Annotated in this window: 48 protein-coding genes, 1 tRNA gene and 2 pseudogenes (2 of these 51 running past the window's edge); 29 read left to right on the top strand and 22 right to left on the bottom strand. The window is 37.9% G+C overall.

The window, feature by feature from the left end:
• Positions 1-944: the 3' portion of a DUF2971 domain-containing protein gene (locus AC1M9K_RS09240; RefSeq protein WP_481589102.1), read on the top strand. Its footprint begins 496 nt before the window's first position; only the last 944 of its 1440 coding nucleotides appear in the window; its start codon lies beyond the left edge, outside the window; the stop codon is at positions 942-944.
• Between the two features lie 50 nt (positions 945-994).
• Here the strand turns inward: AC1M9K_RS09240 and gatB are convergent, their stop codons facing one another.
• Genes gatB through gatC form a run of 3 tightly spaced genes read right to left on the bottom strand, consistent with a single transcriptional unit; the run spans position 995 to position 4308 of the window.
• Complete coding sequence (gene gatB, locus AC1M9K_RS09245; protein WP_481589103.1) at positions 995-2470, bottom strand: Asp-tRNA(Asn)/Glu-tRNA(Gln) amidotransferase subunit GatB; 1476 nt, start codon at positions 2468-2470, stop codon at positions 995-997.
• Positions 2470-3948: an Asp-tRNA(Asn)/Glu-tRNA(Gln) amidotransferase subunit GatA gene (gene gatA, locus AC1M9K_RS09250; protein ID WP_481589104.1), complete on the bottom strand. Its 1479-nt coding sequence runs from the start codon at positions 3946-3948 to the stop codon at positions 2470-2472. The genes gatB and gatA overlap by 1 nt, the downstream gene beginning before the upstream one ends.
• Before the next feature lie 45 nt (positions 3949-3993).
• Positions 3994-4308, bottom strand: coding sequence for an Asp-tRNA(Asn)/Glu-tRNA(Gln) amidotransferase subunit GatC (gene gatC, locus AC1M9K_RS09255; protein ID WP_035269791.1), 315 nt, complete (start codon positions 4306-4308; stop codon positions 3994-3996).
• Positions 4309-4441: 133 nt separating this feature from the next.
• Here gatC and AC1M9K_RS09260 point away from each other — a divergent pair, with 133 nt between their 5' ends.
• From AC1M9K_RS09260 to AC1M9K_RS09285, 6 genes are all read left to right on the top strand, one after another.
• The gene (locus AC1M9K_RS09260) at positions 4442-5488 is read left to right on the top strand and encodes a rod shape-determining protein (RefSeq protein WP_035269793.1); all 1047 of its coding nucleotides are present in this window, start codon (positions 4442-4444) and stop codon (positions 5486-5488) included.
• Between the two features lie 30 nt (positions 5489-5518).
• The gene (gene mreC / locus AC1M9K_RS09265) at positions 5519-6376 is read left to right on the top strand and encodes a rod shape-determining protein MreC (protein ID WP_035269796.1); all 858 of its coding nucleotides are present in this window, start codon (positions 5519-5521) and stop codon (positions 6374-6376) included.
• Positions 6363-6857 (top strand): rod shape-determining protein MreD, encoded by a 495-nt coding sequence (gene mreD, locus AC1M9K_RS09270; RefSeq protein WP_481587256.1) that lies wholly within the window; start codon positions 6363-6365, stop codon positions 6855-6857. The genes mreC and mreD overlap by 14 nt, the downstream gene beginning before the upstream one ends.
• Complete coding sequence (locus AC1M9K_RS09275; RefSeq protein ID WP_481589105.1) at positions 6845-7411, top strand: Maf family nucleotide pyrophosphatase; 567 nt, start codon at positions 6845-6847, stop codon at positions 7409-7411. The genes mreD and AC1M9K_RS09275 overlap by 13 nt, the downstream gene beginning before the upstream one ends.
• A gap of 51 nt (positions 7412-7462) precedes the next feature.
• The gene (rng, locus tag AC1M9K_RS09280; RefSeq protein ID WP_481589106.1) at positions 7463-8917 is read left to right on the top strand and encodes a ribonuclease G; all 1455 of its coding nucleotides are present in this window, start codon (positions 7463-7465) and stop codon (positions 8915-8917) included.
• 136 nt (positions 8918-9053) lie between these two features.
• On the top strand, positions 9054-9221 hold the full coding sequence (locus tag AC1M9K_RS09285; protein WP_171260695.1) for a PA1571 family protein: 168 nt from the start codon (positions 9054-9056) through the stop codon (positions 9219-9221).
• 52 nt (positions 9222-9273) lie between these two features.
• Here the strand turns inward: AC1M9K_RS09285 and AC1M9K_RS09290 are convergent, their stop codons facing one another.
• Together AC1M9K_RS09290 and AC1M9K_RS09295 are read right to left on the bottom strand one after the other, a co-directional pair.
• Complete coding sequence (locus AC1M9K_RS09290; RefSeq protein ID WP_092767000.1) at positions 9274-10728, bottom strand: WS/DGAT/MGAT family O-acyltransferase; 1455 nt, start codon at positions 10726-10728, stop codon at positions 9274-9276.
• Between the two features lie 166 nt (positions 10729-10894).
• Positions 10895-11629, bottom strand: a complete 735-nt coding sequence (locus tag AC1M9K_RS09295) for a phosphoadenylyl-sulfate reductase (RefSeq protein ID WP_035269807.1) — start codon at positions 11627-11629, stop codon at positions 10895-10897.
• A 198-nt stretch (positions 11630-11827) separates the two neighbouring features.
• Between AC1M9K_RS09295 and thrH the strand changes: the two genes are divergently transcribed.
• Positions 11828-12445, top strand: coding sequence for a bifunctional phosphoserine phosphatase/homoserine phosphotransferase ThrH (thrH, locus tag AC1M9K_RS09300; RefSeq protein WP_035269809.1), 618 nt, complete (start codon positions 11828-11830; stop codon positions 12443-12445).
• Positions 12446-12496: 51 nt separating this feature from the next.
• Here the strand turns inward: thrH and AC1M9K_RS09305 are convergent, their stop codons facing one another.
• The 5 genes from AC1M9K_RS09305 to AC1M9K_RS09325 form a co-directional block, all read right to left on the bottom strand.
• On the bottom strand, positions 12497-13684 hold the full coding sequence (locus AC1M9K_RS09305) for an OmpP1/FadL family transporter (RefSeq protein ID WP_481589107.1): 1188 nt from the start codon (positions 13682-13684) through the stop codon (positions 12497-12499).
• 293 nt (positions 13685-13977) lie between these two features.
• On the bottom strand, positions 13978-15351 hold the full coding sequence (locus tag AC1M9K_RS09310) for an OmpP1/FadL family transporter (protein ID WP_481589108.1): 1374 nt from the start codon (positions 15349-15351) through the stop codon (positions 13978-13980).
• A 336-nt stretch (positions 15352-15687) separates the two neighbouring features.
• Positions 15688-16974, bottom strand: a complete 1287-nt coding sequence (locus AC1M9K_RS09315; protein WP_179998572.1) for an OmpP1/FadL family transporter — start codon at positions 16972-16974, stop codon at positions 15688-15690.
• A gap of 219 nt (positions 16975-17193) precedes the next feature.
• A tRNA-Arg gene (locus AC1M9K_RS09320) sits at positions 17194-17269 on the bottom strand.
• Between the two features lie 70 nt (positions 17270-17339).
• Positions 17340-18689, bottom strand: a complete 1350-nt coding sequence (locus AC1M9K_RS09325; RefSeq protein ID WP_481589109.1) for an amino acid permease — start codon at positions 18687-18689, stop codon at positions 17340-17342.
• Positions 18690-19011: 322 nt separating this feature from the next.
• Between AC1M9K_RS09325 and prpF the strand changes: the two genes are divergently transcribed.
• From prpF to AC1M9K_RS09340, 3 genes are all read left to right on the top strand, one after another.
• Positions 19012-20199: a 2-methylaconitate cis-trans isomerase PrpF gene (gene prpF, locus AC1M9K_RS09330; protein ID WP_481589110.1), complete on the top strand. Its 1188-nt coding sequence runs from the start codon at positions 19012-19014 to the stop codon at positions 20197-20199.
• Positions 20200-20433: 234 nt separating this feature from the next.
• Entirely contained in the window at positions 20434-21396 is a 963-nt protein-coding gene (locus tag AC1M9K_RS09335) for a GGDEF domain-containing protein (RefSeq protein ID WP_481589111.1), read from the top strand.
• A gap of 136 nt (positions 21397-21532) precedes the next feature.
• Positions 21533-22444: a polyprenyl synthetase family protein gene (locus AC1M9K_RS09340; RefSeq protein ID WP_092767007.1), complete on the top strand. Its 912-nt coding sequence runs from the start codon at positions 21533-21535 to the stop codon at positions 22442-22444.
• Positions 22445-22477: 33 nt separating this feature from the next.
• Here the strand turns inward: AC1M9K_RS09340 and putP are convergent, their stop codons facing one another.
• The 5 genes from putP to AC1M9K_RS09365 all read right to left on the bottom strand — a co-directional run bounded on the left by putP (position 22478) and on the right by AC1M9K_RS09365 (position 27197).
• On the bottom strand, positions 22478-23968 hold the full coding sequence (putP, locus tag AC1M9K_RS09345; RefSeq protein ID WP_481589112.1) for a sodium/proline symporter PutP: 1491 nt from the start codon (positions 23966-23968) through the stop codon (positions 22478-22480).
• Positions 23969-24136: 168 nt separating this feature from the next.
• The gene (locus AC1M9K_RS09350) at positions 24137-24991 is read right to left on the bottom strand and encodes an SPFH domain-containing protein (protein ID WP_035268029.1); all 855 of its coding nucleotides are present in this window, start codon (positions 24989-24991) and stop codon (positions 24137-24139) included.
• Positions 24992-25015: 24 nt separating this feature from the next.
• Positions 25016-25489: an NfeD family protein gene (locus AC1M9K_RS09355; RefSeq protein ID WP_180028098.1), complete on the bottom strand. Its 474-nt coding sequence runs from the start codon at positions 25487-25489 to the stop codon at positions 25016-25018.
• A gap of 86 nt (positions 25490-25575) precedes the next feature.
• Positions 25576-26505 carry a patatin-like phospholipase family protein gene (locus AC1M9K_RS09360; RefSeq protein ID WP_051586590.1) on the bottom strand — a complete coding sequence of 310 codons (930 nt, stop codon included), beginning with the start codon at positions 26503-26505 and terminating at the stop codon, positions 25576-25578.
• A gap of 74 nt (positions 26506-26579) precedes the next feature.
• The gene (locus AC1M9K_RS09365; RefSeq protein ID WP_481589113.1) at positions 26580-27197 is read right to left on the bottom strand and encodes a lysophospholipid acyltransferase family protein; all 618 of its coding nucleotides are present in this window, start codon (positions 27195-27197) and stop codon (positions 26580-26582) included.
• 137 nt (positions 27198-27334) lie between these two features.
• Between AC1M9K_RS09365 and AC1M9K_RS09370 the strand changes: the two genes are divergently transcribed.
• The 12 genes and pseudogenes from AC1M9K_RS09370 (at position 27335) to AC1M9K_RS09425 (ending at position 40266) form a co-directional block, all read left to right on the top strand.
• Positions 27335-28621 (top strand): MFS transporter, encoded by a 1287-nt coding sequence (locus AC1M9K_RS09370; protein ID WP_481589114.1) that lies wholly within the window; start codon positions 27335-27337, stop codon positions 28619-28621.
• Positions 28622-28731: 110 nt separating this feature from the next.
• Positions 28732-29451, top strand: a complete 720-nt coding sequence (locus AC1M9K_RS09375; protein ID WP_481589115.1) for an HAD family hydrolase — start codon at positions 28732-28734, stop codon at positions 29449-29451.
• Positions 29452-29591: 140 nt separating this feature from the next.
• Entirely contained in the window at positions 29592-30500 is a 909-nt protein-coding gene (locus tag AC1M9K_RS09380; RefSeq protein WP_035268008.1) for an AEC family transporter, read from the top strand.
• 125 nt (positions 30501-30625) lie between these two features.
• Positions 30626-31138 carry a hypothetical protein gene (locus AC1M9K_RS09385; RefSeq protein WP_180028102.1) on the top strand — a complete coding sequence of 171 codons (513 nt, stop codon included), beginning with the start codon at positions 30626-30628 and terminating at the stop codon, positions 31136-31138.
• 245 nt (positions 31139-31383) lie between these two features.
• A pseudogene (gene tatA, locus AC1M9K_RS09390) lies at positions 31384-31533 on the top strand (twin-arginine translocase TatA/TatE family subunit); the annotation flags it as partial.
• A 54-nt stretch (positions 31534-31587) separates the two neighbouring features.
• Positions 31588-31986: a Sec-independent protein translocase protein TatB gene (gene tatB, locus AC1M9K_RS09395; protein WP_481589116.1), complete on the top strand. Its 399-nt coding sequence runs from the start codon at positions 31588-31590 to the stop codon at positions 31984-31986.
• The gene (gene tatC / locus AC1M9K_RS09400; RefSeq protein ID WP_051586588.1) at positions 31979-32725 is read left to right on the top strand and encodes a twin-arginine translocase subunit TatC; all 747 of its coding nucleotides are present in this window, start codon (positions 31979-31981) and stop codon (positions 32723-32725) included. The genes tatB and tatC overlap by 8 nt, the downstream gene beginning before the upstream one ends.
• Positions 32726-32862: 137 nt before the next feature.
• A complete protein-coding gene (locus AC1M9K_RS09405) occupies positions 32863-33201 on the top strand; it encodes a hypothetical protein (protein WP_035268003.1) in 339 nt (112 codons plus the stop codon).
• A gap of 94 nt (positions 33202-33295) precedes the next feature.
• Positions 33296-35083, top strand: a complete 1788-nt coding sequence (locus AC1M9K_RS09410) for a cholesterol oxidase substrate-binding domain-containing protein (RefSeq protein ID WP_481589117.1) — start codon at positions 33296-33298, stop codon at positions 35081-35083.
• A 235-nt stretch (positions 35084-35318) separates the two neighbouring features.
• Entirely contained in the window at positions 35319-36587 is a 1269-nt protein-coding gene (locus AC1M9K_RS09415; protein ID WP_481589118.1) for an HlyD family secretion protein, read from the top strand.
• Between the two features lie 11 nt (positions 36588-36598).
• The gene (locus AC1M9K_RS09420; RefSeq protein WP_481589119.1) at positions 36599-38731 is read left to right on the top strand and encodes a peptidase domain-containing ABC transporter; all 2133 of its coding nucleotides are present in this window, start codon (positions 36599-36601) and stop codon (positions 38729-38731) included.
• On the top strand, positions 38728-40266 hold the full coding sequence (locus AC1M9K_RS09425; protein ID WP_481589120.1) for a TolC family protein: 1539 nt from the start codon (positions 38728-38730) through the stop codon (positions 40264-40266). Before AC1M9K_RS09420 ends, AC1M9K_RS09425 begins: the two co-directional genes overlap by 4 nt.
• 58 nt (positions 40267-40324) lie before the next feature.
• Here the strand turns inward: AC1M9K_RS09425 and AC1M9K_RS09430 are convergent, their stop codons facing one another.
• From AC1M9K_RS09430 to AC1M9K_RS09440, 3 genes are all read right to left on the bottom strand, one after another.
• Positions 40325-41662, bottom strand: coding sequence for a CitMHS family transporter (locus AC1M9K_RS09430; RefSeq protein WP_092767019.1), 1338 nt, complete (start codon positions 41660-41662; stop codon positions 40325-40327).
• 337 nt (positions 41663-41999) lie between these two features.
• Complete coding sequence (gene paeA, locus AC1M9K_RS09435) at positions 42000-43322, bottom strand: polyamine export protein PaeA (protein WP_035267989.1); 1323 nt, start codon at positions 43320-43322, stop codon at positions 42000-42002.
• A gap of 141 nt (positions 43323-43463) precedes the next feature.
• A complete protein-coding gene (locus AC1M9K_RS09440; RefSeq protein ID WP_035268043.1) occupies positions 43464-44456 on the bottom strand; it encodes a LysR family transcriptional regulator in 993 nt (330 codons plus the stop codon).
• A gap of 681 nt (positions 44457-45137) precedes the next feature.
• On the opposite strand from AC1M9K_RS09440, the gene AC1M9K_RS09445 reads away from it, so the two are divergent.
• Together AC1M9K_RS09445 and AC1M9K_RS09450 are read left to right on the top strand one after the other, a co-directional pair.
• On the top strand, positions 45138-46739 hold the full coding sequence (locus tag AC1M9K_RS09445; RefSeq protein WP_035267987.1) for an isocitrate lyase: 1602 nt from the start codon (positions 45138-45140) through the stop codon (positions 46737-46739).
• 194 nt (positions 46740-46933) lie between these two features.
• Positions 46934-47521, top strand: a complete 588-nt coding sequence (locus tag AC1M9K_RS09450; RefSeq protein ID WP_481589121.1) for a 1-acyl-sn-glycerol-3-phosphate acyltransferase — start codon at positions 46934-46936, stop codon at positions 47519-47521.
• 31 nt (positions 47522-47552) lie between these two features.
• On the opposite strand, the pseudogene AC1M9K_RS09455 reads toward AC1M9K_RS09450, so the two are convergent.
• The 4 genes and pseudogenes from AC1M9K_RS09455 to trpS all read right to left on the bottom strand — a co-directional run bounded on the left by AC1M9K_RS09455 (position 47553) and on the right by trpS (position 52229).
• A pseudogene (locus AC1M9K_RS09455) lies at positions 47553-48291 on the bottom strand (sulfite exporter TauE/SafE family protein).
• A gap of 169 nt (positions 48292-48460) precedes the next feature.
• Positions 48461-50170 carry a flotillin family protein gene (locus AC1M9K_RS09460; RefSeq protein WP_481589122.1) on the bottom strand — a complete coding sequence of 570 codons (1710 nt, stop codon included), beginning with the start codon at positions 50168-50170 and terminating at the stop codon, positions 48461-48463.
• 18 nt (positions 50171-50188) lie between these two features.
• Positions 50189-50827 carry a YqiJ family protein gene (locus AC1M9K_RS09465; RefSeq protein ID WP_481589123.1) on the bottom strand — a complete coding sequence of 213 codons (639 nt, stop codon included), beginning with the start codon at positions 50825-50827 and terminating at the stop codon, positions 50189-50191.
• Between the two features lie 388 nt (positions 50828-51215).
• Positions 51216-52229 carry a tryptophan--tRNA ligase gene (gene trpS, locus AC1M9K_RS09470; RefSeq protein ID WP_481588074.1) on the bottom strand — a complete coding sequence of 338 codons (1014 nt, stop codon included), beginning with the start codon at positions 52227-52229 and terminating at the stop codon, positions 51216-51218.
• Positions 52230-52431: 202 nt separating this feature from the next.
• Between trpS and AC1M9K_RS09475 the strand changes: the two genes are divergently transcribed.
• From AC1M9K_RS09475 to AC1M9K_RS09490, 4 genes are all read left to right on the top strand, one after another.
• Positions 52432-53355, top strand: a complete 924-nt coding sequence (locus AC1M9K_RS09475; protein ID WP_481589124.1) for a DUF808 domain-containing protein — start codon at positions 52432-52434, stop codon at positions 53353-53355.
• Between the two features lie 56 nt (positions 53356-53411).
• On the top strand, positions 53412-54311 hold the full coding sequence (ypfJ, locus tag AC1M9K_RS09480; RefSeq protein WP_481589125.1) for a KPN_02809 family neutral zinc metallopeptidase: 900 nt from the start codon (positions 53412-53414) through the stop codon (positions 54309-54311).
• Between the two features lie 204 nt (positions 54312-54515).
• The gene (locus AC1M9K_RS09485; protein WP_179998547.1) at positions 54516-56015 is read left to right on the top strand and encodes a cation:proton antiporter; all 1500 of its coding nucleotides are present in this window, start codon (positions 54516-54518) and stop codon (positions 56013-56015) included.
• A gap of 577 nt (positions 56016-56592) precedes the next feature.
• Positions 56593-57671: part of an Ig-like domain-containing protein coding region (locus AC1M9K_RS09490; RefSeq protein WP_481589126.1), annotated on the top strand (this coding region is incomplete at its 3' end). 1038 nt of the annotated region lie beyond the right edge of the window; the window shows 1079 of its 2117 annotated nt.

The raw sequence follows: 57671 nt of genomic DNA on the forward strand, positions 1-57671 counted from the left end.
TAAAAAGTCTGAATGTTAGGTTTAATAAATTTGAAAGGAAAGTTGCACACTATACAAGAGTGGATGTGGCAAACTTTATTATTAATGATGATAAACTTTTCAGGATGAATTCTACCGAGTTTATGAATGATCCAACAGAAGGCTCCTTAGTGAAGGAATTTTTGTCATTACAAAAAGTAGATACATATGCTTATCAGCATAACTTCCTATCTTGTTTTACTTTTAATCATAACTATTTAAATCAATTTAGATTATATGGCAGAACTAAAGGTATGGATGGAACAGGTGTTAGTTTAGTACTTAATGAAAATTTTTTTGATAAATTGAATCGGTTTTATTTTAATGATGACGAAGTAGAGTTAGATTTGCATATTGGTAAGAATAATAAATTACCTCTTTTTAGATGTTGCTATTTCGACCCTAAATCAGAGTACATTTCAATCGCCAAACGCTCTAAATTTTCTTTTTTTCAAGAATTTAAGGGGCAAAAAAATGCTGAACAGATAGAAAGTGATTGGTTGGAGTATATGAGTTTTATTAAACCAATCGAGAAAGACATCAGGGATAATTTAAATTATTTAAAAGTAGTCATTAATGATTTGAAAAAAACCTACTATATTGGAAATGAGAAGGTTTGGAATATAATTGAAGATTTTATGAAACCGATTAATTATCTATTTAAACATTCTGCTTTTAAGGAGGAAGAAGAATGTAGAATTATAAAAGTTACTAATTTAAATGATAAAAATATAAAAAATGAGTTGAATGCAGATGGACAGACTTTTACATATATTGAATATCCAACTGACCTGAAAACATCATTGGCTAATATATATATTGGTCCAGCCTCCGCAAAATATTTAACATATTTTAAAGTTTCTTTGATAAAGAAGAAAAAGAAAGAAGTAAAAATTTGCGTCTCTGATAATCCTTTACGTATTTAAACTAAAAAACCCGCTCTAAAGCGGGTTTTTCATTTCAAAACTAATTAGTATCAACCAATTAATTGCTTCATCAATTCATTCACTTGAGCAGGGTTGGCTTTACCTTTCGCTGCTTTCATCACTTGACCCACAAGACCGTTGAAAGCTTTCTCTTTACCAGATTTATACTCTTCAACCATTTTCTCATTGGCAGCAAGTACTTCCTTAATAATTGCTTCAATTGCGCCTGTATCAGTTTCCTGTTTCAAGCCTTTTTCCGTAATAATCTCGTCCGCAGTTTTGCCTTCTTCCCACATAAAGCCGAACACTTGTTTTGCAATCTTACCGTTAATCGTGTTGTCCACAATACGTGCAATCATGCCACCAAGTTTTTCTGCTGTTACAGGAGAGTCAGCCAACTCTAAGCCCGCTTTGTTCAGCGCCCCTGAGAATTCACCCATCACCCAGTTCGCAGCAATCTTACCTTGTGCAGCACCGCCAGCAGCCTTAACAACTTCTTCATAAAACTCTGACATTTCACGCGTAAGCGTAAGAACGTGCGCATCGTACTCAGTTACACCAAAGTCCGCCACAAAACGCGCACGACGTGCAGCAGGAAGCTCAGGCATAGCCGCTTTAATCGCTTCGATTTGCTCATCTGCAATGATCACAGGCAACAAGTCTGGGTCAGGGAAGTAGCGGTAATCGTTCGCTTCTTCTTTAGAACGCATTGAACGCGTTTCCATTTTCACAGGGTCGAACAAACGAGTTTCTTGGTCGATGGTGCCATCCCATTCCAAGATTTCCATTTGACGTTCAATTTCAACATTGATCGCTTGTTCAATGAAACGGAATGAGTTGAGGTTTTTAAGCTCACAACGTGTACCAAACGGCTGACCCGGACGACGTAAAGACACGTTACAGTCGGCACGGAACGAACCTTCTGCCATGTTGCCGTCAGAAATGCCTAACCAACGCACAAGGGTGTGAATCGCTTTAATGTAGGCAACAGCTTCTTCAACCGAACGCATATCTGGTTCAGATACGATTTCTAAAAGCGGCGTACCTGCACGGTTTAAGTCGATACCTGACATCCCTTCAAATTGGTCATGGATCGATTTACCTGCATCTTCCTCAAGGTGCGCACGGGTTACGCCAATGCGTTTAACTGTGCCATCTTCAAGTTGGATGTCGATATGACCCAAGCCCACAATTGGGTTGTCCATTTGGCTGATTTGGTAGCCTTTTGGAGAGTCAGGGTAGAAGTAGTTTTTACGTGCAAATACTGACGCTTGGTCGATGTAAGCATCGATACCCAAACCAAAGCGAATGGCAAGATCAACCACTTCTTTGTTCAATACAGGCAGTACGCCCGGCATTGCCAAATCAACAAGGCTCGCTTGTGTATTTGGGGCTTGACCAAATTCAGTTGAAGAACCTGAGAAGATTTTAGATTTAGTCGCAAGTTGAGTGTGAATCTCAATACCAATAACGACTTCCCAACCATCAATCAAATTTGACTTAGGTTTTGCATTGTTCTTCGCCATTATGCATTCTCCTCAGCAATTGCAGCGCGTTTGGTGTGCCAATCAGTTGCTTGTTGGTATTGGTGCACCACAGACAACAATTGAGATTCTGACCAGTAGTTACCAATCAACTGTAAGCCAACAGGTAAATTATTTTGATCAAAACCAACAGGCGCGTTAATCGCAGGAAGACCTGCAAGGTTGACCGCGATGGTATAGATATCGCCCAAGTACATTTCAACTGGAGAAAGGTTTGCACCAATCTTATACGCCGTTGTCGGCGCAGAAGGCGCAGCAATCACGTCAACAGACTCGAATGCTTTTAAGAAATCTTGTTGGATTAAACGACGTACTTTTTGTGCTTTGACATAGTACGCATCGTAATAACCTGCAGACAGCGCATAAGTGCCAATCAAGATACGGCGTTGAACTTCAGCACCAAAACCTTCAGAACGAGAACGTTTGTACAAGTCCATGATGTCTTTTGGATCTTCACAGCGGTAGCCATAACGTACGCCGTCAAAACGTGACAAGTTAGAAGATGCTTCAGCAGGGGCAATCAGGTAATAGGTTGGAACATATGCCTCAGTCATGTTGAGGTCAATTTCAACAAGCGTTGCGCCCATCTCTTCCAATTTTTTTAGAGATTCTTCAACACGTGCTTTAACGTCAGCAGCTAAACCTTCAACATTAAAGTACTGTTTTGGAATACCAATGCGTAAACCTTTTACAGACGTGCCGTTCAAGTTTGCAACGTAGTCATCAGCATCTTTTTGTACAGAGGTTGAATCTTTTGCGTCATGTCCTGCCATCACGTTCATGAGGTAAGCACAGTCTTCTGCCGAACGCGCCATTGGACCGCCTTGGTCAAGTGATGATGCATAGGCAATCATACCGAAACGTGATACACGACCATAGGTTGGTTTTAAGCCTGTAAGGCCACAGAACGATGCAGGTTGACGGATTGAACCACCTGTATCTGTACCAGTCGCAAACGGTGCAAGGTCAGCTGCTACAGCCGCAGCAGAACCACCTGATGACCCGCCTGGGACACGATCTAAAGCCCAAGGGTTCGCCGTTGCACCGAAGTAAGATGATTCTGATGTAGAACCCATGGCAAATTCGTCCATGTTCACTTTACCTAAAGTCACTAGGCCCGCAGCTTTACCTTTCGCTACAACGGTTGCGTCGTACGGAGAGATAAAGTTGTCTAGCATTTTAGAACCAGCCGTGGTTTTAATGCCTTGCGTACAGAAAATATCTTTATGTGCAATAGGTAAACCCGTCAAAGCGATCGCTGTTCCTGCTTTGATCGCTGCATCAGCTGCATCAGCTTGAGCCAATGCTTGTTCAGCAGTCACAGTGACATAAGATTTGACTTGCGCATCAATTTTTTCAATACGGTTTAAATAATGTTGCGTCAATTCACGTGAAGAGAATTTAGCGGTTGCTAAACCATCGATAAGTTCACGAACCGATAAGCGATGTAAATCTGTCATGAGAAAAATTCTTAACTAAAATTTAAATAGGGCAAAACTGAACAATTATTCAATTACACGTGGAACAAGATACAAACCGTCTTGCACAGCTGGTGCAACGGCTTGATAGTCATCACGATGGTTTTGTTCAGACACAGCGTCTTCACGTAATGGCTGCGGATGGTCAAATGGGCTCTTTAATGGCTCAACACCTTCGGTATCAATGCCTTTCAAGGTTTCCATCATTCCTAAAATTTTATTCAAACTTTGAGCATATTCAGCAGATTGAGTGTCATCCAAAGACAAGCGTGCTAAGTGTGCAATGCTTGAAACGGTTTGTGCATTTAAATCTGCAGATTGCTGAGCATCTGATGCTGACATGCTGTCTCACCTAATCAGTAATAAAAATATTCAAAATATCATGCGTTATAATAAGCGATTGACTTGTCCAAAGCATCACATTTAGTTAAAGTTGCCATCTTACGTCTATATAACGTTGAACTGAGAACGACCCGTGATTCTAAAACGACTAATTGGCTTGTTTTCGCCAGATCTAGCCATAGATTTAGGCACCGCTAATACACTAATTTATGCGCCAGGACGGGGCATTATATTAAATGAACCGACTGTTGTGGCAATTCGTCACAGTGGTTCACAAAAAATAGTTGCCGCTGTTGGCTTGGATGCTAAGCAAATGCTTGGTCGTACCCCTGCGAATATTTCTGCAATTCGTCCAATGAAAGATGGCGTGATTGCGGATTTCGAAGTCACTGAGACCATGTTAAACCAATTTATTGGTAAAGTGCATGAAAAGCGTCTTTTCCCACCAGCGCCGCGTGTTGTGGTGTGTGTGCCATGTAAATCAACTTTGGTTGAGCGTCGTGCGATTCGTGAGGCTGTATTCAATGCAGGTGCACGTGATGTACGTTTAATCGAAGAGCCAATGGCAGCAGCGATTGGTGCAGGCATGCCAGTTGAGCAAGCATGTGGTTCGATGGTCGTAGACGTGGGTGGTGGTACAACTGAAATTGCAATCATTTCATTGCAAGGTTGTGTCTATGCAGACTCATTACGCATTGGTGGTGATGTATTTGACGAACAAATTATTCATTATGTTCGTAAAGCACACGGTTGCGTCATTGGTGAAACAACGGCTGAAACCATCAAAAAAGAAGTGGGTATGGCACTTCCAGATGAAGATGGCAAAGTGCTAGAAATCGAAGTTCGAGGTCGTAACTTGGCGGAAGGTGTTCCGCGCGCAATTACGGTGACTTCTGATGAAATTACTCAAGCAATCACTGATCCATTGCAAAGCATTGTCTCTGCAGTGAAATCTGCGCTTGAACAAACACCTCCTGAGTTGTCATCAGATATCGCGGAGCGCGGTATTGTATTGACTGGTGGTGGTGCGCTATTACGTAACTTAGACAAGTTATTGTCACAAGAAACAGGTTTGCCAGTAGTAGTTGCTGAAGATCCGCTTTCTTGCGTAACACGTGGTGGTGGTAAAGTCTTAGAACTCTTTGACAACCCGAACCATGACATGCTGTTTGTTGGTTAATTTTCTGTAATTTAATTTAAGGACGAGGCGGTGCAACCGAATCTGTTTTCAAGACAACCGCCATCTTTTCGCTCTTTCATCATTGCAGTCATCGTGTGTTTGTTCGTGTTAATGTTTAATTGGCGCGCTCCACACTTGATTCAACCAGCAAGAGATGTCTTGTACGCGGCATACAATCCCATTTATGCCATTGCAAGTTATCCCGTTTTATCGAAAGAATGGCTCAGTCAACAAACCAAGTCTGAAGCGCAACTGCGTCGTGAGAATACTGCGATGCAGGCAGAGCTGCTTCAGGCTCAGGTTCGCCTTCAAAAACTCTCAGAACTCTCCGCTGAAAATACGCGCTTACGTGGATTATTGGATACGCCTTTGATCATTGACGGTCGTATGGAAATCTCTGAGGTGATTGGCACAGATGCTGATCCATTACGTCATATCATTATCATTAACCGCGGTGCTGCGAGCCAACTGCGTGTCGGGCAAACGGTGTTGGATGATAACGGTATCATGGGTCAGATCATCAATGTTTATCCGCACAGTAGCCGTGTCATGTTGCTGTCTGATAAAGAACACTCCCTATCAGTACGTCTTGAAAACTCTGGAATGCGTGCCATTGTGTCAGGCACTGGTGATTTAGGTCGTCTGAAAATGGAATATGTACCGACCAGCGCTAACGTCAAAGTCGGGGACAAGGTGTATAGTTCAGGTTTAGGACAACATTTTCCTGCGGGTTATTTGGTCGGAACAGTATCCAAAGTTAAGCGTGAAAATACCGGTGAGTTTGCGCAGATAGACGTGAAACCTGCAGCTCAGTTAGCAGGTGGACACCATGTGGTGGTACTGTTCTCAGACTCGTTAGCCATGGAGCAACCTCATGCTCAGCGCTAAAAAAATATCATCAGTTAAAACACGTGATCCACTATGGATCATCGTGCTTTCAATCATTATTGGTTCAGTCTTGGTGGTGTATCCTCTGTCTTATTCATTGGCAGGATGGCGACCGCTGATCATGCTGATGATTACGATGTATTGGATCTTGCTTCAACCGACATGGTGTGGCGTTTGGTTTGCTTTTGCAGTCGGGTTATTTACCGATTTACTGCTTGATGCACCCCTTGGTTTACATGCGTTAAGCTTCGTTTTACTAACATTCGCCATCCGTTGGTTTGTGCGTGAACGCCGTTTAATGACGTTTGGAAATACTTGGGCAATCGCTAGTGTTGCTATATTGGCACATTTGATTTATGTCCTTTTTGCACAAATTATTTCCGATATGCAATTTTCGATAACTCGTCATTGGCAGCCACTAATGAGCAGTATTTTAACTTGGCCCATCTTGTATTATTTGCTTCGAAAATGGCGAATTTAATCCTGGCGTCGAGCTCGCCTCGGCGTAAAGAATTGCTTGCACAGCTTGGACTTAAATTTGATATTTTTAGTCCAGAAATCGATGAGTCTGTACGTGATGGTGAGCAAGCGCATGATTATGTTCGACGTTTAGCAGAACAAAAAGCTCAGGTTGTTTTAGCGCGATTTCCAGATGCGGTGGTCATTGCTGCAGATACAAGCCTCAGTTTAGATGGACAAATTATTGGCAAACCTGACTCGAAGCAACATGCGTTTGAAATTTGGCAATCCTTGTCAGGACGTCAGCATGAAGTCCTCAGTGGCGTTTGTGTGTCTTCACAACATAAAACAATAAGTACGGTAGTGAGCACAAAGGTTGATTTTCAATCACTCAGTCATCATGATATGGAAGAATATTGGTCAACTGGGGAACCTGTAGGAAAAGCAGGGGCTTACGCAATACAAGGAATCGCCGCAAAGTTCGTTCCTCGTATTGAAGGTAGCTACACCAATGTGGTGGGTTTGCCTTTACATGAAACATCACAGTTACTGAATCAAATATTGAAAAGTGGTTAAGGCACTAAATTAACCTTTTAAAAAATTTTTATAATGTTTTGAGTGTTTTTTATGTCTGACGAGTTGTTGATTAACGTCACCCCAATGGAGTGTCGGGTGGCGTTAGTTGAAAATGGGACGGTCAACGAACTATTTGTTGAACGCAACGCTAAACGTGGTTTAGTCGGGAATATTTATAAAGCCAAAGTTGTACGTGTATTGCCTGGTATGCAAGCGGCATTTGTAGACATTGGCTTATCTCGTACTGCTTTTTTACATATCAATGACATGATTTGGCCTCGTAATCAACCGACGCCAAATGTCTTTGATCTTCTGCAACCAGGTCAGATTCTGACAGTGCAGGTCATGAAAGATATGTTAGGCACGAAAGGTGCGCGTTTAAGTACTGATCTTTCCATTCCTTCTCGCTATTTGGTGATGATGCCTTATGGACATCATACTGGCGTGTCTCAGCGAATCGAATCAGAAGAAGAGCGTGATCGTTTACGTTCGATCATTGAGCGTATTCAAGCTGAACATAAGTTACCCGGTTCTGTCATTGTACGAACTGCAGCAGAGGGGATCGAAGAAGCCGCTATTGCGCAAGATATGGCGTATTTGGCAAAACTTTGGGAATTTATTCAGCGTAAACAAAAAAGTGTCGTGGTGCCATCACTTATCTTTGAAGAGCTACCACTTCCTCAACGTATCATCCGTGATCTGGCAAATGAAGATACGGTAAAAATTCAAGTCGATTCAAGAGAAGTGTTTGCCAAGCTACAAGAGTTCGTGGCTGAGTTTGTACCAAATATGGTTGATCGTCTGAAACATTATCCTGGTGAGTGTCCGATATTCGACTTATACAATGTTGAAACAGATATTCAAAAAGCACTGCAAACACGTGTTGCTTTAAAGTCTGGTGGTTATCTCATGATTGATCAGACGGAGGCCATGACCACTATTGACGTCAATACAGGCTCATATGTAGGTGGACGCTCTCTTGAGGACACCGTCTTTAAGACCAACATGGAAGCGACACAAGTCATTGTGCGTCAACTCAGACTGCGCAACTTAGGTGGAATTATCATTATTGACTTTATTGATATGCAAGAGGCCTCACACCGTGATGAAGTGCTTAAGCAATTTGAAAAAGTCTTAGAACGTGACCATGCAAAAACTAAAATCACCCAAGTGTCTGAGCTTGGCTTAGTAGAAATGACGCGTAAACGGACGCGTGAATCACTTGAACATTTGTTATGTGAGTCTTGTCCAACGTGTCAGGGACGTGGTTATGTGAAAAGTGCCGAGACTGTTTGTTACGAAATCTTTCGAGAGATCTTAAGATATGCTCGAGATTTTGAGTCTCAGACTGACTTTACTGTCGTTGCGCATCCATCGGTTGTGGATCGATTATTAACCGTAGAAGCTGCCGCCGTCTCTGATTTAGAGCATTTTGTGAAACGTGTCATTAAGTTCCAAGTCGAAAATTTATACACGCAAGAGCAATACGATATCATTTTGAATTGAAATTGTAACAGAATATCGTTAAACACTTGTTACAACTGAGATTTTACATTCGATCTCGATTTCTCAATACTTAAGAAATCAAATCGAATAGCCAAAGACAGCGATGTTGTCTTAGCAAAGTGAGGTCAAAGTGGGTATGAATTTAACGGAACAATTAGCGGGTAGCCATCGTCAAATTGTGGATTCAAACAAAAGCGCTTGCTTGATGCTCAACGATCAAGGTCAAGAAATTCGAGTTACACAAGCGATGGTCGTTTCTCTCTGTCAGCAATTAATCAAGCAGTGTCGTAATATTAAAAATTAAGGGGCCTTTTTAAAGCCCCTTAATTTTTTTGTAAATATCGAAATATACAGCCTTAAGCTGGTTTTTCATTTGGAATCTCTATATCCGCTACTACTTGTTTCTTTGCTGCACTACGCTTAGTAGCCTTTTTCATAATCTGCGGTTTTTCATCTTCAGGTAGACCCACAATTTTTTCAAATCGTTGAATCTCATCTTCTAAATGGGTCAATAAATTTTGCATCTTAGGCAAAGCATTTCGACATGCGGTTAAACCGACTTCTAATTTATCCATATAACTGGTCATTGTAATATTCAATGCTTGACCATCAAGTACGATAGAAGCAGGGTAGAGTGCGTCCAAACGTGCACCATTCCAATATAGCGGCTCTTTAGGCCCTGGAACATTAGAAATAACGAGGTTAAAGGCCTGACGTTTAGGTGCTAAACCAGAGATGATATTTAAACCTGCAGGACCATATACGAAGGCACTATAGTTGAGAATCTGATCTGAAGTCATGCGTTTGAATTTTTGTTTCGCATTCATTACGCTACGACGAATAAGATCGAGTCGTTCTAATGGATCGGCTTTATGTGTCGCTAAGTTCGCCAGAATCATCGTAATACGATTTGACATGTCTGAATCATCCGTACGAACGGAGACAGGAACCATAGCGATTAATGGTTTTTCTGGTAAAGCACTTTGACTGATTAAATATTCACGTAAAGCACCGGAACAAATCGCAAGCACAATATCGTTAATGGTCACACCCAGTGATTTTGAAATATGATTGAGACGCTTAAACTCATATGACTGAGCAGCGAAACGACGTGATGAGCTGACTTTTTGATTCAGAATACTACTTGGGGCTTGAAAACTAGATACATAGTCCGGATTACGTCCCATATCTTTAAAGACAGTTTCAGACAGCACTTTGAATACACCCGGTGTAGACTGCACTTGACCTTTCAAATTAGACAAGATTTGTTTTGCACGGCTTACTTTAGGTGTTTTAAGTCGCTTAGCACGCGGACCTTCGACACACCATGGCGGAACGATACTTCTTGCATTTGGATCATGAGAGAGTGATTTTTCAATTAAACGCATGCCTGCAATACCATCGACCATCCCATGATGTATTTTGAAATACATGGCGAAACGATTGCCTTCAATGCCCTCAATGATATGACACATCCATAATGGCTTAGCTCGATCAATTAATGAACTGTGCTCTTGGGAAATGTAGGTGAGTAGCTCACGAATACGACCAGGATGTGGTAGAGCAATATGTCTGAAGTGATGATCAAGATCGAATTCAGTGTCTGTGTCCCAAAACAGTCCGTTTAATTTATTATTAAACGGTGGAATTGGAATAGATTTTGAGTTGCGAATATCTGCCACTAAATCTTGAATAAAGGTTGGTGGCGCATCTTCTGGAATTTCAAATAAAAATAATCCGCCAACATGCATGGGCTGTTGTCTTTTTTCCAAAGATAAGAAAATAAAATCAAGCGGGTGTAATGGGCGCATAGTCTAGGTTTGCCTCACTGCAAATTTCTAAAATTGTTTTTTAGAATTATCAATCCAAGAGATCAGTATAGACGTATTTGTTGGAGGGGGCATAAATTTTTTTAATGAATGGTCAGTACAAAAAAGCCACTTTAAATCAGTGGCTTAAAACTTTGTGAGACAGTTTTTACTTTTTTAAATTACCTGAATGTAAACCACATTCTTTATGCGTTGCTTCTTCCCACCACCAACGACCTTCACGCTCGTGCTGATTTGGAAGTACTGGACGCGTGCATGGTTCACATCCAATTGAAATAAAACCTTTTTCATGCAATGGATTATATGGAATTTCCATCATGCGAATATAATTCCAAACGTCAGCACTCGTCCAATTCGCCAAAGGGTTGTATTTAATGAGTTGTTTACCTTCACCTGAAAAACCTAGATCAGCTTGAATCACTGGAATTTCAGTACGTGTACCCGGACTTTGATCTTTACGTTGACCCGTGATCCAACCATCAAGTGTTGCTAACTTTTTACGAAGAGGTTGAACCTTACGGATACCACAACACTCTTTATGATCATCTTGATAAAAGCTAAACAGTCCTTTTTCGTTGACCAGATTCTGAACAGCTTCAGCTTCCGGGAAACATATTTCAATGTTGATATTATAATGCTTACGAACAGTCTCAATAAATTGATAAGTTTCTGAATGCAAGCGACCTGTATCAAGACTAAACACGCGAAAAGGTTTACCTAAATTTGCAGCCATATCAATCAATACAACATCTTCAGCACCTGAAAATGAAATGGCAATTTCACCTGTTTGATTTAAAGCTAAGGCTATAATTTCCGAAGGGGATTTATCTTCATACTCTGATGCAAGTGCATCAATTAAATCTATGCTTGGAATGGTAGTCATGAGAATCCTGGCGATATAGGCTTGGAAACAACAAGTCCTATATTAAAATATTTGATGTATATTTTAGTTGAATTCAGAGATTTATCTTATGAAATAAAAATAAATACTTATGAATAAAATAGATTTAAAAAATTACATCGATATTCAACAATCTTCGGCTATGATATTGCAAATTTTATTAATGCTGAGGGCAGTATCATGGAAATCGTTTGTCTAGATCTTGAAGGCGTTTTGGTTCCTGAAATTTGGATTAATTTTGCAAAAAAAACAGGAATTAAAGAGCTTGAAGCAACAACTCGAGATATTCCAGACTACGATGTGCTCATGACTCAGCGTTTAAATATTCTTAAACAGCATGGTTTAGGTTTAAATGACATTCAAGCTGTTATTGCAGATATGGGACCGTTTGAAGGCGCTAAGGAGTTTGTCGAGTGGGTACGTACTCATTTCCAACTCATCATTTTATCAGACACATTCTATGAATTTGCTCATCCATTGATGAAGCAGTTAGGTTGGCCTACGATTTTCTGTCACAAATTAGAAACTGACGAAAATGGTATGATTACAAATTATAAACTACGTCAACCTGATCAAAAACGTAAAGCAGTGCAAGCTTTACACGGTTTAAATTTCCGTGTAATTGCTGCAGGCGACTCGTATAACGATACTACGATGCTCGGTGAAGCAGATCAAGGTTTCTTATTTGATGCGCCGGATAATGTAATTGCAGAATTCCCACAATTTCCTGCGATTAATGGTTATGCTGCATTGAAAGAAGCGATCCGCAACGCTTCTGTACGTGATATTCCAGCCTAAGTTATTACTTTGAAAAAAGGACGCTTTAGCGTCCTTTTTTTATAACAATTGTTAGAATCGATACCCGATTTTCATGCCATAACCTAATGCATAATTGTTGCTGAATTCTCCAACATTTATGCCACCCGTTTGAGCAGTTGCATCGCCTAACCAGAAATATTTAACACCAGCTTGAATAAAGCTTTGCTGTGATGGGTTGAATTGACCACCTAAGCCTACACTCCAATAACCTTCAGTTGGACCTAAAGTGGTTACAGGGTTTCCAGCTCCAGCGTCATAGCCTACAGTTGTGGTTGCTGCCCATTGATCATTAAATTTATGTGCAACACCTAAGGTTGCAGAGTACTGATCATCGGAATACGAAATGAGGTCCTGTCCAACTAATCCAAGTAATCTAGGTGTAACCGTAAATTGATCCCAATGAACCCAACGCAGGTTAGCAAACGCCAAAGTGTTTGTTGCAATTCCAGACTGTAAATCAATATTTACAGATTGTGGAGTAACTGCTTCAGTTAGTGCAGCGATCTTATCTAATCTATTAAACTCAGGCTTTTTTAATGCATCGGCGTAAAGTGGAAGGAGCGAGGTTTCATTCGACTGAGCTTTGTGTTTAATCTCAGAGCGATAAGTGATAGATGCTTTTAATGCAATTTTTGGAATTTGGTATGCAGTACCTGCAATCCAGCCATAAGCTTCTTTTTGGTCTACATGGATGTTATAGCCATTTAAGACTTGGTATGCACTACCTTTTAAATTGATATCAGCTTCAACTGTTTGCCATACTGGACCAGCATAAAAATTCCAATTTTCAGTGGGTTGATAGCCAATGAGTGCAGTTAAATTTTGTGTCTTAACTTCAACTGATGTACCACTTAAACTATTGCCAAATGATTGATTTTTAGCATCGTATAATGCATCTGCACCAAAAGGCTGATCGTAAATTAATCCTAAAGAAACTTGGTCAGTAATCTGTAGTTTAAGAGCAGTGTTTACAAAATAATAATCACTGCCCATATCGGTAATTTTTTCGCCTGTTAAATCCTGACCAGTGATTTTATTAATCACTGTGGAAGAACCTTTAACGGTGGGATCTAAAACAGAAATGCCAGCTTCTGCATAATTACCTGATTGGAGAAATGCTGAAATCGACTGACCTGAACGATCTAATCCTGCGGCGTAAATTGAAGTTAATGGGAGTGTAGACAATAAGACTGAGTATGAAAGTACTTTAAATTTCATGATGTTCATCCATGAATGCCATATGGCGAAAAAATTGCATGAAAAATAACACAAATAAAAAAAGAGTAAATACTCGGAAGTGGTTGAAATATAATCAAATTTATATTACTTCATTATCAAATTATGAGGCTAAATAATTATGTCCATGTTTTAAAAAGTATTATTGATCAAAAAAGGAATTGTAGTTTGTGTCGTTTTTTTATTTTAAATGATGATATAACAAACAATTAATTTATACTTGTATAAAAATAAAAAAAGACCACAATCATGTGGTCTTTTTTATTGACGAATGATTAGAATTTATAGCCGATTTTAAGACCGTAAGCTAAAGCGTCATTGTCTTCAAACTTGCCTGCTGCACTATGTGCACCTGTCTGAGCATCAGCATCACCTAACCAGAAGTATTTAACACCACCTGCAATAAACGTAGCTGGAGTAGGGCTATATTGAAGACCTAAACCTACGTTCCAATAACCTTCTGTTGGTCCAAGTGTCGTTACAGGATTGCCTGCACCGGAATCCCATCCAACTGAAACATTACCAGCCCATTGCTCGTTAAATTTACGACCTACACCTGTTGTTACAGACCATTGATCTTTAGAATAATCAACTAGGTTAAATCCATTAGGTTTGCCAGGGATAAGTCCGGCACTACCAAGTGCATCAGCCAATTGACCGAAATTATTAGGCTTAATTGAGAAACTAGACCAATCCACCCAACGTATGTTTGCAAATGCTACGGTGTTCGCCATAATGCCACTTTGTAGATCTAAGTTGACAGATTGTGGAGTAGTAACATTTGTAGATCCAGGTTTGAAGCCAGCACCTAAAGCACCGATTGCTCCTTGTAGGCTACCTGCTGTATCTTGATCGATTTGTCCAAGTGCAGTCAAAGTTGTAATGAGGTTAATCAATTGAGGAGCATTTGCTGGATTTGCTAATGCGGTTGCAGCAGGAATACTTTCATTTACTTCAACGTCATGACTAATTTCAGATCTATATGTTAAAGAGGCTTTTAAAGCGATTTCAGGAATTTGATAAGCTGCACCGACTAACCAACCGAAGTCGCCGTCTTCTTTAATATCAGCATCGTATCCATTAAAGATACTATACGTCGATCCTCTTAATTTTACATTTCCTTTAACAGTTTGATAAACAGCTCCGCCATAGAAATTAAAATTTTCGTTAGGTTGGAAGCCGATAATAGCGGAAATATTTTGTGTATCTACTTCGACTGATGTGCCACCTGTTACACCAGTATTTAAACCTACACCTATAGGAGCACTTGCTGGCTTTTCACCAAGGTAAACTGGGAGTGCACCTAAAATGGTATCAGAACCTTGTGTGGTAAAATTATTGTTACCTTTATATGCTGCATCAGCACCGAAAGGCTGGTCATAAATCAAACCAAATGAAATTTTATCGGTCGCTTGAATTTTTAATGCTGCAGAAGGAAAGTAGTAATCACCAGCCATATCTCCAGTATGATTACCCGATAAATCTTTACCAGAGACAGATGGATCTAAAATTGAGATGCCAGCTTCGAAGTAATTTCCTGGTTGAAGGAATGATGAAATAGATTGTCCAGAACGATCTAATGCAGCAGCAAAAGTGCCTGATGATGCTAAACCGAATAATACAGCAGCTGATAATTTTGTTAATTTCACTTGAATTTTCCCTGATCTTCTTCAATGAATTATTTTGTATTTTCCAATTGAATTGAGGATTAGTTATCTTAAACTGATCCTAAATCTTATGTTCACAAAATAACACATTAAGAATCAGAGTAAATACTCTAAGGAAATAAATTTATAATTGAATTTTAATTCTGATAAAAATAATAGGAATTTTATTTTTATATAGATTATTGAATTTATGAATTATTTAATTTTGAGTCATACTATCTTATCGTTAATTTATAAATGAACTATACAGTCAGTCAACGGTATTCATGATTAAATAAAAAAGAGCACTAAAGTGCTCTTTTGAAAAATAAATGGCATTTAGAAACGATAACCCATTTTTAAACCATATGCCCAAGCATTGTTATCTTCAAAATTACCGACATATTTGCCAACAGAACGAGCTTCAGCATCTCCTAACCAAAAATATTTGACGCCTCCACCGATAAAAGTTGCTGGAGTAGGACTAAACTGTGCACTTAATCCGACATTCCAATAACCTTCAGTTGGACCAAGTGCAGTTACAGGATTACCAGCACCTGAATCCCAGCCGGCAGAAATAGCACCACCCCATTTTTCATTAATTTTTCGCCCAACACCAACTGTGGCAGACCATTGATCTTTATCATAATCGATAATATTTTGTCGTTGACCTGATAATAATTGGGTAATACTTCCAAATTTATCAATATCTATACCATAGCCACCCCATTCGACCCATCGTACATTCGCAAAAGCAACTGTATTGGCCATAATGCCAGTTTGGAAATCTAAATTAACGGATTGAGGTGTGGAGATTTTAGTTTTTTCTGAATCAGAATTAAGTAGTTTGTTTCGTAAACTATTTGCTGCTAATGCTTGAGCTTTATCTTCTGCAGAAATAGGCAGAGAACTTACCACTTGCTCAAATGTAAGTGTTCCGTTTGCTAATGCCACTAGTCCATCAATTGTTGCAACTTGATTGTTAATTACACCAACGACTAAATTTGAATTTTCAGTAGTGTCAAGCTCATGATCAATTTCAGATCTATAAGTCAAAGACACTTTTAATGCAATTTCTGGTATTTGAAAAGCTGCTCCTGCTAACCAACCGTAGCCTTCATCACGTTTAAAAGTTGAATTATAACCAATACTAGATAGTGTTAAGTTGCCTCTCACATCTTGATACACACCGCCTGCATAAAAGTTCCATTGTTCATTAGGTTGAAAGCCGAAAAGAGCAGTAATGTTATTTGAATTAACTTTTACATTAGTGCCTGCAAGTGGCCGATTACCTAAGGCTCCATCATCAGGAATCATACCATCTGTATAAGTTGCAGATGCCCCAAATGGCTGATCGTATAGAATACCGAAAGAGAAATTTTCGTTAAGTTGTAATTTCAAAGCTGCGCTTGGAAAATAATAATCATCACCCATATCACTAATTGGACCCAATTGATTTTTTCCAGATACATCAGGGTCAATAATGGAGATGCCAGCTTCAAAGTAGTTATTTGGTTGTAAAAATGCTCCTATCGATTGACCTGAGCGATCCATTGCGGCTGCATAAGCCCCAGAAATCGGTAATAAAGCAAATAATACAGATGCACTGATGGTTTTTAATTTCATGTTATCTATCCTTAGATAATGTGAATTTTTAATTTAATAGAATTTTTTTAGTTATTTCCTTAAGAGCTGATAGATAAACGATTTATGCTAAAATGTTTATTTTTTACTCTACAAACAACATATCATAAAGGTAATGAGATGCAACAAAAATTTGACTGAAATGACATTATTTTTTTTATTTTGGGTCAATTTGTTGATAAGTGTATTAATCTCAGAAAATGGTGCGCCCTGCGGGACTCGAACCCACGCCGGTCACTTAGGAGGCAACTGCTCTATCCAGTTAAGCTAAGGACGCATACTAATCTGATCAAATAAATTTTTGAAAAAAAGTTATTGCTTAGCAATAACTTTTTTAATGCGTCTTACTATTTTCGGTAAAGTAATTTAAATAATACCAACATCAGGATAATCCAGATCGGAATCATGATCACAGCACCGCTTAAGCCCTGAGTCCACATGATGTAAAGCACGACAATAATAAACCCAAGAACCAAATAGTTACTGGCTGGTGACCATAGAGCAGGAAATTTTGAAGTGGTATTTGACACTTTCATCGCTTGTTTAAATTTCAAGTGAGTCAACGCAATCATCGCCCAGTTAAGTACTAGAGCACCAACAACAATATAAATTAAATTACTTAAAGCATCTTCAGGTGCAAAATAGTTTAATAAAACACATCCGAAAATTAACACTGCTGACAACAATACCGCAGGAACAGGTACACCTTGTTTATTGGTTTTTTCAAAAATTTTAGGGGCATTCCCTTGTTTTGCTAAACCAAAAAGCATACGGCTATTCGCGTACATTCCACTGTTATATACTGATAGCGCAGCAGTCAAAATAATAAAGTTGAGCAGGTGAGCAGCCCAATCAATACCCAGTTGACTGAAGATCATTACGAATGGACTTTTATCTAGACCACCAAGTTGCAGTTGATTCCATGGAACTAAAGAAAGAAGAATTGTAAGCGACCCAACATAGAAAATCAGAATACGGAAAACAACTTGATTAATTGCTTTAGGAATCGTTTTCTCTGGATTTTCAGCCTCAGCTGCCGCCATACCAATCAGTTCAATACCACCAAAGGCGAACATCAGGAATGCCAACATGAAGAATAAACCTTCGAATCCATGAGGGAAGAAACCACCGTGAGTCCAAAGATTACTGAATGATGCAGTAGAGTCAGATCCTGCTGTAAACAACAAGAATAGACCGAAGATAATCATCGACACGACAGCTGCTACTTTAATAATAGACAGCCAAAACTCTGATTCTCCATAAAATTTAACATTACAGAGGTTAACTAAGGTAATGATAATAAAGAAGAAAAGAACTGATGACCAAGCAGGAATGTGAGGCCACCAATAGTTAATATATTTTGCAACAGCTGTTAATTCGGTCATCGCGACCAAAATATAAAGAATCCAATAGTTCCAACCTGCTAGGAATCCAGGAAACTTACCCCAATATTTATTTGCAAAATGACTAAATGATCCTGCAACAGGTTCATGAACAATCATTTCGCCTAATTGGCGCATAATTAAAAAAGCGATTAAACCACCAATTGCATAACCCAAAATAATAGATGGGCCGGCAGATTGGATCACGTGTGCGGAACCTAAAAATAAGCCTGTACCAATTGCACCACCCATAGCGATTAATTGGATATGACGATTCTTTAAGCCACGCTGAAGTTGTGAAGACTTGTTATTCAAAGTATTCAGCCCGACGATTGAAATAAGTTACAAGATTGTAATAGATCAAATTGCATTAGCCTAGTACGTCAGCGTTCATGAATGTTTTTTATGATTTAAATAAAATAAAATTATTATAGAAAAATGATTTAATTATTTTTTAATCAATCATTTAATTTTATTAGAATTTGTTTTTGTGAGAGTGAATTAAATTTAATCTATCGTAATTGATGGAAATTCATACCATAGTGTTAAGTGCTCATGTTCACATAAAAAATCATTTATACTGTATTGAACTAAAAATCACGATTGATAACAAATATTAAAAGAGAAGGAATGAGCTATGAGTTCAACACCACAAATTAAAATTCCAGCCACTTATATGCGTGGAGGAACGAGTAAAGGTGTTTTCTTTAACTTAAATGATTTACCCAAAGAAGCTCAAGTTCCAGGTAAAGCAAGAGATCAGATCTTATTACGTGTGATAGGAAGCCCTGATCCTTATGGCAAACAAATCGATGGAATGGGTGGTGCTTCATCTAGTACCAGTAAGACAGTCATTCTCTCTAAAAGCGCTCAACCTGATCATGATGTAGATTATCTTTTTGGACAGGTTGCAATTGATCGACCATTCGTCGACTGGAGTGGTAATTGTGGCAATCTTACGGCTGCTGTAGGCTCATTTGCGATTTCAAATGGTCTCGTGAGTGCAGAAAAGATCCCAGAGAATGGAATTTGTACGGTAAAGATTTGGCAGGTCAATATTCAGAAAACGATTATTGCGCATGTCCCAATCACAAATGGTCAGGTTCAGGAAACAGGTGATTTCGAGCTTGATGGGGTAACATTTCCAGCTGCAGAGGTGCAAATAGAATTTTTAGATCCCGCAGATGATGGAGAGGATGGGGCTGCCATGTTTCCCACAGGAAATGTGGTTGATGAACTGGAAGTCCCAGATATTGGTCGCTTTCAGGTGACGCTGATTAATGCGGGTATTCCAACTATTTTTATGTGTGCTTCAGACTTGGGGTATGAAGGAACTGAACTTCAGGATCATATCAATAATGATGTCGAGGCCTTGGCCAAGTTTGAAAAAATTCGTGCTTATGGTGCTGTAAAGATGGGTATTATTCAGCATATTGATGAAGCGGTTCAACGTCAGCATACACCTAAAATTGCATTTGTATCTGCGCCTAAAAATTACATCTCATCTAGCGGAAAAGCAGTACACGCTGATGAGATCGACTTGACGGTTCGTGCTTTATCTATGGGTAAACTGCACCATGCCATGATGGGAACCGCAGCTGTAGCGATTGGAACCGCCGCTGCAATTCCTGGAACATTAGTCAATTTAGCCTCAGGTGGTGGTGAAAAAAAATCAGTCAGATTTGGGCATCCTTCTGGGACACTCAGAGTGGGCGCTGAAGCGGAGAAAATTAATGACCAATGGACTGTAAAAAAGGCCATTATGAGTCGCAGTGCTCGAGTACTCATGGAAGGATGGGTGCGAATTCCTGGCGATACGTTTTAATATGAAAAAACCACTTTCGAGTGGTTTTTTTACGCGCTTAAAATATGTGATAAGTATACTAAATTAGCCTGAAAGCATTACTAACAGTACGATTCACTCATAAATAATTGAGACTATGACAATTTTGACATGTTATATTAAGGAAATAAGTCAACGTGATTATATTCACCGAATTCATAAAATTAAGTTGCTGAATAGCCTTCGCTCCACGAATAATTAAAATGAGAAAGACCAATGAAGAAGGATAATAATTTTGAGCAGGATACGCCCAAGATTGATCAAGAGTTTCTAAACCAAATTCATGCTACAAATAAATTAGATTTGGTATCTGTGATTGCCAAAATCCCTGTGCCTGTGGCGCTAGTTCAGCATGATGGTGTATTTATTAGTGCAAATCAATTATTTGCTGATATCTATGAGAGTGATGCACTCTATTTACTCGGAAAGAAATTAGGTTTCGTATCAACGACGGTTTACCAATTATTTCAAGATGCGCTGCAATTGTTTCGACATGATTCACGCTTATACAAAATTGAAAATGAGTTCTATTCAAAAGGGCATTTTTTTCAAATTTATTTTAGTGCTTTAAGAGATAAATCAACCTCTTTGGATTGCGTGTTGATCGTATGTGCAGATATAACAAAATTGAAAAGACGTGAACGTGTCTTGATCCAAAATAATAAAAGGTTGTTTGAAGAGCTATATTTGGATCCTGTGACTGGGATGAACAATAAGCTGGCATTTGAACAGTTTTTAAAAGATCGCTTCCTTATTCAAGATCGGAAAAATTATTCTTTTATCAAGTTTGAAGTCGAAAATTTTAAAAAGTTTAATCAGCTCAATAGTTATACCATTGGCGATGAAATTTTGAGTCGTATTGGATCTCTGATTAAAGAGGAGTTGAATCAAGATTTAGCAGAAGTCTATCGTTTGAATTCTGCAAGTTTTATCTTGGTGATTCAAGAATCGACTCCTTGGAAAATTCTCACCATTGCTGAACGCCTAAAACAAACATTGGTCCGTGAAAAAATTTATTTCGATCCTCAAGAGGATGAGGTACTCACGTGTGCGATTGGGATTTTTCATCCTCATTGCCAAAAAATGTACTCAGAAAAGCAAATATTAGAAACCTTAGATCGTGCGGTTGACATTGCACATGTATTGGGTCGAAACTCGATTCATGTGTTAGATGAATAGTCACTCTTCATTTAAACCTATCACTAAATAAAACAAATCAGCATTGTGTTTTGTAGCAATCACAATTGGTTGTAGAATAAGGACAATTTTATATATACCGACATGAAACGGTATAACTTGAGGTTCAAAGACGGCAGTGACAGTACATATCTCTGTGAATAGTGAAGTATTACAACGTGCTCAACAGCAAATCCAACAGGATCTGAAAATTGCCCTAGATGCTTTTTTCATTCCAGAGCCTTTGAAAAGTGCTGTAAATCATGCAGTCATGTTAGGTGGAAAACGGGTTCGTCCAGCTTTAGCGTATGCAACAGCAGAATTAAGTGAAGATCATAAAAATTTTGCTGCTGTGCGACGTGCAGCAGTTGCAGTTGAGTTAATTCATTGCTATTCACTTGCTCATGACGACTTACCATGTATGGATAATGATTTGTTGCGTCGTGGTCAACCAACGTGCCATGTTGCATATGGTGAAGATACAGCACTACTTGCGGGAGATATCTTGCAGTCGATGGCATTTGAGGTTTTAGGAAGTCGCCTTTTTGATACACAAGTCACTGTAGATCCTTCTATTGTGTTGAAGCAAATGCAGATATTGGCGACATCATCTTCTAAGATGGTTTGTGGTCAAGTCCTAGATTTGCAAGCAGAAGGCAAGAAAATTGATCAGGAAGCATTGGAAAATATTCATCGTAATAAAACTGGTGCACTGATTCAGGCGGCAATCATGATGTCAGCAGTGACAGTGATGGACGGTGTAGATGCAGGAATACCGAAATTGCGTGAATTTGGTCAAGCATTAGGTTTAGCATTTCAAGTACAAGATGATATTTTAGATATAGTTTCGGATACTGAAACGCTTGGAAAGACCGCTGGAAAAGATGAACTTGTAGAAAAATCAACATACCCAGCTTTATTGGGTTTAGATGCTGCAAAAGAATATGCAAATAAGCTTCATCAGCAAGCCATTAGTGCTTTAGATTATTTTGGTGATTCAGCATCTGAACTTAAACAAATTTCAGCTTTTTTACTTGCTCGAAAGAGTTAAAAAAAGAGGACAGAAAGTCCTCTTTTTCATTTGTTATTTTGTCGCTTTATATAATCGGTCTGCTTCGTCAAATCGGTCAGTAACATCTGAGTTCGGTTGCTTACCGAATAAGCTCACAACAATGATTGCGATGAGAGAGCAAATAAAGCCAGGAATGATTTCATAGATTCCATTATCAGCCCAAATATTTTTCCATACAATAACGGTCACTGCACCAATGATCATCCCCGCCAAAGCGCCATTTAATGTCATGCGTTTCCAGAATAAAGACAGAATAATGAGCGGGCCAAATGCTGCCCCAAAGCCTGCCCAAGCGTAGGCAACTAGACCAAGTACTTTAGATTCAGGGTTTGACGCTAAAACAATCGCAAGTAAAGCTATCAGGAGCACCATCAAGCGACCCACCCAAACCAGTTCTTTTTGAGAAGCAGTTTTACGGATGAAAGATTTATAAAAATCTTCGGTTAAAGTGCTTGAACAAACAAGAAGTTGACAACTCAATGTACTCATTACCGCAGCCAAAATGGCAGCTAATACAATCCCGGCGATCCATGGGTTAAATAGAACTTTCGTTAACTCCATAAATACAGTTTCAGGGTTAGCATTCACAATATTAGCGAACTGTGGATTTTGCTGAAAATAAGCAATACCGACATATCCAGCAGCCACTGCACCACCAAGGCACAGAATCATCCAAGTCATACCAATACGACGAGCATTAGGAATCGATTTAACTGAATCAGCAGCCATAAAACGTACGAGAATATGAGGTTGTCCGAAATAGCCTAAACCCCAAGCCAGTAATGAAATAATTGCGACGGTACTTAAGTTACCCATTAAACTGCTTGCTTCTGGTCGCGCTGCTTCAAGTGCTAGATTCACTTGAGATAAATCGGAAAAAGTCAGTAAAGCCACGATGGGGGTAAGCAATAAGGCAAAAATCATTAATCCCGCTTGGATGGTGTCTGTCCAAGAAACAGCTAAGAACCCACCAATAAAAACGTAACTGATCGTTGCAATTGCACTAATCCAAAGGGCAGTGCTGTAAGAAAGATCAAACATACTTTCAAATAATCGAGCGCCTGCCACCATGCCTGAAGCACAATAAATGGCAAAGAAGATTAAAATGACAAATGCGGAAACGATTCGTAGAATTTTTTTCTGATCATTAAAACGATTGGAAAAGTAATCTGGGAGTGTAAGGGCATTGTGTTGAACTTCAGTATGAACTCTGAGACGTCCTGCCACTAACAGCCAGTTGAGCCAGGCACCAATAATTAAACCAATTGCAATCCACATTTCTGATAGACCGGAAAGATAAATAGCACCTGGCAAACCCATAAGTAACCAGCCACTCATGTCAGAAGCACCAGCTGAAAGGGCTGTTACAAAACTTCCCAAGCGTCGTCCACCCAAAATATAATCTGAAAAGTTCGTGGTCGCTCGATACGCGATTAAACCAATCACGACCATGGCGACAATATAGAACATGAAAGTGATTAAGGTGGGATCAAAGGTGCTCATACAATTTCCATGATGCAGTTAGACGATAGATTGTTTTCATGCAATCTTTCAGGATGCGAAATTTAACCATAAATTTAAAATAAATGCTGAAGAATTGAATCTTGAGTCATATCAATAACAAAGGCAGCCGAAGCTGCCTTTTTAAATTTTGAAGAGTGTTTGAGCGATTTAAGGATTATTACGACCCATTACCCCACGAATCGTATTCATGATGTCAGCAGGCAATACCACAGTTTTAGCATTATTAGATTTAGCCATATCCTGCATTGCTTTTACATATTGTTCACCAAGTAGATAAGCGACAGGAATTTCTTTGTCGCCTACAGCATTGGTAACCATGTTAATGGCTTTTTCTGAAGCTTCAGCAAGTACAACTTGAGCCTCAGCATCACGACGTGATGCTTCAAGACGACCTTCAGCTTCCAGAATCGCAGCTTGTTTCTCACCATCAGCACGTGTCACTGTCGCACGACGCTGACGTTCAGCTGCGGCTTGTGCTTCCATTGCGGATTGCATCGTACCTGATGGTTGAATATCTTGGATTTCAACCGTTTTAAGCGTAATTCCCCAATCTGAAATATCATCAGAAATTGCTGCTTTCAGCTTCGCTTTAATATGATCACGTGAAGATAAAGCATCATCCAAGTCCATTTCACCGACGATTGAACGTAAAGAAGTTTGGACAAGGTTTTGGATCGCCCAAGTATAGTTTTCGATACCGTAGACTGCTTTTTCTGGTGTAGTAATGTTGATATAGGCAACAGCGTTCATTAAAAGAACTGCGTTATCTCTTGTAATTACTTCCTGAGATGGAATATCAAGAACGATATCTTTTGTTGTGACTTTATATGCGACTTCATCAACATAAGGAATCACAAAGTTTAGACCTGGACTTAAGGTTGTATGGTATTTACCCAGACGTTGTACGATCCATTTATAGCCTTGAGGAACAATACGAACCCCTTTAAAAATAGTGATCCCGACGAATGCCAAAAATGCGATGGCAATAATTGAACCAGACATTTCTACTCCTTTAAGAATTATTGTTTATAACGGTGAATTGAGGTTATTGTGCGCTTGAACGACCAGCTCATTACCTAAAATATCTGTAACTCTGACACGATCACCGACCTGAACAGGGCTCAGTGTTCTGCAATTCCATTCGTCAGAGCCGAGAACTGGAAGCTGAAAACGAACTTTGACCAATTCAGGTTCATGACCAATTTGAATCACCATCCCAACTTGTCCGATTGTCGCTTCACGTGAGAGACCCGCTTTAGTCTTATCAACGGAAAGTGGTTTAATAAATTTAAACCAAACCACCGTACATGAAATCGATAGGACAACCCATAAAATAATTTGAGTTGGAAGCCCCATAGAAGGAAATAGCCACACGAGTATGCTAATAATGACTGCAGCTATACCAAACCACAGTGCAGCAAAGGCCGGTAAAATGAGCTCAGACAGGATGAGCAAAATACCTAATACAAACCAATGCCAAGGTTCAATCAATAAGTCCATACATCTACTCTAATCGTTATCTTGTTATAGACGAAAACATCTATATCAAGATAACAGACTAGGGCAGAGAAGCCTATAAAAAATGCTTAAAAGCGAGCTGTTGGTGCAGGTTTGAAAGCAGCAGGAGATTTTTTGAAATTGGCAATTGCGGTATCTATTGATTTAATTTTCAGTTGCGCTGCTTTCTCACCTTCAAGTATTGCCTCATTGCTGGCTTTCAAATCCAAAGTTCCTAAATGGCCAACTTTTGGCTGAATCACGACTGTAGCTGCATTGAGTTCAGTATTGATACTTTGTTGACCCATAATATTAATCGTTTGATCCAACAGTCCCCACATGCTCATCGGCTTATTGCCTGCAGGGCGTGCAGAAATATCAACTGCTATCACAATATCTGCACCCATATTTTTGGCAGTTTGAACTGGAATTGGACTCACGAGTCCACCATCAACATATTTGGTTTTGCCAATCGTTGTTGGAACAAAGACGTTAGGGATACTACATGACGCTCTTACGGCTTGACCTGTATTACCTTTGACGAAATCAGCGCGTTTACCATTATCTAAACGTGTGGCAACTGCAGCAAATCGAATCGGGAATTGTTCAATCGGTTTGTTCCCAACCTGTCGATTGACATAATCTTGGAGCTTTTGACCGAGGACCACACCCTGTCGATTTAAAGTTAAATCACGAATATCGGATTCTTTCAGCTGAAGTGCAATTTGCTGTAGTTGATAGGGAGATTTGCCTGAAGCATAAATACTACCGACAAAACTTCCAGCACTTGTACCCGTAACAATTTTGGGTTTTATACCATGAGATTCTAAAACCTTTAATACACCAATATGCGCAAAACCTTTTGCACCACCACCGCCTAGAGCAATGGCGATCACTGGCTCGCGTGCTTGAATTTGAGTGGATTGTGTAGGATTTTTTACAGTAGAGTTACAGCCTGATAGCGCCAATAAACTCAGGCCAATGAAGCTGATTTTGGGAAGATTGAGGAGCAATGACATAGACATTAATCTGTTAAAAAGTGTCAAAATTTTAGGCATATCTCAACAGATTGCTGTCTATTTTTCTAGCATTTTTACAAAAGTTCTTTAAAGGGTAATGCTAAACGACTTATATTTTTAGGAGAAATTTTTCCACGATAATATTCTAATATTTTGTGCAGATCAGATTCATAGTCTCCCGTCATTTCGAGGCTTCCTAAACATCGAATGATTTTATGATCATAATCAAATGCAAACATTACCACTGGTATATTTGCACCTAAGGCAATGTGATAAAAACCGCTGCGAATGTTTTTAGCACTTTTTCGTGTACCTTCAGGTGCCATTGCCACCCAAATTCTATCTCGTTTATGAATAGCTTGAACAATTTGTTGAGTCAAGCCTTGGGGGGTATCGCGTTTTACCGGAATCACCCCGATCCATTTGAGTAAATGTTTGAGTGGAGATTTGAACAGACTATCTTTTCCAAAGATTGTGACTTCAATGCCAATGCCAAGCATCGCGAGAAAGGCATACAGTCCATCATAATTTGATGTATGGGGGGACACAATTGCGACAGCTTTGGGAAAATTTGGAAATTCTCCTTCAAAAGACCAGCCTTGTCGAAGATAAAGCTGTTTGAACGCTGCTCGACTCAACTTTGAACCGCGTTGAGGAACTTGTGATGGTAATTTTGGAAATCTATTGTTCATTGTGCGTTGTATAATTGCTTTTTAAACTTATTATAAAGACCTTGTGTATGAGATACATTGGCAGAATAAGAATCAAGTGACAAGGACATCTCAATACGGATTGATTAAGAAAACATCAGTTGCAGGATACCTCTTTCATGTCACCAAATACCAAAATGTATGTGCTTTTATTTTCACTCTATTGGGCGCAAGGATTGCCAGTAGGATTTATGACACATGCTTTGCCCGTGATTCTGCGTGCTGAAGGTGTTTCCTTAACGCATATTGGTGGATTTGGATTGCTGATGGCTCCGTGGGCACTCAAAGTTTTATGGGCTCCATTGGTTGATCGCCATCATTTGTTCAATCAAGGGCATTACCGCAGTTGGATTATACCCACTCAGTTACTCACAATTATCACATTGATTATCTTATCATTTATCCCCATTCAATCACTGAATCAACCTCAATATCTCTTTGGATTTTTCGTGGCATTGTTGATGATGAATAGTATCGGAGCGACTCAAGATATAGCAACCGATGGCTTAGCTGTGAATATTCTAAAAGGTGAACAACAGCATTTAGGCAATATGTTCCAAGTGATTGGTTCAAGGTTGGGCTTTATTGTGGGAGGCGGTGCGATATTGTGGGTATTAGATGCATTGACTTGGCAAACCACTTTTTTATGCTTGGCTATTTTGGTGGCATTTAATACGCTACCCGTATTATTGTATCGTGAGCCTCAACATACTTCACAAAGCATCAATAATCATCAAGATGATGATTCATCATCTAAAACTCAAAGTTTCGTGAAAGCTTTAAGTCATTACTTAAAATATTTTTTTCAAAATCGAGAACTCAGACTTTGGTTTTTTGTATTGTGTAGCATTAAAGTGACGGATGGATTGTCTGGACCTATTCTTAAACCATTGTTGGTCGATTTAGGACTATCTAAGACGCAAATTGGTGTCAATGTGACCATGCTTGGAGCATTTGCTGCTTTGATCGGAGCAGGTATTGCAGGTTGGCTACTTAGGTTTTATTCGCGTCAAAGTGCTTTAATTACTTTTTCACTGCTTAAATTATTGAGTCTCATTGGATTTGCATGGTTATCGCATTATGAGGCTCGACCTTCTGAATTGAACGTCGTGTGGATCTATATCATCAATGCTTTAGAAGATATGTTCGCTGCGATGTTATTGGTGATTATTCTAACCTTGGTGATGCAATACAGTCGGAAAGAATTTGCAGGAACAGATTTTACTTTCCAAGTCGCATTGATGGCTTCTATTGCGGGAGCACTGTATACCTTGAGTGGCATATTAGGCGATTGGCTTGGTTATACCTCATATCTCATTTTGATCTGTATATTAGGATTATTTTTATTCATACCAATTTTAGTATGGAGTCGGTATACAGTTCAAAATAAACATCAATGGAATTAGTCTGTAATCTATCTTTTATTCATTTTCATGCTTAGGATGAAATAAAAAGGAATAATCGAGATTGCGGAGAGTTGATAGCATGGGCAAATGAATACACTCCTCTAAGCACTATGAAAATTCAAGCTGTTATTTTTGATTTGGACAATACACTGACACACCGAGATTTAAGTGTTCAAACTTTTAGTCGGGCATTATTTAATACTTATAAACAGCAAATCGATCAATCTGCCTCGTCTGCGCAAGCTGAGATTCTCGAAACGATTCGATATATTGATCATGGTGGCTATCCCATCCGAGAAAGAATGACTGCACCTACCATTGGTGGTTCCGTCGCTCATGCATTACTCAATCAGTTGAAATGGAAAAAAGCACCAGAATTAGATGAATTAAGTGACTATTGGTTTAATCAATTTGGACTAAACGCAGTCATGATGCCAAATGCTATTCAGACGCTTGATCAGCTTAGAAGCGAGGGATTTAAGTTGGCAATCATTTCGAATGGAGGACATTTCACTCGACACAAAATTATCGAAGGTTTAGGAATCGCGCATTATTTTGATGTAATCATGAGTTCTGAGAAGGCAGGTGTGTCAAAGCCTCAAGCAGAAATATTTCATATGACTTGTCAACAATTAGGAATTGCACCTGACCATTGTCTTTATGTTGGTGATCATCCAGTGAATGATTATTGGGCTGCTACTCAGGCTGGATTAGATGGACTATATTTGGCGGGGTTCCACCAATCCTTAGCTGAACATCAACCGCCCTTAAATAAAACAATTCAGACTTTGCCTGAAATTTTAGCGTATATAAAACAAGTCAATGCATGATGTAAATGATGAATTTTTGAGACGATCAGCTTGATGCAGTGTAATATAAAATGATCAGTTCAAAATGCATGCAATAAACTACTGTGGTTGATTGAGCGTATTAGGGCTGAGCGATCTGCACTCGATTAGGCTCATCATTTATGTACAGCATTGTTTTATCCTTAGTGCCGCTGATAGGACTCATATTAATTGGATATTTTCTTAAACAGAAATCATATTTAACAGACGAGTTTTGGGCGGGTGCAGAGAAACTTAACTATTTTGTGTTTTTTCCTGCCATGCTTTTTGGTAATTTGGCTCAAGCTGATATTCATATGGAGATGGTGAGTAAAATTTTAGTCATTTTACTCGTGGTCTTTCCAATTGCTTGTGCGGTTTTATATATTTTAAAAAGAATTTTTCAGACCCCAACACGAAGATTTGGAGTCTATGTTCAAAGTAATGTACGTTTTAATACCTATATTGGTTTAGCAGTTGTTGCTTCGCTTTTTCCAGCAGAAGGCATGACGATTTTTGCATTACTGTTGGCGATCAGTATTCCTGTTGTGAATATCATCTCGGTATTGGCACTGACCGATCATGAAAATATGAATTTTCGCGCAGTGATTATATCGTTACTCAAAAATCCTTTAATTTTAGGTTGTCTGGTTGGGGTGCTCTACAATGTATCCGGGCTGCCATTATGGAAAGGTGCAGAGTCATTAATTTACCAACTTGCGATATGTAGCTTACCTATGGGACTAATGTGTGTCGGTGCTGCATTGCAATTTGTGGCTCTTAAAAAAGAATCATTACCTCTAATGATCAACACGCTATCGCGTTTATGTTTAATGCCGATTTTGGCTTGGCTGGTCTGTAAAATGCTGGGCTTCAATGCTTTAGAGACGCAAATCTTTATTTTATATTTTGCATTACCAACGGCTTCAGCTGCTTATATTCTGACAAAAGTATTGGGTGGTGACAGTCAATTAATGGCTGGCATAATTAGTCTGCAAATTATCGGTGCTGCAATCACACTACCCATCGTTTTGACTTTAATATTGCATTAAAACTCAGAAGTATAATTCCAAATATTTAGAATCATTTGAAAGCTTATCGATTCAATTTGAATTAGATTATGTATTTGTGTTGAATTATGAGAAAATGCAAGATTAAGTTGAATTGAAGTACTCCCATGACACACCACAATGCTGAATCTTTAAGTGATATCGAAATTTTAGATATTTTACAGTCTATGAAATCTGACGAACTTAATGTTGAGGCGAATAAACTGATTCGTAGTGGTGGTAAAGAGGGGCGTCAGGAAGCACATAAAAAAGCCTTGGTTGCATTACATCAATCTTTTGAAGAAAAGTTTGTTGAAGCAGTGACACTTGCTTTAGGTTTAAATGAAGCACAAGCAAAAAAAATTAAATATAAAAAAGACAGAATTCGTATTCTTAAAGCGCGTGGTATTGATTATCTTGAGATTGATGGTGCTGAAACAGCACAAGTTTTATCGCAGGTTGCACAGGCGATTACACGCGAAGAAGCAATCGTAACGCGTGATCTACACAATATTTTTCCGTTTTGGAAAGAAGGCTGGCCAATGGTTCAGTTAGATAATGCGTATGCTATTTTAGCTGAAGATATCGATATTCATTATCAAGCAACTTTAGATAAACTTTTAGAAATCTATGGTCGCTAATACTTTATTATTCAAGTTAAACGAAGAATTGAAAACGTAGTTTAGCGAACCAAGTGACTGAAAACCGATTTAAGCAAAGGCTTAAATCGGTTTTTTTACTTTTATCAGTAGCTTATATTTTGAAAGCAGAATAAAAAATCTTAACAGACTCAAATATGTATGCTGAGATTGTTAGACATTTCAAGAGTTCTATGCATTGTTGGTCTGTTATTATTAAGCAATATTAAAAAATAAGGATAACTATAATGATGGGTCTTTCAATTGGTCATATCGCACTATTTGCCATAATTATTTTGGTCATTTTCGGTACAGCTAAATTAAAGAATTTTGGCAAAGATGTCGGCGGCGCTGTAAAAGATTTTAAAGATGCTGTTCGCGAAGATAAAAAAGACACTCATCAATAATCTTTTTTAAACAATATTCAAAGCAATATTGTGGTGTTTTAACCTATGTTTGATGTTGGGTTTGGAGAACTACTCTTTCTTGGACTGATTGTAATTGTGGTCTTGGGTCCTGATCGTTTACCCGATGCGATTCGTTTTGCGCTTCGAAGCTTGAAAAAAATAAGTGAAATAAAATCCGATATTAAACAGAAAGTAGATCTAGAACTTGAGCTTCATCAACTTCGTGAAGAATTAAAAGACGAAATTCAGAATGTTAAACAGCTTGAAACTCAAATGCAGGAATATTTCGTGCATCTAGATGATCAAATTGATCAGAAACAAAAACAATATTTCCCAATACAAAAGTTTTATGTTCCAGCACCTTATAAAACAGATTTTCTAATGACTCATTTAGCGCATTGGTCGTGTGTTGATATACATGTAATGGGAGTGAGATATGTCTGAAACTTCCGACCTCAAAAAAACACTGAGTCATTTTTCTGATTATTTTGAAGAATTTAGGCGAAATTTAATTCATGTCGTTATCGGCTTTTTAGTTATTTTTGTTGGATTAGTGCCATTCGCGAACAAAATTTATAACGCGATCGCACTGCCTCTACAAGCTAAATTACCTGCAAATGCGCATATGATTGCGACAGATATTACCAGTACATTTGTAGCACCCATTAAGTTGGTATTTTTTGTCACGCTGATCATCCTTTTTCCTTTTATTTTTTATAAATTATATGTTTTTTTAAAACATGCGCTTTATCTGAAAGAACGTAAAATTTTCTTTTTCTTTTTTCCCTCAAGTATTGTGTTGTTTTACTCGGGCATTGCACTGGGATACTTTTTTATTCTGCCCGCTGTATTGGGATTCTTTATTGGAGTTTCGCCAGATAGTGTGACCCCTATGACAGATATTCAACAATACTTATTGTTTTGTATTAAGTTTTTCTTCGTCTTAGGGCTGATTTTTCAAGTGCCATTGGTCATTATGATCACGGTGTATTTTGGATTAGTAGACATTGAGACCATCCAAAAAAATAGACCTTACATTTTTATCTTTTGTTTTTTTATTGCCATGTTTGTAACGCCGCCAGACATATTATCAATGGCGATTGGGGGCACAATGATCTATCTATTATTTGAAATTGGGCTGTTATTTTCAAGAATATTGAGTCAATCGAATTATCAAAATTAATGTTAAATAAATCACAAAATAATTAAATAGTGTCATACAGTTTTCATTATAGATACACAATTCATTCTGTATATTAAAAAGTGCTTAACAAAAGTTAGGTGTATCTAACATAAATTCTTTATAACGAGGTTTTAATCATGAGCTTAGTAGAATTAAAGCAAGAAGAAATCAATGAAGTATCTGGTGCTGGAACATTGATTGGTGACTCAATCATCCACGGTGTGAACTTATTCAATCAAACACTTAATTCAAAACTGATTTCATCAGTTGGTGTTGTATTTAGTGCAGTAGGTTTAGGGCTAGTACACCAAGCTGCTGATACTACTGGTTTAGTGGCATCAAAAACATTAATTGGTCTTGGTCGTGCACTTGGTGGCGATGTAGCTGAAACTCCAAACCATTACGAAAAAGAAAAGGCAGAAGGTCAATATAAACTTCTTCCGACTTTAAATGGCGTTCGTGCTTGGCTTTCATAAGTTTTAAATAAAGTGTTAAAGGCAGACTGGTCATGAGTACTGGTCTGCTTTCAGTAACAGAAATAATAAAGCTAAACTTTTGGTGGCTATAACAATGCAGAATTCATCAGAACAAATAGATCACGATAAAAGAAACTTTCTAAAAACAATGGGTAGCTTAGCTGCTGTTGGTGCTGTTTCAGCATGGCTTCCAACACAAAAGGCAGAAGCTTGGTTTTTTCCTTTACAAGAAAGATTAGTAAATTTCCCAACTGAAATCTCAATTTTTAAACAGAAATATGAAAATTGGTCTGGGGAATCTCGTTATGAAAATGCATGGACAGCATCACCGAGAAATCAAGAACAAGTTTTAAAAGCCATTAACTGGGCATATCAAAATGGCTATAAAGTCAGACCCAAAGGGATGTCACATAATTGGTCACCTTTATTGTTGGATGATCAAGACAAGATTACTAAAATTTTATTGATTGATATGCCAACGCATATCAACAAAGTCAGTATTGATGCAAAAGGTATTGTGACTGCCGAAGCAGGCATTCAAATGGAAGCATTGTTAACCGCAATGGAATACCGTAATCGTGGATTTGTAGCAGTGCCCGCACCTGGAGATTTAACTTTGGGTGGTGTGTTGGCCATTGATGGTCATGGCACAGGTGTACCTGCCGTAGGGGAAATAAAACAAGAAGGTCAAACTTATGGTTCGATCAGTAATTTAGTGGTATCGATCACTGCTGCTGTTTTCGACCAACGAGAAGGTCGATATGTTGCGAAAACCTTCCTGCGAAATGATCCAGAAATTCGTGCATTTTTAGTTCATATAGGTCGTGCATTTATTTTATCTGCACAATTACAAACGTCAAAAAATCAATATATTCGTTGTGAAAGCTATACCGACATTCATATCAATGAGCTATTCGCTCAAGATAAGCATGCTGGACGTACCTTCTCTCATTTTCTGGATAAATCTGGTCGTGCAGAAGCAATTTGGTTTCCATTCACCGATTATCCTTGGTTAAAAGTTTGGACTGTTACTCCGTATCGTCCTTTGACTGCTCGACAGACAGTCAAACCATTCAATTATTGGTTCTCAGATAATTTGATCAAACCTATTACTGATTTGATTCATAAAATCATCGTCAATAAAAGTACTTATCTCACGCCAACCTTCGGTTTTACTCAGTATGAAATCTCTAAACTAGGTTTAAATGGTACGCCATTATCTGGAATCACGACGATTTTGACTGGTGGTTTGGCTTCCACTCAAACTTATGATTTATGGGGAACGTCAAAAAACGTTTTACTGTATGTCAAACCAACAACTTTGCGTGTTACGGCAAATGGCTATGCTGTCATTACCAGTCGTGCAAACGTTCAACGGGTTATTGCTGATTTTTGTGATTATTTCGGCATTAAGATGAAGCAATATCAAAAAATGGGTCGTTTCCCAATGAATGGACCTGTTGAAATTAGAGTTACGGGCTTGGATCATCCAGAAGATTCAATTGTTCACGGCGCTCAAACAGCAGCATTATCAGCCATTAAACCTTGTCCTGATCATCCTGAATGGGACTGTGCCGTTTGGTTTGATATTTTAACCTTGCCAGGTACGCCATTCTCAGCGCAATTTTACACAGAAGTTGAGGAGTGGATGTCACAACGTTATCAAGGTGATTCTTTGATGCGACCAGAATGGTCTAAAGGGTGGGGCTATACCAATCAAAAAGCTTGGGATAGTTCAACTTATATCGATTACGAAATTCCACGCGTCCATGCTCAGGGTCAATCTAATCATTTAACCATTCAGTCGAGTAGTCATATTTTAAAGCAATATGATCCTCATGCTTTGTTCACAGCACCTTTAGTCAATCGAGTTTTGAAATAAAACAAGATGAACGCTTCGTTTTTAATCTATTGAAATCAGTATCCAACTGAGTTTATTCAAAGCAGATTTAGCTGAGCGAAGTGTGGGATAGAACAGGAGACAACACAGATCATGACTATTTTATTGAAAACTTTTGGTTTGTGTTTGTCTCTTTTAAGCACGCTGTTGAAATGTAGTCAACTTGATGAAAATTCAATATAAAAACCCGTACTTGAAAAATTAATTACAAATATATATGACAAATAAGCTGTTTAGAGACAAAGCGATTGATGCACAAAAGTCAAAGTGGATTGGTGAAGTCATTTTGATTCGACCATTTTCATTTACGGTACTCACGATTGTTGTCGCCATTTTTACTGTTTTATTAGTGAGTTTTATTTTTTTTGGAAGCTATACGAAGAGGACGAGTGTTAAAGGATTATTGATTCCTAATACAGGTTTAATCCGAGTTTATAGTGCTGAAGGGGGTACAGTCAGTGAAAAATTCGTCAAAGAAGGTCAATTAGTGGAGAAAGGGACACCATTAATTACATTAAAAATGACGCGTTATAATAGTACAGGTAACTATAATGAGTCTGTACAAAAACAAATTGAGTTAAAAAAACAAAGTTTAGATACTGAAAAAAATAAACTAAAAGACTTACATTTAAATAATGTTCAACAATTAAATGCAGAAATTCAATCTATACGTTTAGATTTAATAAAATTAGATGGCTTAATTGCCGAGCAACGCCAACGTCTAGCACTTGCACAAGAAAATGCACATCGTTATCGAGATTTAAAAGATAAAGAATATATTTCGATTGAAGAATATCAACTGAAGCAAGATAACTATATCAGCCTAAAAGTTGCATTACAGAGTTATGAGCGTGAAAAAAATACTAAACAAGCTGAATTAGAAAATAAATTATTGGCTCAGCAAGGACTAGCATCGAAGTTGGAAAGTGAGCTGACTTTGGTCGATCGTCAATTAGCTTCGAATCAGCAAGAATTTTTAGAAAATAAAGCGCGGGATAGTTTGCTATTACAAGCCAATGCGACAGGAAAAATAGCATCGATTAATGCAGAGGTTGGTCAGTTTATTTCTCCTAATATTCCTGTTATGAATATTGTTCCGACGCCTTCTTATTTAGAAGCACATCTTTTTGTACCCAGTTCAGCAATTGGATTTATAAGGACTGGTCAAACCGTAAAACTTCGTTTTCAAGCCTATCCTTACCAAAAATTTGGTCAAGGTGAAGGTGTGATTCATTCAATCTCAGCGACGACGATGAACCCACAAGAACTGACCAATTTAGGCGAGTTAAGTCAGGGTGTAACATTTAACCAAAGTGAACCTGTGTATTTAGTCAAAGTCAAATTAGAACAACAGTTTGTAAAAGCCTATGGTGAAAGTAAGCCTCTTAAAGTGGGCATGGCCTTTGATGCAGATATCATGCAAGAAAAAAGAAAACTATATGAATGGGTACTCGAACCGTTATATAGCATCACGGGCAAGATATAAGAAGAAATAACATGCAGATATTAGACAAAATTTCTCTTGGATTTGGACGGAAAATTCCAACCATTTTACAGACGGAAGCGACAGAATGTGGATTAGCCTGTATTGCGATGATTGCGCATTATTATGGCTATGAGTCTGATTTATTAACGTTAAGACGCCGTTTTTCAGTTTCTCAAAAGGGTTCAAATCTCAATCAGCTGATCAAAATTAGTAATCAGTTGAAAATGGTAACACGCCCATTAAAGCTGGATTTAGAAGATTTAGATCAGCTTAAAACCCCATGTATTTTACATTGGGATTTCAACCACTTTGTGGTGTTGCAAGAAGTCAGTGCCAATAAAGTCACGATTTTAGATCCAGCATTTGGTAAACGTGTACTGACACTCAATGAGGTATCTGAACATTTTACGGGTGTTGCATTAGAGCTTTGGCCAGATACTGAATTTGAAAAAAAAGAAGATAAAAATCAGATTCAGCTTAAAGGTCTAATTGGTCATGTTCGTGGTTTATGGAAATCTCTCGGGCAAATTTTGATCTTGGCTTTAGCCTTAGAAGTTTTTTCATTAATTAGCCCATTCTTTATGCAATGGGTGATCGACCATGTGATCGTATCTGCAGATCGGGATCTCTTAACGATACTGGCTATTGGCTTTGGCATGTTAATGTTACTTCAGCAGTTTATCGGGCTACTTCGTTCTTGGATCATGATGTATATGAGCACACATTTAAGTGTGCAGTGGCAAGCCAACGTCTTTAATCACATGATTAATGTTCCTGTCTCTTATTTTGAAAGACGATCACTCGGTGACATTGTTTCACGATTTGGATCAATTGGAAACATTCAAACCACGCTCACCACAACGTTCTTAGCTGCGATTCTTGATGGATTAATGACTGTATTTACGTTGATTTTAATGTTTGTATACAGTCCGAAGTTAGCTTGGATTGCAATTTTTACTATGGGCTTATACGCCTTAATCCGATGGATTTGGTATGCACCTTTGAAACGAGCGACTGAAGCGCAGATTATTCATGCAGCGAAGCAAAGCAGCCATTTTATGGAAACTGTGCGTGGAGCTAAAACCATAAAACTGTTCCAACGACAAGATGTTCGCCGTTCGACTTGGTTAAATCTTATGGTCAATCAAGTCAATGCTGGATTAACGACCCAAAAGCTGGGGTTGGGATTCTCATTGGCAAATGGAGTGCTATTTGGGATTCAGAACATTCTAATTATTTGGTTAGGTGCCACATTGGTATTGGAGGGTAATTTTACAGTTGGTGTGCTGATGGCATTTATGGCGTATAAAGGCCAATTTGATAGTCGGGTTGCAGGACTAATCGATAAGTTTATCGAAGTTAAAATGCTTCAAATTGATGTAGAGCGTTTATCCGATATTGTGTTAACAGAACAAGAAAAATTATACGGTGATGCTGAAATCACAAATGTAGATCAGGTTGATAATGCAATTGAAGTCGAAAATCTGCACTTTAAATATTCAGAAAATGACCCTTATGTACTCAAGGGGATTAGTTTTAAGATTCCCCAAAATCAATCTGTCGCCATTGTCGGGGAAACAGGTTGCGGTAAGACCACATTGCTACATGTTCTGTTAGGCGTATTTAAGCAGAATGAAGGTGAAGTCAAAATCATGGGGCGTGACTTTGAACAATTAGGATTAAACGCTGTGCGAGATCAAGTCGCGACAGTGTTACAAGATGACATTCTATTTGCTGGTTCAATCGCAGAAAACATTTGCTTTTTTGATTCAAATCCAGACATGCAATGGGTACAAGAATGTGCAGCCTATGCCGCAATTCATGATGACATTAGCCGTATGCCAATGGGATATCAAACCTTAGTAGGTGATATTGGTAATATGTTGTCAGGAGGACAAAAACAACGAATTTTATTGGCTCGTGCTATCTATAAAAAACCAAAGATTTTATTTATGGATGAGGCGACCAGTAGTTTAGACGTATTAAAAGAACAAGAGGTCAATGCAAATCTCAAGCATTTAAATATTACCAAATTGATTATTGCACACCGTCCAGAAACGATTTCATCTGCTGAGCGGATTATCGCTTTACAAGATGGCGTGATTGTCCGTGATATGTTGACCAAGGATTTGCAATCTAAATGAAAATTACATACATCGCTTTCATTGTTGTTGGGTCACTATTCGGACATAGTTCGTTGGCTTATGCAGAGAGTTGGTTGTCAAAACTGACTCCAAATCTAAAAAAACAGCGCGAGACATTATGGTTTGATGAGCTCACGGTTCAGCGTAAAGCCCGTGAGAATGAGACAAAACGTAAGGAAATAGAACAACAACTCAATCAAAATGTGTCACTTGATCTTCAAAATCAGAAAATGTTAAGTCAACCTCAATATTGTTTATCTCAAAATAATCTCAAGAATGAACAGCCAATAGAACTGATTGATGCCATTGAACGTGCAGTTTGTCGTAATCCTGAGACAAAAAGTACTTGGGTACAAACGCGTATTCAAGCTGCTCAGCTTAAAATCTCTAAAGCAAATTATTATCCTCAAGTGAATAGCACCTTGAATTACGATTGGTCACGTGATGATAATCAAGTAAAAGATCGTCCTGTTTTGAGTTATGACACTGACTTACGCCGTTACGGACTTGGAATAAGAGCCAATTGGCTACTTTATGATTTTGGTAGTCGATTTTATCAAGCAGAAGAAGCCGAAAAATTATTAGCGATGTCTTTGGCACAGCATGATGTTGCTTTGCAAAATATGATCATCAAAACGATTTCGACTTATTATCAAATTATTCAGGCTGAGTTAAAGTTAAATAATATTAATGAGTTGGTTGTACTTGCAGAAAAAAACTATGAAATTGCAAATGCTCGATATCGTGCGGGTGTTGGTATCAAATCAGATGCATTACAAATGTCCGCAAATTTGGCGAAAGTAAAGTCAGATCAAACTAAATTTTCAGGTGATTTAAAAATAGCAAAAGGACTTTTAGCATCATTAATGGGTGAGCCTGCATACCAAAATTTCAAAATTAATAATCAATTAAAAATTCCAAAAGAGCTAGATCTTAAACCGATTGAAATCCTCATTCAGGATGCTGAAAAAATGCATCCAAAGTTTAAAGCTGCACAATATGATTCACTCGCAGCTGAAAATAAAATTAAGGCAATACAGCGGTCTAGATATCCATCTGTTAGTTTTAACGGCATTTATGATCAGCAAAAACAAACGAGTGACAGTTATGGCAGTGATCGCCAATCTCTACAAGCAGGTGTGCAAGTCAATTTCCCATTGTTTGATGGTTATAATCGAAAAAATCAAATTGTCGTTGCTCAAGAAAACTTAAAATTAAAGCAATTAGAGCAAGAAAGATTGAAGCTTGAAATTAATGCTGAAATCTGGAAAAGCTATAATGAGCTAAATGCAATCCATGACAATATTAAGGCGCTAACGATATTGAATCAAAGTGCTTCAGAAGCCTATGAAGTCGCCCAAGGACGTTATAAAGCGGGTGTAGGAAATTTACTCGAAGTGCTTAATGCTCAGAATGTGTTGAGTGAAGCAAAAATGAATTATTCCACCTTGTTGACAGAGTTTTTAGTGGTGAGGTATCAACTTCTATCTAACATGGGGAACTTGAATATTTGGAATGAGACTCAAGCTCAATAAGTCTTTATAAATAAGAGATTGGAGTGATCAAAAAATCACTCCGAAACTCGAGATACGATTAAATAGCAGAATAGAATGGGAACATCCCAAATATTAATCCACTTGCAAGCATCACTAAGCACGTAATAATCGCCCATTTAATGGTAAATTTTTGGTGTTGACCAAACTCAATCCCAGCAAGCCCGCAGAGTAAAAAGGTAGATGGAACTAAGGGTGAGAGCAGATGAACGGGTTGACCAACAATCGATGCACGAGCCATTTCCACAGGAGAGATGCCATAATGTGCTGCAGCTTCAGATAAGATGGGCAGAACACCATAGTAAAAAGCATCATTTGACATAAAGAACGTTAAAGGCATGCTTAAAACGGCTGTGATTGGTGCCAAATATGGACCCATACTATCTGGAATAATCGCTACTAACTCTTTTGACATGGCATCGACCATACCCGTGCCAGTGAGTAAACCTGTAAAAATACCAGCGGCAAAAATAATACCAACGACATTTAAAGCACTACCAGCATGATGAGCGACTAAGCTTTTTTGCATATCAATATCACGATAGTTCACGACTAAAGCAATACACAATGCAATCATAAATAAAATAGGCATAGGCAAAATACCCATGACTAGGCTGGCCATTAGTGCAAGAGTCAATAATCCATTGAACCATCTCAAATGCGCTCGATTTGCCTCTGGGTTTGATGAAATTTGAATATTGTCGCCATGGCTAATATCCAATTCCATGATGCCTAATCTTTTTCGCTCCATTCGGCCATACATGGTTCCTAAAAAGTACAACCAACCAATGGCGAACAGCATCGGTAAAATCATAGGAACAAACACATCGCTAGGATCTACATGGAGTGCACTTGCCGCACGTGCAGTAGGTCCACCCCATGGCGTTAAATTCATGATTCCACTGGCTAACATCATGAGACAGGCCATAATTAAAGGGCTCATGCCTAATCGCTTGTAAAGCGGTAACATGGCAGCAACACAGATCATATAAGTGGTAGAGCCATCACCATCTAAAGACACGATCAATGTTAAGGTAATCGTACCTAATACTACTTTGAGGGGATCACCTTTTACCAATCTGAGAATAAATTTCACTGATGGATCGAATAAACCTGTATCAATCATGATGGCAAAATACAAGATAGCAAATAGCAACATGACGCCGGTAGGTGCTAACTTTTTAACACCATCTAACATCATTTCACCAAGTTCATTAAGTTGAATATGGTTCAAACTATCTACAAAAAAACCTAATCCATATGCAATTAGCGCAAAAAGAACGGGAATAAGCGTGAGTGCGACGAGGGGAGTCATACGTCTAGACATAATGAGGTACATAAAGCACAAAATCATGCCCAAACCAAGCAAGGTCAACATGGATCTATCCTTAGATTAGCGTTTTAATCAATATTGTTTCTATTACAGTATTTGTTATCTTCGAAAACGCCGACCATCTTAGAGAAATTTATGATTAAACTAAATATTGTTTAGAAAATATTAAAATAACCATAATTTTTATAAAAAATAGTAGTTAAAATTCATAAGTTTAGAATTTATATTTTGTGATTGGAGACATTAAGCATGATTTTTAAGTGTGATAGTTGTAATAAAAGTTGAGTATAAATTCTAATTTTAATAATTTTTGAAGGCGAAAAATCTCAAGTTTAATTAGATAAACTGAATAAAAAAATCCACCTGAGTGGTGGATAGTGTCTTATTCAACAGTTGATTCTAATTCTGCTTTTTCATCAAGTAATCTGGTCACGAGTAGTTGGTCAATTTTAAAATGGTCAACATCGACCACCTCGAATTTATAACCATTAAATACTACACTATCAGCAGGACGTGGAATCTTACGAAGTTTAAACATCATAAACCCAGCTAAAGTTTCATAGTTTTCATCATCAGGCATTTCATCAATTTCTAATGCATGCTTGACATCTTCAATGGGTGTACTGCCTTCAATCAGCCAAGAATGATCATCCCGCTTGATAATTTGAAGATCTTCATCCGTTGGCGTAACCCAGTCACCCATCACGGTAATCATAATATCAGATAGGGTAATAACACCAACCACCAAGGCATATTCATTGATCACAACGGCAAACTTTTCTTTACTAGATCTGAAGCGATCAAGTAATTCTGACAGTGTAAGTGTATCTGGTATCGTTAATACATTACGGATAGTGGATTCATTCAACTGATTAAATTTTTGATTATTTAAAATACGAATCAAGATATCTTTAGCATCAACATAGCCAATCACTTGATCAATATTTTCATTGCAGACTAAATATTTTGAATAGGGAAATTCAGCCAGTTTTTGACGAATACTTTCTTCTGATTCATTGATGGTAAAGAAAACTACGTTTTCACGTGTAGTCATGCTCGAAGGAACATTTCGTTCTTCAAGTTCAAATACATTTTCAATAAAGTGATGTTCTTGTTTTTGTAAGACACCTGCTTGTGCTCCTGCATCCATTACCGCGGAAATATCATCAAAAGTAATATTATCATCACGAGTAGTATTTACTTTGAATAAACGGAATAAGAGGTTGGCAATTGCATTGATAAACCAAGCTAATGGACGACAAACAGTAATGAATACCTGAATAGGATTAATTAAAGAGACAGCGATTTTTTCAGGTGCAATCATTGCCAATCGTTTAGGCATAAGATCAGCAAATAAAATAAACAGTGATGTCACTAAAGTAAATGACAATGCAAAACCAATTGATTGTGACCAAGGACCATCATAGAAACGATCGACCAAAATCACAAAATAAGGTCTAAATGCAGCTTCACCTAAAATCCCCCCCAAAATTGCAATAGCATTTAAGCCGATTTGCGAGGCAGCAAAGAAATCAGCTGAATTCTCTTGAAGCGTAAGCACTTTTTGTGCACGATCATCACCAGACTCAGCCAAAATTTTCAGTTTCACTTTACGTGATCCTGCAAGTGCGATTTCACTTAATGATAAGAATCCAGCTCCAGCAATCAAAATCATAATGATCACGAAATTCTGAAAGAGGCTCACACGAACACCTTTGTTTTTAAATTATTTATGAGGAAAGTTTTATCACAAAAAACATAGAGGTAGTGAATTTTTACACTACCTCAATATCATAGTTATTGAGTAAAAAATTTTAAAGTATTGATTTAAATCAGCTCTACTCAATCAAAATTGTGAGAAGTGGGTATTGTTATTTGAAAGAAATTCACGATTTTCTTCCTCAGTCATTTGACGAGCAACATATAAAATCAACTGACGTAACCAACGATGAGCAGGATGATGATGTAATAGAGGGCACCACGCCATTTTGAGTTCAAATTCAGGAATGTAAAAAGGAGGGTCTTTGAGCATCAAGTTTTGACTTTTAGCTTGTAGGCGAGCGATTTTCGTCGGTAATGTCGCAATGAGATCGACATTAGACGCTAATAAACCTGGCATTTGATAATGACGTGTAAATACCGAAATTTTGCGTTTTTGACCAATACGCTCTAAAGCTTGATCAATCCAACCTAAACCGGCTTGTTTCTCTGGGTTAACACCAAATCCTACACCCATCCCAGTTTTAGAAACCCAGATATGTTGCGCATCTAGATAACTTTTAAGATTCAAATTATTGACGGCAGGATGCTTATTATTCAGTAAGCATGAAAAGCTGTCACGCCACACCAGAACCTGATGAAAACTTTGCGGTATTTCGTTGAAACGGTTGATGGCAAGATCAACTTTACCTTGTTCCATATCACGATAAGATACATCACTAGGTGTTAGAAAATCTAAAACAACATTTGGTGCTTCTGAACGCAGAGCCTTAACTAAGCGAGGCACAAGTGTAGCTTCAGCATAATCTGAAGTCATGATGCGGAAAACACGGTTTGACGTATAAGGTCTAAATTCTGTTCGTGGTTCTAAGATCATAGATAGATCAGAAAGAGCATCACGAATACGAGGCTGTAGTTCTAAAGCCCTTTCTGTAGGAGTCATTCCTTCAGAAGAGCGAATTAAAAGCGGATCATTAAATAAGTTACGAAGACGACGTAAAATATTACTCATTGCAGGCTGAGTAACACCCAATTGTTCTGCTGCACGTGTAACATTCTTCTCTCGCAAAAGAACATCTAAGTAAATTAATAGATTGAGATCAACCCGCTCAAGATTCATAAAAAAAATACCGAAAATAAATTTTTGAAATCGTGGGGAATTATGCCATAAGCGCTTAGGTTTGTGTGTTTTTATGCTGATTTTTTCAGCAGAATTTAACATATATTCATCAAATTTACGTTTTTTTTGTCATAAGACAGACCCTATACATTTATTTAAGAAATAGGGCTTTAGTTGTTTTTGAAATTACCATGCTATGTTCTAAATTGTTTTTAGGTTTATCTCAATTTAAATGCTTTATTGGTAATTCCATCAATATGGTTCACAGTTTAAAAAATATTCATTTAAAACTAACAGTTTATTAACGATGCTCTGTCAGAAAAGTCAATTGAAGGTTAAAATCTAAAGATGTTTGAAGAAAAATTAAACGTAATTGTGAGCTTGATACTTAAGTCTAATGAATAAGAATCACTCAAATTGTGTTAAAAGTGTACAAATGCTTATTTTATAAATTTTATTAAAATCAATAATTTATAGAATGGTATTTCATTTATATTACGACTTTAATCTACATATTTTTTAAATAAATACTGAGAATTAAACGAAAATATTGGATTAATTTCTAGAGTCAATCTAAGCTAAGTCCATAGCAACGAAGCGCTCTAAATCTGAACAATTAATACCGAGTAGATTTAGTCCTTCGATTGATAAATCCTAAAATTATATACAGGGTAAAATATCATGACTACATACCAAACAGCGATTGATGCAATCCGCGAATTAAAAGCAAAATTCGGCAACACTTGGGCAGACATCAGTCCTGAAGATGCTGCACGTATGCAACTTCAAAACCGTTTCAAAACTGGTTTAGATATTGCGAAATACACAGCTGCGATTATGCGTCGTGATATGGCTGCTTATGATGCTGATTCTAGCAAATATACTCAATCTTTGGGTTGCTGGCATGGTTTCATCGCACAACAAAAAATGATTGCGAACAAAAAATACTTCGGCACTACTGAACGCCGTTACATCTACCTTTCTGGTTGGATGGTTGCTGCACTTCGTTCTGAGTTTGGTCCACTTCCTGACCAATCTATGCACGAAAAAACTTCAGTTCCTGCATTGATCGAAGAAATCTACACATTCTTACGTCAAGCAGACGCAAAAGAATTAAACGACTTATTCCGTGCACTTAAAAAAGCGCAAGAAGCGGGTGATACTGCTAAAGCTGCTGAAATCACTTCACAAATCGACAACTTCCAAACTCACGTTGTGCCAATTATTGCCGACATCGATGCTGGTTTCGGTAACGAAGAAGCAACTTACTTACTTGCAAAGAAAATGATCGAAGCGGGTGCATGTGCACTTCAAATCGAAAACCAAGTTTCTGACGCGAAACAATGTGGTCACCAAGCAGGTAAAGTAACTGTTCCACACGAAGACTTCATTGCGAAAATCCATGCACTTCGCTATGCATTCTTAGAAATGGGTCTTGACGACGGTATCATCGTTGCACGTACTGACTCTGAAGGCGCTGACTTGACTCAAAAAATCCCAGTGGTTAAAGAGCCAGGCGATATCGCTTCTCAATACATCAGCTACTTAGACACTACTGAAATTGATATTTCAGAAGCGCAAGAAGACGAAATCCTAATCAAACGTGATGGTAAATTACACCGTCCTAAGCGTTTAGCTTCTGGTCTATATCAATTCCGTGAAGGTACTCAAATTGACCGTGTTGTACTTGACTGTGTAACAAGTTTACAGAACGGTGCTGACCTTCTTTGGATCGAAACTGCAACGCCAAACGTTGAAGAAATCGCTCACATGGTGAACCGTGTACGTGAAGTTGTGCCAAATGCAAAACTTGTTTATAACAACTCACCATCATTCAACTGGACGTTAAACTTCCGTCAACAAGCTTACGACCGTTGGGTTGCTGAAGGTAAAGACGTATCTGCTTACGACCGTGCTAAGTTAATGAGCGCTGAGTATGACAATACTGAATTAGCTGCTGATGCTGATGCGAAGATCCGTACGTTCCAAGCTGATGCTTCTCGTGAAGCAGGTGTATTCCATCACTTGATTACACTTCCGACTTACCACACTGCTGCGCTTTCTACACATGAGCTTGCAGAAGGTTACTTCGGTTCTGAAGGTATGTTGGCTTATGTTGCTGGTGTACAACGTAAAGAAATCCGTGGTGGTATCGCTTGTGTTAAACATCAAGCAATGGCTGGTTCAGACATCGGTGATGACCATAAAGAAATCTTCGCTGGCGACAACGCGCTTAAAGCGGGTGACGATGCGAAAAATACAATGAACCAATTCTCTGCATAAGCACTGAACTAATTCAAAAAAACCCTGCGTAAGCAGGGTTTTTTTATTGTTAATGAAATTATTTAACTAAATACATGAGCCAATTTAATTGATGTATAGATAGAAAAACAGCGGTAGTAAAACCTAATACATATTTTGAATAAAAGTAATGCCAAAGCTGTTACAATCCCGAAAATTTACATTTGTATATTTATATGTTTGAAAAATTTGCTGAACAGAGTTTAAATGCATTAGGTTGGGAAATTGATAACCATTGGCCCTTAGATTTAGACCAATGTGTCATGATTGCTGCACCACACACCAGTAACTGGGATGCTTTATACGCGCGATTAGCGCTCAAAGCTTTAGGTGTAAATGTCAGAATTACAATTAAAGACAGCTATATGAAGTTTCCATTTGGTCCTTTTGTCCGGGCTATGGGAGGGATCGGAATTAATCGCCGACCAAAGAAAGAGGGAAAGGAAAGACCAAGCATGGTGCAATTAATGGCAGATCTTTTTAAAGATCATCCAAAATTGGTCATGTTGGTGACGCCCGAGGGAACAAGGTCAAAACAAGAAAAATGGAAAACGGGTTTTTACCATGTGGCAATTACAGCGAATGTCCCAATCGCTTTAGCATATATGGATTACAGTCAAAAAAAATGCGGTGTAGGTAAAATTATTTATCCTACTGGAGATATAGAAGTGGATATGGCAGAAATTATGGAATTTTATTCAAAGATTTCAGCTAAATTCCCCGAAAAATTTAGTGTTGACCAACGATATTCACACAACAGTTAATATATGGAGAAGGCAGAACAATCTGCCTTTTTTAATACAAGAAAATTGCGTTTAAGGTTAAAATAAAGCCTGAAAAAAACAATAAAGTTAAGACAATCGACTTAAATTTTTGCTCAGATATTTGATAAAAAATTTTTGCTCCAATGATCGCTGGTAGGCTGACCGTGAAGATCAAAATCCACAAATAGGACAAGTGATTTACGTTAATGGTCTGGTTAAATAAATAGATGAGCAAAGTAAACAGTTGAATGGCGAAATTAAAATGTCGAAGAATGTTGCGTTGCTCATGTTTAGGAAGTTGTTTTAGCATCACCCAAGCTGAGGGAATTGCACCCCCAGAATCCACCGAGCCCACCTAAAATTCCACCCAAAAAACCAATCAAGCCGTCCATCCTGAGTTCGGTATCTTTTAAGCAATGTAGTTGGGGGCTAAAGAACATGAGTGGACACCAAATTAATAAAAATATCCCAAGTAGTAATTTGAACGTGTCTGCATTGATATAATGAAGCAAAAAAGTACCCAAAGGTACCCCAATTAAGCCAGCGATAATATAGACCCAAACGATAGAGGGCTTTATAAAGGTTCTTGGTTCTTTATACATTGAAATGATATGACACCATAGTGATGCACAAACGACCAAGGGGGCGGTGATCTGAGGCGGTAGAATCCATACCCAAAAAGACATCGCAATAAGAGCGAAGGCAAAACCTGTGAGACCTTGAATAAATCCAGCAAAAATTGCGCCTAGAATAAAGATACATAACGTCATAAGGTGACTGCATCAATTGCTGAAGCAGGAGTAAAAGAAAAATGCATGAGATCGTCGGGTAGGGAAAACTGATCAATCCTAAAATAATATTTGTTATCTTAAAAATAATAAGAAAAGCAATAGCTAGCAGTAAAGCGAATAAAAGCCCTGAAAATCAGGGCTTTTATCATTAATTGGTTTTAGGTTTTAGGTTTTGTGTAAGACCGTTGATGTCTCCACCCTGAATACCGAGTTCACTCATTAAGCTGTCAATAAGAGGGGCTTGTGAACGATATCTGAGTGCGCTATTCACCACTTGGTCTGAAAGTGCAACAGATTGTGATTGATCTGCTTGATCAGCTGAAGTCGTGGCGCCAGTAATGCCACCCAGACCATTCACTTGTAATATCTTGATATCATCAATATTTTCCATTGGTTTAACACTTTCACGGATGATTTCAGGCAAATACTTTAAAAGCGCCAAACGAATTTGCATCTCAACTTGTTCACTCGACAAGATATTATTTGCTTCATTGACTGCGCGTGTCCCTTCAGCATCGACTTGGTATTGTTTTTCTAAAGCTTGAGCCAAAAGAATTTTAGCATCAGCTTCACCTTTAGCTTTTAAGCGGACTTTTTCAGCTTCTGCTTCAGCCGCAGTACGAACAGCTTCAGCCTCATCTACAGCAGCTTGTTTTGATGCCTCGGCAGCCACAGTAATTGAAATAGCATCAGTTTCTGCAGCCTGTTTTGCAGCAACAAGTTCAACCGCTTTAATACGCTCAGCTCGCTGTGTTTCACGAACAGTCACAACTTCTTCCTCAGCTTTCACTGCTTGCGCACGAGCTTGGTCAGCAAGTGCTTTGGCTTCAGATTCAGCACGAGATTTCTCGGCAATCGCGATTGCGCGATCTTGTTCCGCAAGTTCAATGGTTTTCTTTTGTTCTACTTGCGCTTGTTCAATAATTTGTGCTTTTTGAATATTTTGATTTTCGACATCACGTGCAGCTGAAATACGTTTTAATTCAATTTCACGTTCTGCAGCGATTTGTGCTTCTTCTGCCTCACGTTTTTTGGCAGCTTCTTGTGTTGCAATTTCAGCAAGTTGTTCAGCTTTTCGAATCGAAATTTCACGCTCTTGTTGCATCTTTGCGTATTCTTCTTCACGCAGGATTTGAAGGCGTGCTTGTTCAGCTTCTAAATTTTTTGCTTTAATGGCTAAGTCAGCATCTTGTTCAATATCGTTACGTTTTTTTCGGCGATCTTCAATAGTTTCTGTTAATTTTGTCAAACCTTCTGCATCAAATGCATTTTGTGGGTTAAAAAATTTAAAGCTGGTCTGATCAAGTCCTGTTAAAGATACAGTTTCGAGTTCTAAACCATTTTTGAACAGATCTTCTGAAACAACTTGTTGAACTTTCTGTACGAAGTCGACACGTTTTTCATGTAACTCTTCCATAGCCATTTCTGCTGCTACTGCACGCAGGGAATCTACAAATTTACCTTCAACCAAATCTTTTAATTCATTTGGTGACATGGTTTTTTGACCCAAAGTTTGTGCTGCGGTAGCAATTGATTCAGCTGTTGGCTTAACACGAACATAGAACTCAGCCATCACATCTACACGCATTCGGTCACGCGTAATCAAGGCTTGATCAGCTGCACGTTTAACTTCTAAACGAAGGGTATTCATATTAACAGGAATGACTTCATGTAAAACAGGAAGTACAATTGCACCGCCTCCTAATATAACTTTTTCCCCACCAAAACCAGTTCTGACAAATGAAACTTCCTTGCTTGAGCGTTTATATAGTCTTGCAATAATGGTTCCGATGACAACCAGCGCAATGACAATAAGTCCTGCAATTATAATAATTTGATAAAAACTTGAACTAAACATTTCTTTCTCTAAGTTGATTTATTGTGAAATGGCATGAAAGCCTTTGAGACTACGTTGTGTAAGTAAGACTTGCTGACCTTGTAGGAATATTTCGTCAGCTTCAGGTTCGACCAAAATGTAATGTGTTTGACCAAAGCGATCTTTGAGTTTTGCTTGCGCAGGATAGTGCAGTCGAGCAGTGCCTAAAATGATTTCTGCTCGAAGTCCAATTAAATCGTCGCTATGAATTGCTGTGGTTTCATCTTTAGGGATGATTTTTGCTATCCATCTTGAGAATAGCCGTACGAATGGCATACAGACCACAAGTACCAGTGGAGTAATGAGCCAGACTGTTAAAAATGATCCAAATACATGATGGATGATAGATTGGGCTAAGAAGCCAACAATTGAAAAGGTCGTGAGAAAGATGATCAGCCAAATTAATACAGGAATACGTCCAAGATAAAGCCAATCTAAAAATTGCATCCAAATACTAGATTGATGGTCAACGATCATTTCAGGAGAAGAATCTAATGAACTAGGTAGAAATTGCTCTAAAAATCCTTGACTACTGAGACCTGTTATTAATAGAAAGACTTCAAGAATGCCTATAAAAAACATCAAGCAGATACTAATACTGAAGAATAGGTTCGACGGATTTATAAACATGTCCCACATGGGTAGTCTCTTATAGATATTAGAATTTTTATCAAATTTTAATCAAAATAATAAAATAAAGTGACGTAATTATCAATTATATAATATTGATTTCATTTTGAATGGATTGAACATAAAAAAAATACGCAGTGATTGGGGTGATCACTGCGCAGAACAACGAATCTGCTTACACAGTTTCGGTTAAGGAGAAATGTTATGAATTTTGGGGGTATTCATAACAGTAATTAAATGATATTCAATTTCATTTAGCAACTCATTGGTAGTCGGGTTAAAACGTGTAAGATTACGTTAATAAGTTTAATTGAAGGTTAATTTTAAATAGGCTAATAAATAGCCATAAAAAAAGCCGCAATGTGATGCGGCTTTAAGTGTGCTTATTTTTTAGGGATTAAAATTTAAAAACACCTAATCCAGCTTTAACTTCATCTAATGTTGCTTGCGTAATATCACGACATTTGTCAGTACCAGTTTTTAAGATATCCATAATATAATCAGGATCCTTAGCAAGCTCCATACGACGTTCACGAATAGGCGTGATCAACTCTTTTAGAACACCTTCAAGGCGTTTTTTGACTGTACCATCACCTAAACCACCACGACGATAGTGATCTTTAAGCTCTGCTACTTCTTCTGGTTTTGGATCGAAAGCATCTAAATAAGTAAATACAACATTACCTTCCACCTGACCTGGATCTTCAATACGAAGATGATTAGGATCTGTATACATAGCATTTACCGCTTTTTTAATGTCTTTATCAGAAGCATCTAAAACAATTGTATTGCCCAATGATTTAGACATTTTAGCTTTACCATCAAATCCTGGTAATCGACCAACATTCGATAGCAGTGCCTTACATTCAGGCAAAAGCTCTTGACCAATCTGACGATTTAAACGACGAACAATTTCATTTGTTTGTTCAATCATTGGAATTTGGTCTTCACCCACGGGCACAATCGATGCTTTAAAAGCAGTGATATCAGCTGCTTGAGCAACTGGATAGCATAAGAATCCAGCTGGGATGTCACGCTCGAACCCACGCATTTGTATTTCAGACTTAATCGTAGGATTTCGTTCTAGTCTTGAAACTGTGACAAAGTTTAAATAAAGCATGGTCAGCTCATTCAAAGCTGGCAAGCTTGATTGAACGCAAATTGTTGTTTTTGTCGGGTCGATCCCAACAGCGAGATAGTCAGTTGCAACTTCAATAATATTACGTCTAACTTTTTCGAAGTTATCAGCATTGTCTGTAAAAGCTTGTGCATCAGCCAATAATAGATGTTGGTGATGGGAATCTTGCAAACCTACTCGTGAACGTAAAGAACCGACAAAGTGGCCTAAATGAAGTTGTCCAGTTGGACGGTCACCTGTCAAAATAACAGGGCGATTATCTTGATTACTCATTTTCTATACCAAAGTCATCAACACTAGGGCTGAATTTTTAAAATTTCGCAATATTGTACGGCATTATTTTTTTTTATGTCAGCATAAAGCATCGAAAGAATCGAATTAAAAACACCTTATTTGAGATACTTTTAATAATGTTGATACAGAATAAATTGAAATAGAAGAATAAAATTCCAAAAAACAAAGAAGGATAACAATAATGGCAAATAGTTTATTGGTGCTATTAGATGATATAGCCACCATTCTTGATGATGTTGCGCTGATGAGTAAAATGGCTGCAAAAAAAACGGCCGGTGTATTGGGTGATGACTTAGCACTCAATGCTCAACAAGTTAGTGGTGTGAAAGCCGACCGTGAATTGCCTGTCGTTTGGTCTGTTGCAAAAGGCTCATTTGTTAATAAATTAATTTTGGTTCCATTAGCATTATTAATTAGTGTGATTGCACCTTGGCTTATAAATCCTTTATTGATGTTAGGTGGATTATTTTTATGTTATGAAGGTGTAGAAAAAGTAATTCACTCATTACACCATAAAAAAGCTAAAACATCTGAACAGGCCGAAAAAGAACTCGAAAACTTAAATGTAGATCTAGCAACTTTTGAGAAAGATAAAATCAAAGGCGCGATACGAACAGACTTTATTTTATCTGCTGAAATTATCGTGATTTCATTGGGTACAGTTGCAGCAGCTACTTTTGGAATTAAGGTTGCAGTCTTGTCAGTCATCGCAATTTTAATGACGATTGGTGTTTATGGTTTGGTTGCTATGATTGTTAAAATTGATGATTTGGGATTTTATCTCGTCAAACAAACGTCTGCATTGAAACAAAGAATTGGTCAGGGCTTACTTGCTTTTGCGCCTAAACTTATGAAGACACTAACCATTGTCGGAACAATCGCGATGTTCTTGGTTGGTGGCGGTATTATTAATCATACCATTCCATTATTTCATCACTTTACTGAAGATTCAGTCGATTATATTGAACATATTCCAAATGTAGGCAGTATCATCGGTGCTTTAACCCCGACGCTCTTAAACTTTGTCATAGGTTTTATTGCAGGACTTATTGTTTTGGTCGTTGTTTCAGGAATACAAAAACTATGGAACGCTAGAGAAGTTTAGAGTTTGATGAAATAACGTATTATATGAAGTTATATGATTAAAAAAGGGCTGAGATTATGCGTTGGAAAGGCCGGAGAGTAAGTAGTAATTTAGAAGATCGCCGTGGAGGCGGTGGGGGTAAAGCTGGTGGAATTAGTATTCTCGGTTTAGTTGTTGCATTTGTTGCTTGGAAATTTTTTGGGGTTGATCCACAACAAGCCTATCAGGCAACTAAACAAGTGACTTCTAACAATCAGCAACAAGCGATAGGGATTGAAAACCCAACACCCGAGCAACAAGAAACAGCGGCATTTGTTGGTACGGTACTCGCTGATACTGAAGATACATGGACCACCGTTTTTCAAAAACAGGGAATGCAATACCAAGCACCGAAACTAGTGATGTTTAGTGGTGTAGTCAATTCAGGCTGTGGTACAGCCCAGTCAGCGATGGGGCCATTTTATTGTCCTGCAGACGAAAAAATCTATATTGATACTGATTTTTTTAAAGATATGCGTCAGCAAATGGGTATATCGGGTGAACGAAATCAATCAGAATTATCTACACAAAATGCTGCTGGTGACTTTGCACAAGCTTATGTGATTGCGCATGAAGTCGGACATCATATTCAAAATCTTTTAGGTATTTCAACTCAAGTCCAACAAGCTAGACAACGAGCTACTGAAGCTCAAGGGAACCAATTATCAGTCCGTTTGGAATTGCAAGCTGATTGTCTAGCTGGTGTGTGGGCAAAAGATACACATCAACGAACTCAATTCTTGGAGCAAGGTGATGTTGAAGAGGCAATGGATGCGGCGCATAAGATTGGTGATGATTATCTTCAGAAAAAGGCTAGAGGACATGTGGTTCCTGATAGCTTTACCCACGGCACAAGCCAACAAAGAATGTATTGGTTCGATCGTGGCATGAAAACAGGTGATGTGAACCAATGTGATACATTCAATACCTCAATCTAAATCTACCAAGCAGAATCGATTGATTTTTTTGCAAAGTTAATACATGTAGCCTGCTAATGGAATAATTTATTAGGAAGGCTACACATCTTTAAAAAAAAGGGATTGCGAGTAAACATTCTTTATATAAAATAAATAAATGACTATAGTTTTTTCATTTAAAATTTAAATGATCTCATTTAAATAAAACATATCATAGAGTGCAAAATGGGCAACTTTTTTTTTCTCCAAGTATTTACAGTGGTTTTTGCCCTCTCAATTGCCACCACCATATTCAATAAACGAATTCTAGGTTTTCCCCAAGCGATAGGGGTGCCAATTGTTTCAGCAATTTTTGTCTTTATTCTGCAATGGGCTGCCAATTTATTAGGGGATAATCGTTTTATCACCATTAATTTGGCAAATATTGAAGAAGCAGTCCGTCATATTGATTTTTATGATTTTCTCGTAAATGGTGTTATTTGCTTCATTCTTACATCGTCGGCATTGAAATTTAAAGTGTCTGATCTAAAAGTGTATTGGAAGCCAATTAGTATTCTTGCCACTATTGCTTTGGTTTTGTGTGCAGCATTGTTTGGTGGATTATTATTTGGATTTCAATATTTGATTGGTAACCCTGTACCAATACTCGTACTTTTATTACTCGGTTCTGCTTTAGGGGCTACAGATCCAATCGGAATCAAAGGGGTACTCAGTTCTGTACGTGCACCACATCATTTAATGGTGAAATTGGAGGGTGAATCACTGTTCAATGATGCAATGTGTATCGCTGTATTTATGACATTGTTGAATGTGCTTGAAGGCGAGCATTTTAGTCTGTTGCTGACACTACAAACACTCCTTTATGAAATTGTGGTAGCTGTAATTATTGGTTTGGTATTTGGTTGGGGGATTTTACGATTGCTTCGCGGGAAGCATGAAATGGAATCATTAATCCTAACGACAGCTTTACTGGCTTGTGGTTCATATTTGGTTGCTTTATTTGCTCATGCATCAGCACCAATCGCATGTGTGATTGGTGGACTTATTGTTGGTAATAAATGGAAAGAAATTTTACAAAATCGTGAAATCCAAGAAGTAAATCACTTTTGGCATACAGTTGAAGGTATCATTAATTCTTTTTTATTTACTTTAATTGGTTTAGAGCTGTTTATTCTTGATCTTAATGCCAGCATGATACTTGGCGGTATTATCGCATTTGTAATTTTACATATTTCACGTTTTGCTGCGAACTTTCTGGCTTTTGCATTTTTCCCATCGTTTCGTAAGAAAAGCTATAACGGTAGCCTAGCAATTTTATCATGGGGGGGAGTAAGAGGGGGGATTTCATTGGCTCTAATTCTTGCGGTTGCTAATGTCCCAGAGTTAAGGCAATACAGTAGTATCTTAATTGGTTATACTTTTATTGTTGTTTTATTATCGGGCGTAGTATGTGGTTTAGGTTTGCCAGCAGTCATGAATGCTTTCTATTACAACCCTAATGAGGAAAAAGAGGGCTTAAAAGGAATATATCAGCGATTATGTAATAAGCTTAATCGTAAAGGATTTAAATATATTGTTGGTGAAGATAGTAAAGGTAATGAGATTATTACGATTTATAATCCTGAAGTGATATTAGATCGGACTTCTGATGATGGTGTGGCAATCGTCCATCATCCCGCTAAAGCTGAAGAGGTGAAGAAGTTAGAAAATCCAGAAAATTTCTAAAAAAATTATATTCAATTGAAGCAAGCATGATAGTGCTTGCTCTTTTTTTTATGAATTAAGCATGATCAATGCAGAAGATAACAGTGATATTGTTTAAATATTTTATTCAGTTACGCAGAATTATATCGATGAAATATCAAATTAATATGTGAAAATTACATCATATTTAAAGCAAATTTTATTTCTTAACTTACTAAAAAGTAAGTATTAATTTTCAATATAAAATGAAAAGTATACTAGTTTACTAACATTAAAATGTTAGGTGAGCAAGTTACCGTATGTAGTTAAGCTAAATATAGCAGAAATTATGATAAGTAAGCCTTTGAAATTTGGTGACCTGAAATATCCTAAAAGTAAGTAAAAATATTAATTCTTATGTCATAAGTATTTGTAAATAAAAGATATATTTTGATTGTGGATGAGCGGTTACAAAAAGCTGATAAAATACGCAAAATCTATTCGCATTAAATCTTAAAAATGTGATATAAATCTCACTTATAGATAATAGTGTCTATCTTTTTTGTATCTTAGATGTAGAAAGATCGATAAAAATAAAATTTATAAGTGAGAATTTACCATGGCTAATATCTCCGTAATATCTAAAGAGAGTCATCAGGTATTAGAGAATGTCAACTCTAGTCAAGTGGGGCTTAACGAAAACTCTGTAGTTGTCGTTCAAGTATCTAAAGATGATGTAGCTTCAATCACTCGTGATAATAATAATGCTCTAATCAATTTGCGTAATGGTGAAGTGATTGTGATTGAAAACTATTTCAATCCTTCATTTGCTGATAACAGCCTCGTATTCCAAGATGAAAGTGGTCAACTTTATTGGGTTAAATTTACCAATGAAGATGGCTCAATTGCAGAAACAATTCTGTATTACCCAATCGAAGAAATCGAACCTCTTCTTTATTCCGATGATTTTATCGGTGGTATTCTCCCTTGGTTAATTGGTGCTGGTGCAGCTGGTGCAATTGCAGCAGTCGCAGATAATGGTTCTGACTCTAATCCTACGCCTCAGCCAAAGCCAAGTGCATTATTAAATGCACCAATCGTCATTGATGATGTGCCAGAGCATATCGGTGAAGTTGCTGATGGTGGTGTAACAAATGATGCTCGTCCAGAAATCAAAGGTTCTGGAGCTCAACCTGGTGCAATCATCAAAATCTATAATGGCGATGAACTAATTGGTGAGACGGTTGCATTGTCTAATGGTGATTGGAGTTTTACACCTGATCAAGATTTAAAAGATGGTATCTATGAGCTTTCTGTCACACAAACTGTAAGTGGTCAAGAAAGTGATAAATCACCGATTAAGACAATCACGCTTGATACTGTCCCACCATCAGACATCACTATTGATGAAATTGGAAATAAGGGTGAAACAAACTCAGAAACACCTAAATTATCAGGTGAAGGTGAGCCAGAATCTAATGTTGAAATAGAAATTAAAGATAAAGATGGGAACGTGGTTGATAAAGAAACTGTTCCTGTTGATAAAGATGGTAAATGGGAATATACACCTGAGAAAAACCTTGATGAAGGTAAATACGAAGTTATCGTAACGCCTATTGATAAATCAGGAAATAAAGGTGAAGAAGAAAAACAAGAATTCAATGTTGACTTAACTCCTCCAGACATAGACATCGATCC

The sequence above is a fragment of the Acinetobacter sp. 24-47-67 genome, from assembly GCF_056779735.1.

Bases quoted from the DNA above. Each gene is read 5' to 3' on its own strand.
- gatB (WP_481589103.1), bottom strand. From the start codon at position 2,470: ATGGCGAAGAACAATGCAAAACCTAAGTCAAATTTGATTGATGGTTGG.
- gatA (WP_481589104.1), bottom strand. From the start codon at position 3,948: ATGACAGATTTACATCGCTTATCGGTTCGTGAACTTATCGATGGTTTA.
- gatC (WP_035269791.1), bottom strand. From the start codon at position 4,308: ATGTCAGCATCAGATGCTCAGCAATCTGCAGATTTAAATGCACAAACC.
- mreD (WP_481587256.1), top strand. From the start codon at position 6,363: ATGCTCAGCGCTAAAAAAATATCATCAGTTAAAACACGTGATCCACTA.
- AC1M9K_RS09275 (WP_481589105.1), top strand. From the start codon at position 6,845: ATGGCGAATTTAATCCTGGCGTCGAGCTCGCCTCGGCGTAAAGAATTG.
- rng (WP_481589106.1), top strand. From the start codon at position 7,463: ATGTCTGACGAGTTGTTGATTAACGTCACCCCAATGGAGTGTCGGGTG.
- AC1M9K_RS09285 (WP_171260695.1), top strand. From the start codon at position 9,054: ATGAATTTAACGGAACAATTAGCGGGTAGCCATCGTCAAATTGTGGAT.
- AC1M9K_RS09290 (WP_092767000.1), bottom strand. From the start codon at position 10,728: ATGCGCCCATTACACCCGCTTGATTTTATTTTCTTATCTTTGGAAAAA.
- AC1M9K_RS09295 (WP_035269807.1), bottom strand. From the start codon at position 11,629: ATGACTACCATTCCAAGCATAGATTTAATTGATGCACTTGCATCAGAG.
- thrH (WP_035269809.1), top strand. From the start codon at position 11,828: ATGGAAATCGTTTGTCTAGATCTTGAAGGCGTTTTGGTTCCTGAAATT.
- AC1M9K_RS09305 (WP_481589107.1), bottom strand. From the start codon at position 13,684: ATGAAATTTAAAGTACTTTCATACTCAGTCTTATTGTCTACACTCCCA.
- AC1M9K_RS09315 (WP_179998572.1), bottom strand. From the start codon at position 16,974: ATGAAATTAAAAACCATCAGTGCATCTGTATTATTTGCTTTATTACCG.
- prpF (WP_481589110.1), top strand. From the start codon at position 19,012: ATGAGTTCAACACCACAAATTAAAATTCCAGCCACTTATATGCGTGGA.
- AC1M9K_RS09335 (WP_481589111.1), top strand. From the start codon at position 20,434: ATGAAGAAGGATAATAATTTTGAGCAGGATACGCCCAAGATTGATCAA.
- putP (WP_481589112.1), bottom strand. From the start codon at position 23,968: ATGAGCACCTTTGATCCCACCTTAATCACTTTCATGTTCTATATTGTC.
- AC1M9K_RS09350 (WP_035268029.1), bottom strand. From the start codon at position 24,991: ATGTCTGGTTCAATTATTGCCATCGCATTTTTGGCATTCGTCGGGATC.
- AC1M9K_RS09355 (WP_180028098.1), bottom strand. From the start codon at position 25,489: ATGGACTTATTGATTGAACCTTGGCATTGGTTTGTATTAGGTATTTTG.
- AC1M9K_RS09360 (WP_051586590.1), bottom strand. From the start codon at position 26,505: ATGTCATTGCTCCTCAATCTTCCCAAAATCAGCTTCATTGGCCTGAGT.
- AC1M9K_RS09365 (WP_481589113.1), bottom strand. From the start codon at position 27,197: ATGAACAATAGATTTCCAAAATTACCATCACAAGTTCCTCAACGCGGT.
- AC1M9K_RS09370 (WP_481589114.1), top strand. From the start codon at position 27,335: ATGTCACCAAATACCAAAATGTATGTGCTTTTATTTTCACTCTATTGG.
- AC1M9K_RS09375 (WP_481589115.1), top strand. From the start codon at position 28,732: ATGAAAATTCAAGCTGTTATTTTTGATTTGGACAATACACTGACACAC.
- AC1M9K_RS09380 (WP_035268008.1), top strand. From the start codon at position 29,592: ATGTACAGCATTGTTTTATCCTTAGTGCCGCTGATAGGACTCATATTA.
- AC1M9K_RS09385 (WP_180028102.1), top strand. From the start codon at position 30,626: ATGACACACCACAATGCTGAATCTTTAAGTGATATCGAAATTTTAGAT.
- tatB (WP_481589116.1), top strand. From the start codon at position 31,588: ATGTTTGATGTTGGGTTTGGAGAACTACTCTTTCTTGGACTGATTGTA.
- tatC (WP_051586588.1), top strand. From the start codon at position 31,979: ATGTCTGAAACTTCCGACCTCAAAAAAACACTGAGTCATTTTTCTGAT.
- AC1M9K_RS09405 (WP_035268003.1), top strand. From the start codon at position 32,863: ATGAGCTTAGTAGAATTAAAGCAAGAAGAAATCAATGAAGTATCTGGT.
- AC1M9K_RS09410 (WP_481589117.1), top strand. From the start codon at position 33,296: ATGCAGAATTCATCAGAACAAATAGATCACGATAAAAGAAACTTTCTA.
- AC1M9K_RS09415 (WP_481589118.1), top strand. From the start codon at position 35,319: ATGACAAATAAGCTGTTTAGAGACAAAGCGATTGATGCACAAAAGTCA.
- AC1M9K_RS09420 (WP_481589119.1), top strand. From the start codon at position 36,599: ATGCAGATATTAGACAAAATTTCTCTTGGATTTGGACGGAAAATTCCA.
- AC1M9K_RS09425 (WP_481589120.1), top strand. From the start codon at position 38,728: ATGAAAATTACATACATCGCTTTCATTGTTGTTGGGTCACTATTCGGA.
- AC1M9K_RS09430 (WP_092767019.1), bottom strand. From the start codon at position 41,662: ATGTTGACCTTGCTTGGTTTGGGCATGATTTTGTGCTTTATGTACCTC.
- AC1M9K_RS09440 (WP_035268043.1), bottom strand. From the start codon at position 44,456: ATGAATCTTGAGCGGGTTGATCTCAATCTATTAATTTACTTAGATGTT.
- AC1M9K_RS09445 (WP_035267987.1), top strand. From the start codon at position 45,138: ATGACTACATACCAAACAGCGATTGATGCAATCCGCGAATTAAAAGCA.
- AC1M9K_RS09450 (WP_481589121.1), top strand. From the start codon at position 46,934: ATGTTTGAAAAATTTGCTGAACAGAGTTTAAATGCATTAGGTTGGGAA.
- AC1M9K_RS09460 (WP_481589122.1), bottom strand. From the start codon at position 50,170: ATGTTTAGTTCAAGTTTTTATCAAATTATTATAATTGCAGGACTTATT.
- AC1M9K_RS09465 (WP_481589123.1), bottom strand. From the start codon at position 50,827: ATGTGGGACATGTTTATAAATCCGTCGAACCTATTCTTCAGTATTAGT.
- trpS (WP_481588074.1), bottom strand. From the start codon at position 52,229: ATGAGTAATCAAGATAATCGCCCTGTTATTTTGACAGGTGACCGTCCA.
- AC1M9K_RS09475 (WP_481589124.1), top strand. From the start codon at position 52,432: ATGGCAAATAGTTTATTGGTGCTATTAGATGATATAGCCACCATTCTT.
- ypfJ (WP_481589125.1), top strand. From the start codon at position 53,412: ATGCGTTGGAAAGGCCGGAGAGTAAGTAGTAATTTAGAAGATCGCCGT.
- AC1M9K_RS09485 (WP_179998547.1), top strand. From the start codon at position 54,516: ATGGGCAACTTTTTTTTTCTCCAAGTATTTACAGTGGTTTTTGCCCTC.